A 57,425-nucleotide genomic window follows, 5' to 3' on the forward strand; every position below is an offset into this window, starting at 1 on the left:
CGGGAGGAAAAGCTGAAAGACACCGGTATCGAAGCTGTGTTCCCCATCTGGGGAACCTCGACGGCCACCTTGCCGGGAGAAATGTTTCGCACTGGCCTGCGCACCCTGATTACCTGCCTTGACCCTGAAAAAGTACCGGAAGCCTTTGCCGGTCGGGAACTCGATGAGGCTCTGCTGGCGGCGTTACCTGAGGGCACAGATCCCTGCGGCGAAAACGGGGAATTCCACAGTTTTGTATTCGATGGTCCCATGTTCCGGAAGAAACTCGAGATCCGCATCGGTGAAATCGTCAAGCGCGATGGCTTTGTGTTTGCGGATCTACTGCTGGAAAACAGCTAACGTTATCAAACCTCCTGCTACGACGCGATTACCAGCCGAGCATGGGGTTACCTTCCCGTGGTTTAGACTTCATCATCCACAGCGGTAACCCCCATGTTCGAGACTGGCCGCCCTGGCCCTGCCGCCCCCATGTCAGAACGAGATTGGCATACCGAAATTCACCTGAACATCGGGCGCATCCTCCGTTAAACCCGCCTGCAAGTTCATATTGATGGAAGTTCTGTCGGTCAAGGCGAGCGAAAAACCTGTGGTCAGGCTATCCAACTGCAGGACCTCGGCGCCGCTCGCCCTCCTGCCATTGACCCGGGAAATAAACACCGTCCTGTGGTTGACCCCCAGGCTGAAAGAAAGACGATTGTTCACCGCAAACCCCATGCCCATCCCCAGGAAAAAACTGTCCCCCAGATCGACATTATCGTTTGCCCTGTCATCACCGTCTAAATCCCGGCCTGCGTCTGCCTCCAGGTTCCAGGTATAACCGGCGCTACCGAACAACACCGCCGGATCTGAGGGGTAAATAAGGGTCAGGCTGGGCTCGATAGCCCAGGCGCCCGAGCCGGTAGGCGGATCCGAAAAAATACCGTCGCTGTTCAATTCCTGGTCAAACGGAGAATCCCCCGTATCGGATTTCACTCTGAGTCCACCGATCCAGAAGGGAACCGACTCCAGGTTGAATTGGTAGCGAATTGCCCCTTCGATATCGCCCAGGCCACCACCGTTGGAGACAAAGGTGCTGGTAGTTACTTCTGGCCCACCGGGCTCTCTGAATGTGTAACTATCATGCCGGTAAACCCAAGGTACCCTCATCTCCAGTTCAATCCGGTTGGTTAGCCCGTAGCGCGCCGCCAGACCCCAGGTTAAAGTAGCCAAGTCTGAATCTTCGGCTTGAATTAACCCCACAACCAAGGCGGGCAGTACACTATAGCCCAAGATAGATATACGGTTTGATGTATTCTGGGAATAGCTGAACGAGGGCTCAATTTCAAAATGCCCTGCGGGGGTCAGTAGCCCCTGGGTATCAAGGGCATTGGCTACTGTATCGACAACCTGCCTGTCTTGTGCCTGCACTGAGCCCGCTACGGATAGCAGTAGGCCGGCAAATATTATCCTTTTATTCATTCTTATCTCCTAATCCCATATCTTGCTATCAGACGATGCAACGACGCCCTGGAAATACAGAGCAACTCGGCCGCTCTCCCCGGACGGCCCGACACCAGCTCAAGCACTCTTTTTATCGCGAGTGCATCCGCCTCCTCCCTTGCCTTACGCAAGCTCAAATTACTACTCTCGGGAGTCAACTTATCATCCAGCTCCATGGATTCCGCATTTAAGTAGTCGGTTTCAGAACAAGATAAGCCAGACATGACTTTTTCGATCAGCTCAGTGACATTCCCTGGCCAACTATATTTTTCTATAGCATCTTCGGCGTCATTAGCAAATCCCAATGAATATTTACCCAGCTCCCGGCTTAGTTTGTAAAGATAATATTTAGCCAGGATCAGTTTATCTTTCCCCCTATCTCTTAATGGAGGGATGTCAATCCAACACTTATTTAACAGCAATAAAAATTCGGGAACAAATGCATCAAGTTCATCCAATTCATTTGAGCTTACCTTACAACCAAAAACAAATTTAATGTTATCGATGGATGCACAACCAGAAATATGGTGCTGTACATAGCGGGGAAGAAGCTCAACACCATTTATGTATAAGCAGATTGGCTTCTCGGAACACTTAGAAACAATGGAATTAAATCGAGATATGTAAACAGCTGGGTCAATACGGCTGGCATCTAGCTCCAAAAACTGCAACCCTCGTAACTCAGCCAAGCTTTTGGTGAGCAAGCGCTTTCCTGTACCGCGCTCACCTGAAAGTGTCAGGCATTCACCTTTATGGCTTTGCAGGTAGATTAATGTATTCTGGAACTTTTCATGACGCCCAACTATCTCGCCTCTTTGAAATGACAGATTTAACTTATTCTTGAGCCGAGTCATACCATAAGCCCGCCCTATGGTAATGAATAGCCTCTCTTCCGATACTGGGGTCGTATGGTAGTCATAACAATGCATTGCGACAAACAGTTGCCACTCCTTCTTCAACAGTTGGCACTGAGAAAGGATGGCAATCCAAAACACGCCTTCATAGTTATCTAGCCATCGTTCCAGCCTGAAACTTGGTTTCTCTGTATCACTGCAGTCAATGATGGCTACCGATGTTTCTGAACTGTCTAGGTACAAGCCGGCTGTTTTCAGACTAGAATGACGGACCAGGGACCAATCCAGGTATTGATTGTCCCATACCCGCACACTCGAAGAATGTTGAAGGACCAAGACCTCCCTTTCTAAGGTCATTTTGCACCACCATATCCATCATCCATTGATGCCTATCACTATAGAACAGAATGACTCAGAATTAAGAGCACAACAAAAAATAATCATAAACATTTGAAAAAATAAATAAAATAAACAATAATCGCCTCATTTGAGGCTAAATAAAAACCCGGCGGGCTTAATCGTTGTCGCTCACCGGGCTTTATTGAGTTTAAAAATCAATGACCAAAGTGTAAAGTACATATTAGTTTCAACTTATAAAATATTTAAAAAAGCCACCGCCCGTTAGTGACTAGCCACCAATAACTAGTAGCTAGTAACTAGTCAGGTTCTACTAGTCACTAATAACCCACTTTAGTTGCTGAACGCAGTCGGGTAGATACATGTTGTTGCCTTATCATGGAATCCAAGGATCTGGGCGTAACTATATCAATCTCTAGTTTCACATCGGTCCTTATTCCATTGGCTGAATTTTCAATCAAATAACCCACCTGGCCATTCCCGTTTAGAGGAGTAATTCTAAGACCAGCGGGCAATCCATTTACAGCTGGCAACATCAGCCTATTGTTGGCCATATTGAATACATCACTAAAAAACACCCTATCACCATTAACCAAAGCCTCCATTCTCAATCCTATTGAATAATTAATACCAGGAAGATAAAAGCCTCCTCGTTGCTGCTCCAACATACTCTCTGGTAAAGTGGGTATGCTCTCAAGAGAAGCGTTATAACTTTTCGAAAAGGCTATAGCAGGTAGAATTAAAATTGTTACCATCAGCCACTTCATCATTCTCACCTCAATCAGTAATCATATTCAGACGGCAACATCAAATCTGTAAGGTGTGGCAGCTGTTGCATAAATGCCATCCTCGATGGGGCATTTGGGGCCGAGTGTTCCCAATCTTCTTTCTGATTGAAGCTGGCTTTCGCAAGCTCGGTACTGTCTCTTATAAAAAGAAAAATACCGTTACTGCTCTTGTCGAAACTCTCGCCATCCATTATATGCAATCCCAATGAAGGATCGCCAACCAGAACCTTATCGTCCATCACCCCCTTCACCACCACAAAGTGGTTATAGCCATTGTAGTTAACCAAGGCTATGGCAGGTATCCCCAGATTGATAATATCCTCCCGTTCCAACCTGTATCCATCTGCTTTCAAACCTCTCCTTGCTAAAAACTCCTTCATATCCAACATGGAAAAACCTTTTTTTTCTATCTTATCCTTGTCTCCAAATTTAAACATTTCCTCAAAAACGGTTGCTTCTGTGAATGGCATCCCATAATGGTGAGTAAGCAAGGAGGCCAGTGCCGCAGAACCACAACTAAAGTCATACTGCTGCTTAACGACCTCCCCAAATTTTATTTCCCCGAAGCTCTTTACCGGTACTCTCAGATGCCCCCCTCCTGTCCCCGGCAAGTTCAATGCAAAAGTTACCGCTGGAAAGAAAACCATCATTAATAATAATTTTTTCATATTATTTTGCCGATATCACGTTAACAGACGCACTCATATTGGTAACGTTAAAATTACCAGAAGTCAGATTGACCATAATAATCCCATTGGAACCAGACAAGGCACCCGCTGAGATATTATTAATCCCGGTAATAGAGTTAGCCATATTGTTCCCTGCTATAACGCCACCCTGAGCGGTATCATTTTCCTGATTATACAATTGTGCCATCCCTCTGCTTTCGCCTAGCAAGGCATCATCCGCTGCCGGAAGCATATCCAACTCCTGGCTAGCAAAGATGGAAGAACTCAAAAAAGCCGACAGCAATATTACCCTTTTCATATCCCCTCCAAGAAATTAACCGGCCCCGTAGGGCCGGCATTAAAGGTTAGAACTGCAGACTAGAGTTTACATTCACACTTTGTTGCCCAAGGGCGCTTTGTCCAGAAATCGCCTGTTGCACGTTAATACCGTGGGTCGCAGCAGAGTTGCCTACTGTGTTGTTGCCCGACCGGATCAAAGACACAGACAATACATTGGTCGAGGCACCAGCAAAGGCTTTCTGATCAAGATCCTGATCGGGGACCAGTGCTGCCAAGCCTAAGCCAGCACCCACGCCGGTTCCCACGCCCACGCCAACACCCACGCCGTCTCCATCGCTCAGGCCAATACCAAAGCCAAGGATGCCCACGCCGATACCGTCGCCGCCTTCGCCGTTACCGAGACCGACACCCAGGCCAAGACCAAGGCCAAGGCCAAGGCCAAGGTTGGTGCTGTCTTGCTTGGCTTTAGCATAGTTACCGCTATAGGCATCAGAACTGGCATATACATCTGACTTAGACTTAGTATCGCCGGTATATCCAACCTGATAGGTATTGTTATACTGCTTGGCAACCTTAATATCCTTATGGATTTTAGTGTAAGTCCTATAATCTATATCTGTTTTCCAAATATATTTTTTATTAATATCTACATCGACGATAACACTCTTATCAACGGCCTGATTACCATCATCGTTATTATTTGTTCCTCCGTCCTCGTGCTTAGGCTGTCCATACCCGCCGCCCCAAGGATTCGCAGCCGCACCGAATGAAGCGCCAAGTGATAACGCAACCAAAACTGCCAATGTTTTCTTTTGAATAGACATGGTAAAATCCCTCTTCCTTTACTTTAGTGTCTAATAATTTCGCCATTCCATATATCCTGGGCGAATTCAGGGTTCTCCTACCTAACCCTGTGTTAAAGGTTAGCGGAGCCAATTAAAACGAGATGTACCGAATATGATTTTCAACAAACCATTTAGAAATATAACCAATAAAATTAATAACACGGCTTAATAACCACTCTCATTTTTGAGACGGTATTTAACACAAATGTTATAAAATGACGCGCTCATTAATGAATTTTTTGGTGCCATCATATACGGGAAAACAAGGGTAACCTTTTGATAGAAAAACAAAATTATCCATAGCGAGCAGATTTAAAGCAATTTTTTCATGAAAGCGGCAGACACCGACCTAGCCTCCTGCCGATGGGCCGGACCGAGGACACTAAAAAGAACCCATGCGGATAAAAGCAGGAACTTTTAGCAGGCTGTTATTCCAGATCACTCCCCGAGGGCGCCAACCAAAGAAGACAAGATAAGCCACCCTTCTATACTAAACAGCATTGATCAATCGACAGGAGGTCGACCGGATCCATAGCGATAGGGTCCACCTGCCGCCAGCGCCTTTTGGTAGGCAGGCCGGACCTGCAGATTATCGACATAGGCTTTAAGCCTGGGATAGCTGTCGGCCGCATTGGCCCGGGTCATGGCCACTTCCAGGGGAAAACTCATCTGGATGTCGGCGGCGCTGAAGCTGTCGCCGGCAAACCATTCATGACAGGCCAGGTGATCGGCGACAAAACCCAGGTGGCTGTGCAGCTGGTTATCCAGAAACCGCCGGTTCACCTGAGCCACCAGCCTATTGATGATAAACCTGACGAAAAAAGGCATGGGGGCCGCCCGTATTTGCTCGAAAATATACCTGACCAGCAGCGGAGGCATCAGCGAGCCTTCGGCGTAGTGCAGCCAGTACACATACTCCCGATAGGCCGGCGTCCCCACAGCCGGCAACAGGGTTTCCCGGCCATAGTGCTGGGCCAGATAGTCGATGATGGCGCCGGACTCGGCCATGGTGATGGCGCCGTCGGTCAGCACCGGCGCCTTGCCCAGCGGATGCACCCTCTTCAGGCTAGCAGGCGCCAGTTGCGTATCTGCATCCCGCTGGTAGAGTATTATTTCGTAGGGCAGCCCCAGCTCTTCCAGCATCCACAGGACCCGCTGGGAGCGGGAGTTGTCCAGATGGTGCACGGTGATCATAGTGGCCTCCTTCCTTTATAGGTGACCCTTGATACTGGCACAGAACACCGCTTTCATCCTCCATGAAAGCAGGCTCGGATAGGAGCCTGCCTTCAGCGGAGTGAGCAAGGCCTACGTTAACGTTTCAGGAATGCCAGCGCCCCGGTCACCATGGCCGCCATGCCGGTGATCAGCGATGGCTGGCGATCCGGGGCATAGTAGGGTGAATGGGGCATAGGCAGCTGGAGCATGCGCTCGGAGACCTTGTCCCCTGTCGTCTTTTGCCAGTTCTCCGGGGTCGCTGCACCGATAAACCAGTAGGCGTAGGGAATGTCCTCCCCGCCAAAGCCACCGGCGGCGGCGTTGCCAAAATAGGGAAAGTCCTCGCTGCCGCCCAGACGTTTCATTTCAAAGATGAGCTCATCACCGAAGAAATCACCATGGGCCCGGCGCAACCTTTCGACCGTGGCCCCGTCGTTGTTGAGGGTGATAGTCTCGGTCAATACCCGGTATTCCGCCGGCTTGGGTGAGCGGCCGGCCTGGCACTCGGCATCGATAATACGCTTGATCGCCGCTATCACCTTGCCATGCACCTCATCGCTGAAGCTGCGCACGTTGATTTCCAGCTCGGCACTGTGCGGGATAACATTACCCTGGGTACCCGCCTGCAACTTGCCGACCGTCACCACGACATGCTCGCTCGGCTCCACCTCACGGGAGACGATGGTCTGCAGACGCACCACCGCATGGGCGGCAATCACCACGGGATCCACCGTCTGCGCCGGCATGGAGCCATGACCGCCGTCACCGTGTATGGTCACCCCCAGGGTGGTCGCGGCGGACATGGCCTGGCCTGGCAGGTGACCGACCATACCGGCCAATGCCGGCATATTATGCTGCCCCAGGATCACGTCTGGCCGGCCGATGCGCTCATAGAGGCCGTCGGCCAGCATGGCCTGGGCGCCACTAAAAATCTCTTCCGCCGGTTGGTGCACTATCATCAGTGTGCCTTGCCAGTGCTCCCGCAGGGCATGGAGTACGGCGGCCGCGCCGGTCAGGCAGCTGGCGTGCAGATCGTGGCCACAGGCGTGCATCACCGGCACACCGGAGGCCGAGTGCCGGCAGCTGGCATAGTCCAGCCCGGTCTGTTCGCGGATGGGCAGGGCATCCATATCGCCGCGCAGCATCACGCAGGGACCCTCGCCGTTGCGCAGCAGGCCGACCACGCCGGTCTTGCCGATGCCGGTGGTGACCTCATAACCTGTCCTTTGCAGCTGTTCGGCCAGCTTGCGGCTGGTTTCAACCTCCTCGAAGGGCAGCTCCGGATGCTGGTGGATGTCCTTGTAGAGCAGCTCGATACCGGCATATACCTTGTCGATGGTGCCCGCAATCAACTCGTTGATATTCATACTGTTACCTTATGCTTTAGAAACGATGGCCTGAGCCTTGTTATTCATCAGCAGCTGCCAGACAGCCACCACCAGCACGTTGAGGGCAAAACCCCAGAAACCCGGATGGAAGCCGAGCGGCGAGGACAGATAGAACTGATACAGCATGGTCAGGGCACCGCCCAGGACGGCGCCGGCAACCACGGAGCCCGTGCGCAGGGTCGGCATAAAGAGTGCACCAAAGACGATGGGCAGCAACTGCACAATCAGGCCGTAGGCCCCCAGCAGCACGGCCACCAGCGAGGCGGGGTTATACAGGGCGAACAGATAGCCCAGCAGGGATACCACCAGCACACCGAGCTGAATAGCCCGCACCACCGCTTGTTCCGAGGCGTGCCGCATCACAGAAATACAAAGGATATCCCGCACCGCTATGGTGGCGGCGGTATGTGCCAGGTTGGCGCCGGTGGACATGGCCGCCGCCAGCGCCCCGGACAGCATGATGCCAATCACCCAGGGAGAAAAGTTGGCCACTTCCATCACCAATTTCAGCAACACTTCATCGGGTTTGGCCAGGGGGGCATCGGCAAAGGCCAGCACACCGGCAAAGCCGATCAACAGCAGCGGTACCAGCAGATAGGCAAACAGCGGGTAGAAGACACTCACCTTGCGCAGGGTATAGGCGCTGTCGGCCGAATAGAATTTCATAAACAGATGAGGCCACATGGCGCCGCCGAAGGCACTGACCAGGATGGCGGTACTGAAGGCGCCCCAGCCCATGACGCCGGTAGCGCCCGGCATCACCAGATATTCCGGCATCTGCAGGTGGATCTGCGCAAACATGGGACCTACACCACCAAACAGGCGGTCGGTCACCGCCCAGCCCAGAAACCAGGCGATGCACACCATCATCACCCCCTGCAGCAGGTTGGTCCAACCGATACCGCCCAGGCCACTGCAGTACACATATACGGCCACCACCAGGAAAGCGAGCAGGGCTCCCAGCCAGAAGGGTACCAGACCACCGGTCGCAGCCTGGAACAGCATACCGGCGCCGGCGATCTGGATGGCCAGGTAGGGCACCAGCGCCACTATACTGATGAGGCCGGTAAAAGCGCCCAGGCTCTTGCTCTGATAGTGATGGGCAATCATGTCGGCCTGGGTCAGGTAACCATGCCGTTTACCCAGTTCACGCACCCGCGGCCCCATCACCCAGATCACTATGGGCACCAGGCTCAGATAAGCGAGCACATAGAATGCCGGAGCACCGTGCTTATAGGCCCAACCCGGCCCGCCCAAAAAGGCGAACGCCGAAAATATTTCCGCTCCCAGGATGAAGAACAGGATCACCACACCGACATGACGACCGCCGGCCACATATTCCTCCAGGCTGGAACCCGTGCCCTTGGTGCGGGCCCGCAGTCCCACCCATAACACCAGCACCAGATAGGACAGGGTGATCCCTGTGACGATAAGCGAATCAGACATCACGCTTGCCTCCATGCACCTTGATAAAGGCCGCCAGCAAGCCGGCAAACAGCAGAAACATCCACAGGATGTACCAGAAGAACAGAAACGGCAGGCCCAGCACAGTGGGTTCATAGCGGTTGGCGAGCAGGGCTCCGGGCCAGATCATGGCCAGGGTGCAAAGCACAAAGTGCAGCCCTATCCAGTGGTTGATTCGCATACAGCATCTCCTTCGCGATGTGGTTCCATTACCCACCTGAGGCGGGCGGTCACTTAGAAGATAACGGTTGCGACAGCAATATAAAAAATATTAAATAAATATATAACCCATACTTTTATAGCATGGGTATACCCCCAGACCGAGACTGCCGGAGCAGACACTATGGATTTTCGTCAGTTACGTTATTTCGTCGCCATAGTGGAAGAAGGCTCCATTTCTGCGGCCAGCCGCAAGGTGCATATCGCCCAGCCGGCCCTGACCCGCCAGATCCATGCCCTGGAAGCCGCGTTAGGGGGCAGCCTGTTCGAGCGCGGCGCCAAGGGCATTGCGCTCACGGTCACCGGCAAAGCGCTGTACGAAGAAGCAAAACAGCTGCTGGAAACCAGGGAAAGAATCATGGCCCGCATCACCGCCCTGGGCCAGGGCATCACCGGCAAGGTGGCCGTGGGGGTCACGGTTTCCCATCTGTGGGTACCGGAGATAAAACAGGTGCTGTCCGGCTTCCGGGACAGCTACCCCCAGGTGGCACTGGAGGTCTATCCCCTGCTGTCCGGCCCCCAGAGCGAAAAACTGAAAGACGGCTCCATAGACGCCGGTTTTCTCTATATGGGAGACGAGATCCCCGACTATTTAAGAACCCGCTTGTTTCACAAGGATAATCTGGTACTGGCCGTGCCCGAGAATTCCCCCCTGGTCGACTCGCCGCCCGATAAAGTTCATCAACTGAACCGGTATAATTTTGTCTGGGGGCCACGCAGCTCGTCCCCGGTTTATTACGACAAGCTGCTTGCCTATCTGCACCAGCAGGACTTCTATCCCAAGGTGGTCCAAATAGGCGCAGACAATGTCACCATCCTCAGCCTGGTGGCCGCCGGCCTGGGCATATCCATCGTCCCGGGCGACTGTAAGTGGATATCGCCGCCCGGTGTGAGCTTCATCGACATGCCTGAGCTGGCCCGGTGTGACATGTCGGTGTCCTTTGCCTGGAACACCCACAATCACTCCCCTGCCCTGCAGAACTTCATCAATACCGTGCTCGACGGCTGCCATACCCAACAACCGAGCAGTTGTTAATCAAATGTTCTAAGACTTATGTCCAATACCACAAAGATGTAACACGGCAGATACTGAGGCTCTGATATGACACCAGCTAGATGACCATCATCAAGGAGATCACCGTGTCAGATGCCACTACCCAGAGCTACCGTTCCCAGCGCCGCCCCCGGCGCTCCTTTGACAGCCGTACCGCCTACCTGGAACATGAGCTGTCGATCATGTCGCCCAAACGCTGGCGGCTGAACCTGCCCTTCCGGGATTATCACTTCGAGCTGGAAGATCTGGTGCCGGCCCTGGCCGCCACCATCGGCAAGATAGTGATGGTCGCCGCCGTGGTCGCCGCCTTTGCCGGTCCCTTGGGGTTGTCCAGCGAATTCGTGGTGGAAAACGTCCGCTTCGAGATGCTGATCGCCGCCCTGCTGTTTGTGATCCTGTTTTCCGGGCTACTCAATCCCAATGCCAACCTGGCCGGCACCCATGGCCCCATGATACCGCTGATCCCGCTGATCATCGGCGCCGGGGGACACCCCATGGCGCTCGGCATCATGGTCGGCCTGTTCGGCCTGTTGCTCAGCATCACCAAGGGAGGGACCAAGCTGATGTCGCTCACCAGTGAAGGGGTACGCGGCGGCCTGTTGATTTACCTGGGTGCCGTGGGCCTGTTCAGCCAGGTCAAGGCGCTGAACGGCTGGGCCGACGGCATCGGCATGGGTCATATCGGCTTTGCGGTGATCTTCAGCACAGTGCTGATGTACGCCCTGCTGGCCCGTTTCAAGATGCGCTGGCTGTCGATCCCGCTGGGTTCGGGTATCGCCCTGGCCATCGCCCTGCTGCTGGGCGCGCCCTTCGAGTTTGTCACCGAACCCGGCATCCCGCACCTGAGCCCGAGCTACTGGTGGGGAGCAGATACCGGCTGGCAGATGGGCTGGCCCGAGCTGCACCATTTTGTGGCCGTCGCGCCCTTTGCCATCCTGGCGGTGGCCATGTGGTCTCCCGACTTCATGGGTCATCGGGTGTTCCAGGAACTGAACTATCCGGAAAAGGCCCACAGGGTACTGATGAACGTCGACGATACCATGGCGGTGGCGTCGGTACGCCAGACCGTGGGCAGCATACTGGGCGGCGGCAACCTGACTTCGTCCTGGGGCACCTATATGATCCCCGCGGCCATCGCCAAGCGGCCGATTCCGGCCGGCGCCGTACTGACCGGGGTCTTCTGCGTCATCGCCGCCATCTGGGGTTACCCCATGGATCTGGCGGTGTGGGCCCCGGTGCTGCGCGTCGCGCTGATTGTCGGGGTATTCCTGCCGCTGCTGGAAGCCGGCATGCAGATGACCCGGGATCCCAAAAACTGCCAATCCGCGGGTATAGTGATCTTCGCCTCCGCCTTCGTGAACCCGGTGTTCGGCTGGTCGCTGACCATGCTGCTCGACAACCTGGGACTGATTGGCGACAAGGAGCGCGGCAACAGCTTGCCGCACCTGGATCGCTGGATTATCCCGGCGCTGACCTTCATCATCCTGGTCGGCACCATGGCCGCCATCGGCATGCTGCCCGGTATCCCGGCGCTGCTGTAAGCCGGCAATCGGGAGCTCGTTAACGGTTGAAGGCCGGGGTTTCCCCGGCCTTCCTTATTCCACCGCAAACTGGGGTGCCAGCCTGCTCAACCCCAGACCGTGACTCTTACTCAATTTGATCTGTATCGGGATGCGTTCCTTGAGCGCCTCTATGTGGCTGATCACCCCAATCATCTTGCCGCTGGCGTTGAGGGCATCCAGCGCATCCAGCGCCACTTCCAGGGTATCCGCATCCAGGGTGCCGAAGCCTTCATCCAGGAACAACGAATCTATGCTGGTCTTGCTGCTCACCAGATCCGACAGCGCCAGTGCCAGCGCCAGGCTGACCAGGAAGCTCTCGCCGCCGGACAGGGTCTGGGTATCCCGTGCCGCATCCGCCTGCCAGGTGTCGATCACCACCAGCTCCAGTTCGCCGCCGGCCCTGCGGGCCAGCTGGTAGCGTCCCTGCAGCCGCTCCAGCTGCCGGTTGGCCAGGTACACCAGGTGATCCAGGGTCAGCCCCTGGGCGAAGCGCCGGTATTTGGCGCCGTCCGCCGAACCGATCAGGCTGTTGAGCTGTTCCCAGAGCCGATAATCCGCTCGCTTGGCGGCCAGCTCGGCAAACAACGCCTGCTGGCGGGAACGCCGCTGTGCATCCGCCGACAGCTGGCCGCGCAGCGCACCGGATTTCTGCAGCAGTTCATCGATGGTCCGCTGCAGCTCATCGAGCGCATCGCTCAGCTCGCCCCGGCTACGCTCGGTTACGGGCTCGGCCCGCAGCGCGTCCAGCCGCCCCTGAGCCTGGCGTACCAGGGTCTGCGCCTCGCTCCGCCCCTGTTCCAGCCCCTGTTGCAACTGCCGCAACTGTTGCAGCTCGTCCTCCGGCAACAGGGCCTGCCTGAATGCGCTTTCGTCGCCGAAGGGGCTCAACGCCAGCGCCTGCCGCCAGCCATGCTCCTGCGTCGTCAGCTCATCGGCAAGCTCCGCCAGCCGTTGCTGCTGCAGCTGCACGCGGGTGTCCAGCTCGACCCGCTGCTGTTGCAGCTGCTGACTCTGTGAGGCGGCCTCGGCCAACGCCTGGCGGGGATGCTCGGCCGGTGCCAGTGCCGCCGGCGTCGGCTGCCCTCCTTGTTGCCAGCGCAACTGCCAGCCCTGCCATTCCTGTTCGGCCGCCTGCAGCTGATACTGCAACTCGCCCTGCTGTCGCTCCAATTGCTGCAACTGCCGCTGGTTGTGCTGCCAGAGCTGCCATTCCTGCTCCCGCTCCTCCAGCCAGACCGGCCAGCTCGAGGGCTGCCGGTAACCCATCTGCCCCAGCCTGTCGGCCAGGGCCTGCCGTTGCCGTGCCAGATGAGATGCCTGCTGCTCGATGCGGCTGCTCAGCTTGCCCAGCTGCTGCTCATGATCCTGTCGACTTTGTTGTAACAGCGCCTGGCTGTGCCTGAGCTTATCCAGGGCGCCTTCTGCCTCCGCAAGTTGCTGCCGGGCCTGGACCAGTTCGGCGGTCACCTGATCCAGCCGTTGCACCTTCCGGCCGGCTTCATCCTGGGCCTGCTGCTGCTGGTCAAGCCAGCTCTCCAGCCCATCCCGGCCCGTTAGCGACAGCCCGGCCTCGGCCTGTAATTGCTGCCATCTGCGGTTGATGTCCCGGAGTTCGGCCTGTATCTGCTGCCGCAGCTTATCGGCCTGCTCCGCTTCGGCACCCAGCCTGGCCTGTTGCCGGTTGAGCTCGGTCCCCCTCTGTTCCAGCTGCGCCAGTTGCCGGCGTTTTTCGGCCAACGCCTGCTCGGTGCCGTTATCCAGGGCCTGATAGGCAGCGACGGCCGGATGCTCGCGGCTGCCGCACAGGGGGCAGGCTTGCTCCGGCTGCAATGCGGCCCGATAGTGCTCCAGTTCGCGGATACGCTTTTCCTGCACCAGCAGTGTTTCCTTGTCCTGGATTTGTTCACGCAGCTGCTTGTAGCCGTCGCGCAACTGACTCAACGCCGATGCCAGCTTATCCAGCTCGGGCTGGCGCGCACCCTGTTGTTGCGCCAGTTCCCGCAACTGGTCCTGCAACGCCCGTTGCCGTCCGGCCAGCTGTTTCAGCTCCAGCCGGCTGCCCTGCTGTTGCCGTAAAGTCTGTTCTGCCTGGCGCAGCTCGGCTTCTGTCTGTCCCGTCAGTACCGACGCCAGCTGCTGTTGCCGCTCCGCCACCGCTTGCCCGGCCGTATCGAGCCGCCCGCCCGCCGCGCCGGCGGCGACCTCCAGTTCGGCAAACTGTTTCGCCAGCTTTTGCTGTTGCAGGGTGAGCTGCTGCCATTCCTGTTCAAGCTCGGTCACCGTCTGCTGCTGGCCCTCACAGGCCGTTATCTGCCCGCGCCACTCCGCCAGTTGCTCTCCCAGCCGGGCACCGTCCGGCCGGGCCGCCAGTTGCCGGGTTAATTGCCGCTGTTGTCCGGTCAGCCGCTCGAGTTCGGACTGATACTGCGCCTTGATCTGGCCGCTGAACTGCAGCGCCTGCCAATGGTGTTGCACCAGCCGCTCACCGACCAGCCCTCGCTCCTGGATCAGTGTTGCCAGCTGCTGCCGGACCTGGTCATGGCGGGCCTTGCAACTGTTCAGGCTTTGCCAGAGCGGATGCAGCCGAACGGCCGGTTCGGCAACGGCCAGCCGGCCGAGTTGTCCCTGTTGTGCCTGATATTGCTGCTGCACCAGCCGCTCGGCGTCCTGGGCCCGTTGCAGCTGCTGTTCGGCTTTTTCTAGCTCAAGGCACCAGCCCAGCTCGGCCTGCAGCGCCTGGTGCTGACCGGCCAGTTGCCGGCGGTTTTGCTCGGTTTGCGCCAGCTCGCGGTTCAGCTCGTCCCGCTGGTCATCCGTTAACAGCTCCACCCCCTGGGCCCTGGCTTCCAGCTGGGCCAGCTCGACCCTGGCCTCCCGGGCCTGTTCGTATACCTGACGGGACAGCTGGCCATAGATATCGGTGCCGGTCAGCTCTTCCAGCAGTTCGGCCCGCTCGTTGACATCGGCATGCAGGAAGGCGGCAAAGTCACCCTGAGCCAGCAGCATCGACTTGGTAAAACGGCCAAAATCCAGCCCGGTCAGCTGCTCGGTGCTTTTCAGCTTGTCGCCGACCTTGTCGGTGATAATGGTGCCGTCGAGCCTGGCCAGCTCAACCCTCGGCGCCTGCAGCTTGCCGTCCGCCCTGCCCCTGGCCCGCCGCTGACTCCAGAAGGCCCGGTAGCCCTCGCCCCTGACCTCGAATTCCACCTCCGCCAGGCATTCGGCGGTGTGTCGGGTCATCAGCTCGTTGCCACCCGCCGACACGTTTTTCATCCGGGGAGTCTGGTGATAGAGCCCCAGGCAGATGGCATCCAGCAGGGTGGTCTTGCCGGCGCCGGTCGGCCCCACTATGGCAAACAGGCCGCTGGCATCGAAAGGTTGCTGGGTAAAGTCGATTTTCCACTCCCCTTTCAGGGAGTTCAGGTTTTTTAGCCGCAGGCTCAGGATTTTCATGCCGGCTGCTCCTGTACCTGAACCAGCATCTGCCGGTACAGCTCGCTCAGCTGTTGCTGCAGGGGTTCATCCAGCTGCTCCTGGGCCAGGCGGCGCTCGAAGACCTCCAGCGGCCCGAGCTCGGCCAGGGTTTCCCGGGACTGGGCGGTCAGGCTGTTGCCTTTTTCACTGCGGGCCCGCCTGATGCCCAGCACCTCCACCGGCAGCTCCCGGGTAAATTGCTGAATGCGGGACTGAAGATCGCTGAGATAGTCATCGCCGCTGACCGTCACTTCCAGCCAGACGTTTTGTCCGGGTGGCGCCTGCTCCGCCGCCCGGGCAATCAAGGGCTCCAGCTCGGCCAGCGTACCCCTAACCCGCGCCAGGGGCTGAAACTGGGGTACCGCCAGCGGCGTGACCGTCGCCAGCCGGTCTTCGGCAAACTCCAGCAGCAATACCTGCTTCTGCTGGCCGACCTCATCGAAGCTGAGGGCCAGCGGCGAACCGCAATAGCGAACATGTTCGAGTCCGGCCACCTTCTGGCCTTTATGGAGATGACCCAGGGCGATATAGTCGGCCGGCGGGAAGGCGCCGGCGGGAAAGGCCTCCAGGCTGCCGATATAAATGTCCCGCACCGAATCGCTGCTGCTGGCCCCGACCGTAGTGAGGTGGCCGGTGGCGATAATCGGCAGGGGCAGCGCCAGCTCATCCCGCATGGCCTGAGCCTGTTCAAACAGAGACTGGTAATGGGCCTGGATGGCGGCCATCAGCGCCTGTTGCTTGTCGGTACCGCTCTGACCGGCCCGGCTTTCCAGCACATCCCGCGGACGGATATAGGGGATGGCGCAGAGGATGGCGCCGGCTTCGCCGCCTTGCCGGGGCAGCACCAGTAATTGGTCGGCCGGATTAGCCAGCACGCCCGGGATCACATGGGTGTTGAGACAACCCAGCAGCTCCCGGGCTTCGCCGAGCATGGCGACCGAATCATGATTGCCACCCAGTATCACCAGTTCGACGCCGGTTTTCTGTATTTCAACGATAAAGGTGTTATACAGTTCGCGCGCATAGCTGGCCGGCGAGCCGGTGTCGAATACATCGCCGGCTACCAGCACCACATCCACCCGATGCTGGCCGATCTGTTCGATCAGCCAGCCAAAGAAAGCCTGGTGCTCGGCGGCCCGGGTTTTACCCATGAAATGCTGGCCCAGGTGCCAGTCGGAGGTGTGCAGTATGCGCATGGAATGCTCTTGTTATCGCCATGAGGTCGGTTATTAAACCCTGTTCGCGGCGGCCGGGCAAATCCCTGGCCGCCGGGGATATTTTGTCGGCAGGCCACTGCCGTTGCCGATAAAACTTGCTAGACTGGCCCTTTCCTGCTTTTTATCAGTGCTTTCATGGCTTTTTCCTACGATTATCTGGCCTTGGCCGCCGCCGCCTGCTGGGCCGTGGCCAGCTTGCTGTCCGCCAATGCCGCCCGCCACCTGGGGGCGGTCGCCTTTTCCCGCTGGCGCATGTTCTGTGTCAGCCTGATGCTCTGGCTGGTCGCCCTGGTGACCGGCGGCTGGGCGACACTCACCCCTGATTCCGTGGCGATTATGGCTATTTCGGGACTGATCGGCATTTTTATCGGCGATACTGCCCTATTTGCCGCCATGAACCGGCTCGGCCCCCGCCGGGCAGGCGTGCTGTTCGCCACCCATGCGCTGTTTTCCGCCTTGCTGGCTTATCTTATCTTCGGTGAAATCATCGCAGGCTGGACCCTGGTCGGCTGTTTCCTGCTGGTCGGTGGGGTGATGACCGCCATCTTCATGGGCAAGCGCAACAACGAAACCCACGCCTGGGAACAAGACAACGGCAGCCCCTGGCCGGGCATCGGCCTGGGGCTGTTGTCGGCCCTGTGTCAGTCGGTGGCAACCCTGATGGTCAAGCCCACCATGGAGGGTACTGTGGATCCGGTTTCCGCCTCCGCCATCCGCATGACGGTAGCTTTCCTCGCCCATCTGACCCTGTTGTGGTGCGGACTTTCCCTGGCCAGGCCCCTGCGCACCATCACCTGGCCGGTATTCGGCATGGTCGCCCTGAATGCCCTGCTGGCCATGGGTGTGGGGATGACGCTGATCTTGCTGGCCCTGCGCTACGGTGAAGTGGGGATGGTGGCCATGCTCAGCTCGGTCAGTCCGGTGCTGGTACTGCCGTTACTGTGGCTGGTGATGAAACGCCGCCCGGCCAATGGCGCCTGGTTGGGCGCCCTGGCCACAGTGATAGGCACTGTGCTGATTGTCGCCAGGCACTAGGATATGTCCCTAGAACTGCAGGCCCTCTTCCTCCAACGCCCTGCACACCCCGGGATCTTCTTTCATATCCTGGAAATGCCGCGCCAGATGGGTATAGGGGGCCAGTCCATCGGGCATCACCAGGGTCGCCCAGAAGGCCATGGTGAAACCATAGGCATCGACAATACTTTTGTGCTCGTCCATATAGTAGGTACGGCTGGCCAGGTGGTTGTCCATCCGCTGCAACAGCCGCTCTACCCGTGCGGGAACGGCGGCCTTAACCGCATCCTGAGCCGCGTAGCTGCGATCCGTGGTGTACTTTTTCGGGGCAAAATAGGGGACAAAGGCCCCGAATACATCCGAGCAGAAAAAGCTCAGCCAATAATCACACTGGTACTGCAAGACCGGATCCGTGCCTGGTCCCAGAAACTCCCCTTCGGGCAGCCGCGCCAGATAGCGCAGGATGGCCGTGGTCTGGTAAAGCGCCCCCATATCCTCGGTGATCAGCACGGGAACCGCCGCCATGTAATTGATTTTAAGAAACTCAGGATCCCGGGTATCGGCCTTTTCCAGTTCGTAGGGCAACCCCAGCCAGGCGAGCACTATATGGGGGGCCAGCGAGCTGGAGCCGGACTTGTAGTAAAGCTTCATTGCCTGACCTCCTTGGGGAAAGGCTGCCATGATGTCATGGGCGGTTCGTAAAACAGGCAGCCTGTTTTTAGTATCAGCAGGAAAGGGAAAAAAGGCGACCCACTGAGAGGCCGGCTGCCATCAGTCTTCTGCCACCAGCAGCATTTTTTTGAGCAGGGCAGAAAGCTGCCCCCGCTCTTCGCCGGTCAGGGCCCCGGCCAGCTCGGCTTCCGCCGCCAGGTGAAATTTAACCGCCTCTTCCACCACCTTGAAGCCGTCTTCGGTGAGGGTGACGATGACACCACGCCGGTCATGATCCGCCTGGGTCCGGGTGACCAGGCCACGGTTTTCCAGGCGATTGATACGGTTGGTCAGGGCGCCGGATGAGATCAACACCATGACCTGCAGCTGGTTGGGTGACAGCTGAAAATAAGGGGGATGGCGCCTGAGGGCGGCCAACACATCAAACTCGCCCACGTTCAGGTCGTAGCGGGCCAGATCCTGCAGCACCCGGCGGGTGACAAAATACTCCATCCGCACCAGCCGGCCGATGACTTCCGTGCTGTTAAAATCCAGATCCGGGCGTGCACGCTTCCACAGGGTAACGATACGATCGATCTGATCCATCACCTGCGGGCTATCCGGGTGATCATTCTGCGCCTTGCTGTTGTCGTTCATTGGTATTGTTTGCTCCCTACTACTGGCAACAACTTTTATCTAAAGAGAGTCGCCATAATAGCATAAAGGGTCAAGTCTTCCGGCCTGCTAAATCTTGTCCGGTTCCGAAGAGCCGGGTTGCTAAAAAGTGCCGCCCGGCTCTTTACCTGAGCCATTTAATGCCCCCGACACTTGGGGTATACTCGCCGGGTTTTACGGAAAAAATGAAGCCAACTGGGAGAATAATAAGGTGAGCCTGTTAAGAAATCTGTTGCTTGCCGGCGTTGCCGCTGCCTCTTTGAGTGGTATGGCCTACGCCGCCAATGATATGTCATCCGAAGCCATTGCCGAGCGCACCAAGCCGGTCGGCAGCGTTTACACGGCCAAGGATCTCGAAGGTATCGTAGATACTGCCGCCGGCGGCACCGGTGGTGAGCCGGCCGAACCGCGCAGTGGCGAAGCCGTATTCAATGCGGCTTGTTCCGCCTGTCACGCCACCGGTGCCGCCGGCGCCCCTATCAAGGGTGATGCCGCCGCCTGGGGTCCCCGTGTCGCTCAAGGCCGCGACACCCTGGTGAACCATGCGCTGAATGGCTTCAACGCCATGCCGCCGCGGGGCGCCTGTGGCAATTGCTCCGATGAGGAAATTGCCAACGCCGTCGATTATATGATGGACGCCATCTGAGTAAAACGGCGACCCTGAAGGAAAATAGCTGTCTGTTAAGCATAAAACGGGATTAATCAGCTTCCCACCGACACGCCGTGAACCCATATCTGGGGGCTCTACTGCGCCATCCGTGGCGCAGAAGGTCGGCTTGAAAGCCAACCAATCCCACAAACTGCCCGAACAGATATCGTTGTTAAAAAGCCGCAGCGATGCGGCTTTTTATTGGGCTTATTTTTTCAATAGGGCGCGCAGGTTGGCGATGCTGGCCTGTCCCTTCTGCATCCGCTCGCCTTCGCTCGGCTTCTGGCGGTTATGCTCCCAGTCCAGATCCTGCTGGGGCAGTTCCAGCAGGAAACGGCTGGGCTCGGGCCGGATCTGCTCTCCAAACTGGCGCCGTTCCCGGCACAGGGTAAAGGTCAGCTCCTGCTGGGCGCGGGTGATGCCCACATAGGCCAGCCGCCGCTCTTCTTCGATATTGTCCTCGTCTATGCTGCTCTGATGGGGCAGTAGGCCTTCTTCCATGCCCACCATAAACACATAGGGGAACTCCAGGCCCTTGGAGGAGTGCAGTGTCATCAGCTGCACCTGCTCGCCGTCGTCTTCGTCCTCGCCCCGCTCCATCATGTCGCGCAGGGTCAGCCGGGTGACCACCTGGGCCAGGGTCATCGGCTCGTCCAGCTCCGAGCCTTCCAGCATCTGGCTGACCCACTTGAACAGGGTGGAGACGTTCTGCATGCGCATCTCGGCGGCCCTGGGGCTGGGCGAGCTCTCATAGAGCCATTCTTCGTAGTTGATATCCTTGACCATATCGCGCACCGCCTCGACCGCATTGCCGCGCAGGGCCTGATCGCCGACCCGTACCAGCCAGTCGCAGAAGGCGCGCACCGCCACCAGACCACGCCCGCTTAAGCTTTGTTCCAGGCCCAGCTCGAAGCTTGCGGCGAACAGGCTCTTGCCCCTGTTGTTGGCGTAGGTGCCCAGCTTTTCCAGGGTGGTGGGGCCGATCTCCCGCCGCGGGGTATTGACCACCCGCAGGAAGGCATTGTCGTCGTCCGGGTTCACCAGCAGCCGCAGGTAGGCCATGATGTCCTTGATTTCGGCACGGGAGAAAAACGAGGTGCCGCCGCTGATCTTGTAGGGGATGCGGTTGGTCATCAGCGCCTTTTCCAGGATCCGTGACTGATGGTTACCCCGATAGAGGATGGCGTAATCGCCGAAGCGGGTGCCGTTCATAAATTTGTGGCCCATGATCTCGGCCACCACCCGCTCCGCCTCGTGCTCCTCGTGCTTGGCGGTCAACACCCGCACCGGGGCCTCGTAGCCCAGCTCGGAAAACAGCTGTTTCTCGAACACATGGGGGTTGTTGGCGATCAGGATGTTGGCGCACTGCAAGATACGCCCCCGGGAGCGGTAGTTCTGCTCCAGCTTGACCACCCGCAGGTTGGGATAATCCGACTGCAACAACACCAGGTTCTGGGGCTTGGCGCCCCGCCAGGAATAGATCGACTGATCGTCGTCGCCGACCACGGTAAAGCGGGCCCGCTCGCCGGCAATCAGCTTGACCAGCTCGTACTGGCTGGTGTTGGTGTCCTGGTATTCGTCCACCAGCAGGTAGCGGATCTTGTTCTGCCAGAAAGCCCGCACCTCGTCGTTGGTTTTCAGCAGCAGGGTCGGCATCAGGATCAGATCGTCGAAATCCAGGGCGTTGTAGGCCTTCATCTGCCGCTGGTAGCGCTCGTAGCACTGGGCAAAGAGTACCAATTCGGGATCCGTCGCCAGCCGGGCCGCCCGCGCCGGCAGCACCAAATCGTTCTTCCAATTGGAAATGGTGCTGAGCAGGCGGGAAATCTTGTCTTTTTCCCCATCCAGCTCCTGTTCGGTCAGCTCCTTGATCAGCGCCAGCTGATCCTGATCGTCAAACAGCGAAAAGCCGGACTTCAACCCCAGGGTCTTGTGCTCCCGGCGGATGATATCCAGCCCCAGGGTGTGGAAGGTGGACACCATCAGGCCCCGGGCCTCGCCCTTGCCCAGGGTTTGCGCCACCCGTTCCTTCATCTCCCGCGCCGCCTTGTTGGTAAAGGTAACGGCGGCGATATGACGGGCCTTGTAGTCGCACTGGCGCACCAGATAGGCGATTTTATTGGTGATCACCCGGGTCTTGCCGCTGCCGGCACCGGCCAGCACCAGGCAGGGTCCGGCTATATAGCGCACGGCTTCGTCTTGGTGTGGATTGAGTTTCATGGTGTTTCCGGCAGCTGAACAGGGCCGCCCATTCTACCGGCTGGGGCCGGACGGGTGAAGGGCATCTTGTCATAACGGCGGCTTTGGCCCATGATCCCAGGCAGCGCCCACCCAACAAATATGCACATGGCACCGGACATCCACACCCTCAGACGTGACTTCCCCACCCTGGCCCAGATAGTGAACGGCCATCCGTTGGTTTACCTGGATAACGCCGCCACCACCCAGAAGCCCCAGCCGGTGCTCGATGCCCTCAACCACTACTATCGGGACACCAACGCCAATGTGCACCGCGCCTCCCACGCCCTGAGCGCCCAGGCCACCCAAGCCTTCGAGGCGGCGCGCATCAAGCTGCAGCGCTTTATCAATGCCCCCACCCCCGAACAGCTGATCTGGACCAAGGGCACCACCGAAGCCATTAACCTGGTGGCCTACAGCTTTGGCATGCATCACCTCCAGGCGGGCGATGAAATCCTGCTCTCGACTCTGGAGCATCACGCCAATATCGTGCCCTGGCAGCAGGTGGCGGCGGCGACCGGCGCGGTGATTCGAGTGATTCCGCTGACGCCCGAAGGCGATCTGGATCTGCTGGCGGCCGAGCGACTGCTCAGTACCCGCACCCGCTTGCTGGCCGTCAGCCAGGTATCCAATGCCCTGGGGGTGGTCAATCCGGTCAGGCAGCTTATCGCCATGGCCCGAGCCGTGGGCGCGGTCAGCCTGGTGGACGGCGCCCAGGCGATGGGCCATCTGACGGTGGATGTGCAGGCACTGGACTGCGACTTCTACGCCTTTTCCGGCCACAAGATGTTCGGCCCCACCGGCATCGGCGGCCTCTACGGCAGGAAAGAGCTGCTCGAGCGGATGCCACCCTGGCAGACCGGCGGCGAAATGGTGCACAGCGTCAGCTTCGAACAAACCAGCTTCAACCGCCTGCCCTTCAAATTTGAGGCCGGCACCCCCAATATCGCCGGCGCCATCGCCCTCGGCGCCGCCGTGGATTATCTGACCGGCCTCAACCGCATGGCCCTGGCCCAACATGAACACAGCCTGCTGGAGGCACTGATCACAGGCCTGGAAGCCATTCCCGGCGTCCGGATCATCGGCCGGCCCGATGTGCGGGTCGGGGCGGTTTCCTTCGTGATGGACGAGGTACATCCCCAGGATCTGGCGACCTTGCTGGATATGCAGGGTATCGCCCTGCGCACCGGCCACCACTGCGCCATGCCGCTGATGCAGGCCCTTGGGCTGGAACAGGGCACCATTCGCGCCTCTGTGGCCTTCTACAACACCCATGAGGAAATCACGGCCCTGCTGGCCGGCATTAACAAAGCCCGGGAGTTTTTCTGATGCATCCGTTCGGCGACACCATTACCGATACCGAGATCCGCGCCCTGTTCCAGGCCGCCCACGGCTGGGAGGCCAGATACAAGGAGTTGATCAAGCTGGCCAAACAGCTGCCCTCTCTGCCTGCCGAGCACAGGCTCGAGGCCAACACCATCCACGGCTGCGAAAGCCAGGCCTGGCTGCTGAGTGAACAGGATGAAACGGGAGTCTGGCAGTTTCACTGTGATTCGGATGCCCGCATCGTCAAGGGGTTGATGGCGGTGGTGCTGGCCGCGCTCAACAACAAGACCAGCGCCCAAGTTCGGGCCTTCAATATGGAAACCTATTTCGCCGAGCTGCAGCTGCTGCAACACCTGAGCCCCTCTCGGGGCAACGGCTTGCGGGCGGTGGTGGAGGCCATTCAGCGGACGGTGGCCGGCTGATACCAGTTTCATTAAAGATCGGCGCTACATTCAACCGCTGAAAACATCACTGTATTTTAACCTCCGTCATACCGGGCTTGGTCCGGCATCTTTCTGCGGGAAGATCCTGACCGGGTCGCGGCGACTTTCGTCAGGATGACTGTCTGCTCAAACAATTCATCCGATCGGTATAAAAACCCTCAGCAACAGCAGGGCCCTGAAACAAAGATGGCCCCTCTGTTGAGGGGCCATGGATACAAACAAGGCTGTGCCGACGGTCAGCCCGTCAGCTGGTGAGCTTTTGCAGGACGTCCAGGGAACCGTAGTGCCCCAGCAGCGTCTGATATTCCTGCTCATCATAGAAGTCGCAGCGATAGCGTTTACGGTCGGTAAACTCTATGGCCACGGCAACACAGAAACGCACCGCTTCAGCAATATCCACTTCATGGCTGGCGAAGGCGCCGCTGCCGGCCACGGCACTCTGGGCCGTGACCGGCACACCCACCACAGGCGCGGCGGTGGCGACCGTCGGCTGCATGATGCTGTTGATATGATAAACGCCGTTATCATAGTCGGTGATATCCTGAGTGGTAATGGGCATGACCCTGGGCAGTTCGCCGGTGGTCTGTTCCATGATGCGCAACAAATCGTTGCTGACCCGCAGGATATAGCCACTCTTGGCCGTCGGGGTAATGCCGAAGCCTTTGTGGTTGAAGATCTTATTGCCCTTGCTGGTATCCACCGACAGGATGGCATCCATCTCCGTGTCCACCTCATATTGATTCATGGTGGTGGAGCTGACCGGCATGCTCATGAAGTCCACGGGCTCCCGGGGCATGATGTCGGCGTCGGTGGAAATATGGGTGCCGATAATAACATCCCCTTCCAGGTGCTCGCCCCTGGCCTTCATCTGCGCCAGCTTCAGCGCCGCCGCGATCACGGTCACGGCGCCGTCGGCGTCAGACACCATGCCCAGGCGATCCGGCCGGGCACCGATGGCGCCATTGCGTCCTAGCAGGCCCAGGGTCCGGCTGCCGCCGCCCTGGCTCTTGCCATCCTGCCCCTTGATCAGGATGCGGATAAAGTCGGCGGCGGATTCTTCCACCACGCGGTTGACCGTTACCTCAACGCCATGCTCCAGATAAGGCTGGAACAGGGCTTCGATGCTTTGTCCGTTAACGCTGGGGCCATCGAGCAGTTCGTAAACGGCCAGGGTTTGTTGCAGACTCATTAGTTACCTCTCAACCATTAATTTGGGACAAGGGAAACTCGCCACCGCTGGCCAGCGTCTCGACCTTGTCCTGGCGGAACACCATGCCGTCAAACTCGCCCATGATGCGAGCCTGATCACCCTGTACATAGAGGGCGGTGCCTTCGGGAATGGCCACCACGGACTCTTTCGGATTCATTACCAGGAACTCGCCCAGACGCTCTTCCCGGGACTCGCCATTGTGGCCGACCGGCTTGCCGCTGATGAAGTGCGGGTTGATCTGGAAGGGAACCAGATTAAACGCCGAGAAGGAAGGCGGCTGCACTATCGGCATGTCGTTGGTGGTTCTGATGGTCGGACAGGCTACGTTGGTGCCGGCACTCCAGCCCATGTAGGGCATGCCGTCGGCCACCCGCTCGTGCACCAGCTCGACCAGCTTGTTTTCATAGAGACGGGTCAGCAGGGCGAAGGTGTTGCCACCGCCCACGGCCAGGGCATCGGCCGACGCCACCGCCTCCGCGGCGTTGTCGAACTGATGGACGGACACCAGCTCATAGCCCAGGCGCTCGTATACCGGCCGGACCATCTTCTCGTAATCGTCGAAGCTGAAGCTCACCCCGGCATAGGGAATGAAGAGCACTCGTTTGATCTTGTCAGACAAAATGGTGTTGAGTTGCTCGTCGGCATGCTCCAGATAGCCGAGGTTCCCTTTACGGGAGCTGCTCATCAGTAATAACTGCTTCATTTTACTTCTCCTGAAGTTGCATGGTGTCACGAATCACCGCGATGGCGTCTTCGATCTCTTGTTCCGAATTAAAATAGTGCAGGGACAGGCGCAGCATTTCGGTTATCTGGTAGCGATTCATGATGGTGTGAGCCATGAAGTGTCCCGCCTCGATAATGATGTTGCGCTCTTCCATTTTCCGGACCAGCGCCTGGGCATTGACCCCCTTGATGTTGAAGGGAATGATGCCAATGCGCCCGGCCGCATCCTGGGGTCCGTAGAGTTCAAACCCGGGCAGGCGCTGCAGCCGCTCCAGGGCGAAATTGCCCAGGGCGCGCACGCGCTCGAAAATCGCTTCGATGCCCAGCTCCTGGGCGTATGCCACCGCTTCACCCAGGCTCAGGATGGCGGGCACATTGGGGCAACCCGCCTCGAAGCGCCGCGCCGTCTCGGCAAGAGATAGCTGCTGGGTCTTGAAATCAAAGCTGCTGTTCCACCAGCCCACCAGACAAGGCTCCAGGCTGCCGATCAGGGACTGCCGGACATAGAGGATGCCGGTGCCTTCGATGGCGCGCAGGGCCTTGCGTCCGCAGGCGGCCAGGTAATCACAGTCAATCTCCCGCACATCGGTGGGGATCATACCCAGGCTCTGAGCCGCGCAAATCAGGGTCTGCACCCCGTGCTTGCGCGCCATGGCGCAGATGGCCTTGGCGTCCTGAATGGCGCCGGTGGCGTTGGGCAGGTGCGAGAAGCTGATCAGCCGGGTGCGCTCGGTGATCACCGCCTCGATGTCGGCCACTGCGACCTTGCCGCTGTCCTGGGCCGGCACCTTGATCACTTTGATGCCCCTGGTTTGCTCCAGCCTCAGCCAGGGCACCAGGTTGCTCAGGTTCTCGAAATCGGGAATGATCACCTCGTCACCCGGCTGCCACGCCATCCCCTGGGCGATGAAGCAAAGGCCTTCGGTGGCATTCTTGATAAATGCGATCTCTTCCGGCTTGGCGTTGATAAAGGCGGCGGCCTGCTCCCTGACCTGCTCAATCCGGGCGTACGTCTCCTTGCGGAAGGAAGGCAGGTACAAGCCGGCCTCCGCCGTGCGTTGCAGATACTCGGTGACGGCATCGATGTTTTTCTGCGTCGCCGCCGAGGCCGCCGCCGTATCGAAATAGGCATAGTTGGCGCACACCGGCGAGTCGAGACGAATCTTGCTGATATCCATGTTCTTCTCCATTCAGTAGCAGGTCAGAGGCCGCGCCCGGGCGCGGCCGCCGACATTATTTTCTTAAACCCAGGGTTGAGCTGAAGAAGGTATAAAGAGCATCCCCCGCGATCAGGCCCCCGGCGAAGGCGCTCATTTCCGACTGCCGCCGCCCCTTGGTCAGGCGCTCTACGATGACCCTGACCACCAGGGCCGACAGTACAGTCCAACCGGCGATGGGGTAGTTGATCAACAGACCGGTTCCCAGCAGCACCCCCAGCTGTTTGCGCGTGCCGCCCCACCACTGGATCAGGGCGCCGGGGATAGCCCAGAGCAGGAGTTGCCAGGCGATACCGGGCGAGGTGCCGGCCGCTATGGTGGAGGCATAGACACGATCAACCGGCGGCACCAAGTCTTGGGCGAAGAAGTATTCATAGGACAGGCTGACGACTACGGCCGCGACCAGGAAGCCGACGATAGAGGCGATAAACTGCTGCCGGCGTCCGGCCTTTTCATAGGCCGGGTCACGATTTTCTCCCCGCAGCAGATAGCCGGTCTTCAGGTCATAGCCCATATCCGCGAAAGCGGGACCGGTCGCTGCGCTATAGCCCACCAGCAGGCCCAGAGCGATGGGCGGAAAGCCGACAAGAATGCCGATGATCAGGGTGATCAAGGCCACCGCAAAGGCCGGGAACCAGCCCGAATGCATGGCGGCGATGCCCACGATCAGCTCATGAGCATAGGCGGCCAGGGCGGCGAACAGCAGGAAGCCGAGCAGCATGGGCAGGCTCATTTCGCTGGTAACCCCCGCCAACAGGGTGAGGATCACTGCCACCAGGATATAGGCGATAAAACCACTGCCGAGCACACGACGCATTGTGGTGCCGTCTGAATCTTCACCTGCATCCTTAGCGCTGTCTTCCCTGACTTGGCGGATCTGGTTGGCAACCTGGATCAGCGCCACCAGGCCGGCACCAATCATAAAACCATGAGGCAGGTACATAGCGTTGAGATCGAGCCCGAACACGGGCTCGGCATAACCTCGCATCAGCAGACCTATGCCAAACATGGACAGGGCCCAGATATTACCGATAAAGGCCACCCCGGCCGCCGACATGGGGATCCCCATAAAGGCCCCGCCTATGCCGCCCAGTATGCCGAGGCCGAGGAAACGGGCTTTTTTCCCGCCCTGATCGCCTGCCCACAGCGCCTCTGCGGTCGCTACGCCACCGGGCCAGGTACCCGATGCCGGAAATGGCCGGGTATTGAACAAGCCATACAGCATGGCACCATCCACCAGCATCGCCAGTACGGCGCCGATCAACATGGGCACCACCAGCTCGGGCATGCCCATGGCAAAAGGCACCCCTATCGGGATCATCAGGCTGTTAGCCGCCCCGAAGGTGGCAGAAGAAACCGCCGTCTGCAGCAGATTCTGCCGACCCAGATCCCGAAACCCCTGGAGAACAACCAAGGGCAGGCGGGCAAAGAGCATGGCCACCAAGGCACCGATAATAGAGGTGTTGGCAGAAATCCCCAGGGTCACGATCAGCTGCATACCGATAATGGCCCCCAGTGCGGAAAGGCCGACCACTGGGATCAATACGAGTAATTCCAATGCTTTAGGATGAGATTGTGTGTTCATGGTATTTCCTTATACCGCCTTGTTGGCAAAAGCCGACAAGGCCTGTTCAATGACGGGACATTCGGCCTGCAGCGAGACAACCAAATGAGGGATATTAGACTTGTCGAACCGATACAAAGGGCCGGCAATGGCCAGCGAGCCGGCCACCTGCTTGTCTCGGAAAAACAGTGGTACCGCCAAACCAAAGACATCCTCGGACACTTCCTGCTCTGAATAACACCAGCCTTGGGCTCGGATCTCCTCGAGCTGAGTACGCATCAGGGTCACATCGGTGATCGTGTTTTCCGTTACCGCCGTCAGCCCCTGGGCCAGGATCTCTTCCCGGCTGGTTTCGTCCATATAGGCCAGGATCACCTTGCCGTAGGCCCCGGCATAAATCGGCACCTTGCTGCCTACCTGCACCTTGAAGCCAATACTTTTAGGACTTTCCACCCGGTCAACGCATACCGATTCGGCACCGTCTCGCAAGCTGAGAAAAACTGCCTCACCGGTTTGCTCTGCCAGGCGGGCCATCAGTGGTCTGACGATATCGGACAGTTGCAGCCGCTCTTTTACCATCTGCCCCAGCTCGAAGAAACGCACGCCCAGGGAATACTTAAGGGTTTGGGGATCCTGATGCAGGTACCCACGGCTGGCGAAGGTGGCCAGGGTTCGCTGCACTATGGCGGGATGAACACCGCTGACCTTGGCCAGCTCCCTTCCCCCCCAAACAGGATTTTCCCGGGTAAAGAACTCAAGCAGTTCCAAGGCATTGGCAAGGGTTTTTTGAGTCATAGCACCACTCCATGTATCTATAATAGATCCATTGTATTAAATATAGAGACATGATCGCAAACATAAATACACTGCAGGGGAAATTTTCTACAGTGTTGACAGTGTAAAAACGGAGCCATGCCGAAAGGATCACCACAAGATGGGTGTCAATTGCTGATGAGGTGCCACCAACTACCGAGGCGTGTGGGAATAAATGGTTACCAGCAGGAGCAGGAGAAAGAATATGTATACAGAAAGGCTGGGGCAGCCCTGCCACCCCTTACTGAAGCGTGGAGCTGAAAAAACGGCTGAACACCTATTCAACTACAGATGGTGAATTGGTCTGATGGCCCGCCGGGCAGAAAGCAGGTCAGCCCTTGAGCAAAAAGAGAAAATCCGGCGTTCTGCCAATGTATGGGTGTTGCATTGCTGTTCCGAAGCAATGCCCGGTACTCACTTAACTATGGGGAATGCTTTCCCGTCCTTTTGTCGCCAGCTTGCTCAGCACCCGGCTCACCATAAAGAAGCCGAAGGTGGCGGTGATATGGGTGACGGCACCGAAGCCGGAGGCGCAGTCCATCCTCATGGTGCCGTCCGATTCCTTCTTGGTGCTGCAGATGCCGCCCGCACCGTCCGGGTAGCGGGGCTGCTCGGTAGAGAACACGCAATCCACCCCGAACTTGCGCTTGGGATTCTTGCTGAAATGGTGGAAGCGGCGAAGATCGCCGCGCACCTTGGCGGCCAACGGATCCTGGATGGTCTTGCTCAGATCGGCAATCTGGATCTGGGCCGGATCCGTCTGACCACCGGCGCCGCCGGCGGTGATCACCGGTATCTTGTTGCGCTTGCAATAGGCTATCAGGGCCACCTTGGCCTTGACCGAGTCGATGGCGTCCAGCACATAGTCGACATCCGCCAGCAGGTGTTCGCCCAGATTGTCTGGACTGATAAAGTCGTCGACCACCGTCACCCGGCAGTCCGGATTGATAAGCGCGATGCGCTCGGCCATGGCGACGGTTTTTTCCTGGCCAATCTGGTTATTGAGGGCATGGATCTGGCGGTTGGTGTTGGTGATGCAGATATCGTCCATGTCGATCAGGGTGATGGCGCCGATGCCGGAGCGCGCCAGGGCCTCCGCCGCCCAGGATCCCACCCCGCCGATGCCGATCACACACACATGGGCCGCCGCAAACGTGGCCAGGGCATCGGCCCCGTACAGTCGGGCAATACCCCCAAAACGCTCTTCAAAACTCATCGACCACTCCCCCCCTGATTAAGCGCGCATTATACCCGAAGGATTTAACTGATCGCCCAAAATGGTGAGCTTTATTCACTCCCGGCCGACATGCACATGAGTCGGAATTGCCGGAACGGCGGCGGGCGTTCCCGGCCATGAGGCACAGGCCGCATGCACCTTCATGACACAGATGGCCGCATAAATTGTGAAGAAAATGAAAAATATTTGTTTTTTTTCATTGAAAATATACTGATTGGTGATATTTTCATTATTGTGGGTAGGGACGACGCGGCTATCAGCTCTATATCCACTACCTACATAACTACACGGAGGTTAAGCAGGTGAATGATACAGTGATCAGTAAGGTCGGCAGTTATCCGCACGGAACCACAGTCCCGCTGCGCGGAGGTATAACCACTCGACTCTTTGGTGAATATGACAGGACCTTATTCTGGCCTGTCCTGGCGATATATACATCTCTTATGGTTTATGCGTTTTTATTCCCCGAGGCGATGGGGAATACGTTGTCTTCCATCAGGGATTTTTTGATTTTCAACTTTGGTTGGAGCTTTTTACTGGGTGTAGGTGCAACACTGATTTTTTGCCTATACCTCTTCATCAGCCCCTACGGTGACTTGAAACTGGGGGCAGCCGATACGGTACCCGAGTTCTCTTTCAGTTCCTGGGTGGCGATGATGTTCAGCTGCGGCCTGGGTATCGGCTTTGTTTTCTTCAGTGTGGCCGAACCACTGACCCATCTGTACGAGTCATCCCACGTGATCGATATGGGGCAGGCAGGGCAAACCGCTGGTATCGCCAAGGCAGTGCAGATTACCCTGCTCGACTGGGGCATGCATGGCTGGGCGCTGTTTGCGGTGGCGGCCTGGGCAATCGCCTTCCCCGCCTATAAATACGGTCAACCCCTCACGGTAGCAACCGGCCTGTACGGCATTCTTGGAGAACGCTGCAACACCAGTATCTGGGGACGCCTGGCCAATGGCCTGGGTATTATCGGGACCATAGGCGGCAATGCCACCATGATAGGGCTTGGGGTCGCTTCCATCAGCTATGGGCTGAATACCCTGTTCGGGCTTGAGCTCGGTGCGGTAGGACAGGCCCTGGTCATGATAGTGGTGATCATCGCTTATGTGATCTCTGCGGCTACCGGTGTTGAACGCGGCATCAAATTGCTCAGCCAGGCGAACATGATCATGGCCGGTATTATCCTGCTTGCCATCCTCTTCTTCGGGCATGCGCCGGCACAATACCTGTTAAACCTAGCCACCCAGCAAGTCGGCGATTACTTCGGCCAGGTATTGTCATTGCAGTTCTGGTCTGATGCCGGCAACTTCGAACAAAGAGAATGGCTGGGCTGGTGGGTCGTGTTTTACTGGCTGTGGTATATCTCCTACATTCCTTTCTGCGGCGGTTTCATTGCACGAATTTCCAAGGGGCGCACCCTGCGAGAATTCATCTTCGGCGTCATCTTCGTGCCCATGATACTGACGATTGGCTGGTTCAGTATCTGGGGTGGCTCGGCCGGTTATATTGAAGTGAATGATATTGCCCCTCTTTGGGAAAGTGTTCAGGAGAAGCCCGAGTCTGGTATTTACATGCTGTTGGGAAGTATGCCCGGTGGTTGGTGGCTGAGCCTGATGGTGCTGTTCAATATTGTGGTATTCGCGGTCACCACCTCTGATTCGGCCTCGTTTTTTGCTGCCATGCAGGTATCCAATGGCAATGAAAACCCGAAAGTCTCCATGCGCCTCCTTTGGGGTGTGATCATCGGATTTACCGGCATCATGTTTCAGATATTTGGTGGTTTCTCGGCAATAAAGAGCCTCGCCATCGTGGTCGGCGCTCCCTTCTTCTTCGTGGGTATTGCCTATATGTATTCCGTTTATCGGATGCTCAAGCTGGCGAAACTGAAAGAAGATTAAAGTCGTCATTCCCGGTGACGAATTGAAAAAGTGGTCTGTTCGTTTGCAATCAACTCGCTTGATGAACAGACCACAGGAACTGAAAAAAGAGTTTTAAGTGCTTTAGAGGAGGTATGGATGGACTCTTTAACCAGATATTAATGTAAACCTTCAGTTTCGGGTGACGCCACTTTGGTTTTTCATGGCAGTTTATTTTTTATATCAGCACAGAGTAAAACAAATTATGTCTACACCTCAGCCTTATTATCCTCATTATGATCCTCTGCGTGATTCATCACCGGGCACGGCGATGGATTACCCCCCCAGTTACTGGCGATTCCATGCGGGGGAGCCACCGGAAGATGATGGCCCGGTCAATGGCGACATGGACGCCGATGTGGTGTTGATTGGCGGCGGATTTACCGGACTCGCCACCGCCATGTTCCTGGCCCGGGAATACGGCATCAAGGCGGTGGTACTGGAGGCCAACCAGATTGGCTGGGGCTGCTCCGGCCGCAATGGTGGTCAGGGCCACCTGGCCTGGGGGCGCCTGAGTCGCAGCCAGTGGGTAAAGAAATGGGGCGTGGATGTAGCCCGCCGCCTTCATGCCAACAGCCTGGAAGGCTATGAGGTCTTTCAGTCGATGGCCGAAGACCCGGAGATCGACTGCGAACCCCAGAACCTGGGCAACCTGCTGATCGCCCACAGCAGGCAGGCCCTGGAGGGCTTGAGAAAGGAGTCTCAGCTGTGTAACGAGGTGCTGGGCTACCAGACCCGGGTACTGGATCGCGATACGGTGCTGAATCAGTATGTGGGCGATCAGGAGTGTCACGGCGCCATGCTCGAACCCGTGGGCATTGCCGTACAGCCGCTGAAGCTGGCCTATGGCTACGCCCGGGTGGCGCGCCGCCTGGGCGCCAAGATCCATACCGGCAGCCCGGTGCAAAACTGGACGACAGACGGCAAGATCCATTACCTGCAGACCCCCGGCGGGACCGTCAGGGCGCGTTCCGTCGGCATCGCGACGGCGGGGTACACCAGCCCGAATCTGAACAAGCTGACCGCCTATCGAAATATGCCTATCATGGCCAACTCGGTATGGACCCGTACCCTGACCGACGATGAAATAGAAGCCTGCGGTTTCCGCTCCACCATCTTTATGACGGACACCCGCAAGCTGCGTTATTACTACCGTTTTCTTCCCGAGAAACGTCTGCAGATCGGGAGCCGCAGCGCCATCAGTGGCGCCGACTCACAAAACCCCAAACATTTGCAGATAGTGCAGGAAGCGATTGCCCGCAAGTTCCCGGCGCTGGAAGGTATAGAAACCCCCTTCTTCTCGCACGGCTGGATGGATATCTCTCACGATATGATGCCGCGCATCGTGCAGCCCGATCCCAAGCAAAGCGTGTTTTATGCACAGGGATACAGTGGTAACGGCGTTTCCTTCTCTGCCTATGCATCAAAGCAAATGGCGACCTTGATTGCCGGTGGAAAAATCAAAGAGGCGGATCTGCCCATATTCAGCTCTCCTCTGCCCAGTCATCCGCTGCGCCCCCTGCGCCGACTTGGTCAGCGGGCACTCTATAAATATTTTCAGGTGCTGGATACCGTACGCTGAGGAAACAGTTTCCGAATACATTGCAGTACCGCTCGGGTACTGCCCAGATAGAAATATGAAGAAGAGGTTTGCGATGGAAATATCCATTGCTGAGCTCTCATTGATTAATTAACGCCGCGTTAAAGGCGGCGGCGCACTTGGCAATGATTATTTTCTTCGCAACGAATGGGAGGATGCCCTCATTAATTATTTATAAGCTAACGGTGATGAATTTTGCGTGACCTTGTTTGTCGCCACGAAACTGTTTTTTAATGGAGTTAACAGAATGACTAACGAAGATATGCACGAGCTATTCCATGCCTTTAACCGTCATGATATCGATGCGGTAATGGCATATTTTGCCGACGACATCGTATTCGACACCGTCGCGGGCGATCAGGCATACGGCACCCGCATCAAAGGCCGCCAGGCGGTCAAGGAGCGGTTCGAAGACACTTGGGGAACCATGCCGGATGTGCAGTGGATAAATGGCAATCATTATTTTGCGGGTGATCGCGTCATCTCCGAATCGACCTTTGTGGCAACTCAGCCCGACGGCAAGCGCATTGAAGCCGATGGGGTAGACATCTTCACCTTCCGTGATGGCAAGATTATCGGTAAGCAGGCATTTCGCAAGCAGCGGCCTGCTTTCGACCCGGCCTGATCCCCACAACATATCCCCGGAGATCAAAAAAGGGAGGCTTGCGCCTCCCTGTCATTACCGCTCTGTTTATTTTTAGCTATTAACCGCCGACGGCGATGTTTTTCATATCGGTCATGTAAGAACGCAGGGTCTTGCCGATAGCCTCAACCGGGTGGTTGCGGATGGCTTCGTTCACGTCGATCAGGCGACGGTTGTCAACAGAGTTGGACTCAACCTTGATGGTCTTGCCAATCACGTCGGTGCCGACGTTCGGCATGAACTGCTCGCGCAGCAGCGGCACGGCGGCGTTGGCGAACAGGTAGTTACCGTACTCGGCGGTATCGGAAATCACCACGTTCATTTCGTACAGGCGCTTCCGGGCAACGGTGTTGGCGATCAGCGGCAGCTCGTGCAGTGACTCGTAGTAAGCAGACTCGTCGATGATGCCGGAGGCGGTCATGGCTTCGAAGGCCAGCTCAACACCGGCTTTGACCATGGCTACCAGCAGGATGCCGTTGTCGAAGTATTCCTGCTCGTCGATCACCACGTCGGTGGCCGGATACTGCTCGAAGCCGGTCTGGCCGGTTTCTTCGCGCCAGGTGAACAGGTTCTTGTCGTCGTTGGCCCAGTCGGCCATCATGCCGGCGGAGAAGTGACCCTCGATAATGTCGTCCATGTGCTTGTTGAACAGCGGACGCATCAGCTCTTTCAGCTCTTCGGCCATATCGAAGGCCTTGATCTTGGCGGGGTTGGACAGACGATCCATCATGTTGGTGATGCCGCCCTGCTTCAGGGCTTCGGTGATGGTTTCCCAGCCGAACTGGATCAGTTTGCCGGCGTAACCGGCGTCGATGCCTTCGGCTACCATCTTCTCGTGGCAGACGATGGCACCGGCTTGCAGCATGCCGCACAGGATGGTCTGCTCGCCCATCAGGTCGGATTTTACTTCGGCAACAAAAGAGGACTCGAGCACGCCGGCACGGTCGCCGCCGGTGGCGGAAGCCCAGGCCTTGGCGATGGCCAGACCTTCGCCCTGGGGATCGTTCTCGGGGTGTACGGCGATCAGGGTAGGAACACCGAAACCACGCTTGTATTCTTCACGTACTTCGGTACCCGGGCACTTGGGCGCCACCATCACTACGGTGATGTCTTTACGGATCTGCATGCCTTCTTCAACGATGTTGAAGCCATGGGAGTAACCCAGGGCGGCGCCGTCTTTCATCAACGGCATAACGGCGTTAACGGCGGAGGTGTGCTGCTTGTCCGGAGTCAGGTTCATCACCAGGTCGGCGGTGGGGATCAACTCTTCATAGGTGCCCACGTTGAAGCCGTTTTCGGTGGCCTGCTGGAAAGACTTGCGCTTCTCGGCAATGGCTTCGGCACGCAGAGCATAAGACACGTCCAGGCCGGAATCGCGCATGTTCAGACCCTGGTTCAGACCCTGGGCACCACAACCGACGATCACGACCTTCTTGCCTTTCAGGTAGTTGCAACCATCGGCAAATTCGGCGCGGTTCATGAAACGGCATTTGCCGAGCTGCTCGAGCTGCTGACGCAGATTCAGGGTGTTAAAATAGTTAGCCATGACCTTTGCTCCAATTAATCCGTTTAATTTGAATTCCTGCACCGCCAGGCGGTGACGACCCAGACACTATACCCCAGGCTTTTCATTGCTTGAAATGATATATTCGAAACAGAGTATTTCATTTTGTGAAACGTCAATGGACTTCCGTCATCTCGAACTCTTTGTACATTTAAGCCAGGGCCTGCACTTCGGCCACACCGCCGACGCCATGGCGGTAAGCCCCTCCACCCTGAGCCGGGCGATACAGCGGCTGGAGCAGGATGTGGGTTGCGCATTACTGGTGAGGGACAACAGAACCGTCACCCTGACCCCGGCCGGCGCCCGTCTGCAACAGTTCGCCCTCGGCTGGCTGGCGGACTGGCAACATCTCAAGGAGGAACTGAAGCACGGCGATGACAGCCTGCAGGGACGGTTGCGGGTGTTCTGCTCGGTCACCGCCAGCTACTTCCTGCTGCCGGGCATACTGGAGCGTTTCCGCAGCCGTTATCCCCGGTTGGAGATCCGCCTGGAGACCGGCGATCCTGCGCTGGCCATCGACAAGATACTGGACGACGAGTCGGAGCTGGCCATCGCCGCCCGGCCCGATGCGCTGCCGGCCAAGGTCCATTTCATCAACCTGCAGACGGTGCCCATGGTGTTTATCGCCCCCACTTCGCCGGGCCCGGTCAGCGAGCAGCTGGAGCAGCGCCCGCTGGACTGGCGGCGGTTGCCGGTCATCGTCTCGGAGCAGGGCGTGGCCCGAAAACGCGCCAACCAGTGGTTCAAGGCCAAGGGCATCAGCCCCAATATCTATGCGGAGGTGGCCGGCAATGAGGCCATCATTGGCATGGTGGCGCTGGGCTTCGGCATCGGCGTGGTGCCCCGGGTGGTGATCGATCACAGCCCGATGGGGGACAAGGTGCGGGTGCTGTCACCCAGCCCGGCGCTCAAGTCTATCGAGGTAGGGGTCTGCCTGCTGAAGAAGCGGCTGGATGACCCGCTGATCCGCGCCTTCCAGCAGACGGCGCTGGAGCCGTCGTAGTAGAGCGTAGTGGCCAATATTACTTGGCCACTACAGTTGGCAAGCGGTTAGAGATTACTTTAGCTGGATCCAGGTGGTTTTCAGCTGGCAGTACTGATCGTGAGCAAACACGGACTTGTCCCGCCCACCAAAGCCTGACAGTTTGTAGCCACCAAATGGAGTAGTCATATCTCCTTCTGAGAAGCAGTTCACCGATACTGTGCCAGCCCGGATTGCCGCTGATACCCTATGCGCGACATTCAGATCGTTGCTATAGAGCGATGCAGCTAGCCCATAGCAGGTATCATTGGCGATCTGCACCGCTTCGTCTTCGGTGTCGAACGTGATTACTGCTAGGACAGGGCCAAAGATTTCCTCCTGAGCAATAGTCTGATCGTTAGTCACGTTATCGAAGATGGTCGGCGCAACGAAGTAACCTCCGCTCTCCGGAAACAGCCGCCCACCACCGGCCACCAAGCGACAACCTTCCTGCTTCGCTTTGTCGATGTAGCTCAATACCTTATTCATATGGCCTTCATCGATCAGCGCACCAAGCTGATTTTCCGGGTCGAGCGGATTTCCGGTCTTCCATTGATCCAGCCGTTGCAACATTTTCTCCAGTAATCGCTCCTTGATTGAGCTGTGTACGAGCAGCCGGGAACCTGCGGAACAGTTTTCACCCATATTCCAGAATGCAGAGGCGACGATTTGCTCTGCGACTGCATCCAGATCGGCTATATCCGGCATGACAATCTGCGGGTTTTTACCGCCGCACTCAAGTAACACCTCTTTCAGATTGCTGCGAGCGGAATATTCCAGAAACATACGACCAACTTCTGTCGAGCCGGTAAAGGCTACTACGTCGATATCCGGATGTAGGCCAATAGCACCACCGGCACTGGCACCGGAACCAGGTACAACGTTAAGAACACCTGCAGGCAGCCCCGCCTGGTGGGCTAACTCAGCCATAAACAAGGTACTCATCGATGTCAGTTTGGCCGGTTTGGCTATCACGCTATTGCCGGTGATCAATGCTGGCCCCAGCTTCCAGCCCGCCATTAGTGCAGGGAAGTTCCAAGGTAGTACTACGCCAACCACTCCGGCGGGCTCGCGAGTCACTAGGCTCAGCGTATCTCTGCCGGTCGGAGTTACCTGATCAAACAGCTTGTCCGCAGCTTCTGCGTGAAAGCGGATGGCATTAACGGTCTCCGGCAGATCCACGGCATAACATTCACCCACCGGCTTTCCTGACTCGATTGATTCGATGATGGCCAGTTCCATCAAATTGTCCTCAATGAGATCCGCCCAACGGCACATCACTTTCTTACGGTCGGCCGGGGCCATCTTAGACCAAACACCAGCTTCGAAAGCGCTTCGGCCTGCCTGCACTGCACTGTCGATATCTTCCGCTGCACAGCTGGCGATCTGTGCAAGTGGCTTTCCAGTGGCCGGGTTTAAAGTGGTAAAGGTTTTACCTGATAGTGCATCCACATACTTGCCATTAATAAAGGCGCGGGTTGGTAACTCCAGATTAGCCAGCATGTTTTGGCACTGCTGTTGGGTAATAGCTTCAGACATAGTAAATTCCTGCTTTTTTTTTTAGTCGAGATAACCCATCACTCGCGGCAGGTAGAGAGCCAGCGGCGACCAATAGGTAGTAACCAGCATCACCGGCAAGGCAGCGAAGACCATGAAACCCAATGCAGGGCGCATAACCTGCGACATTCCCACTTTGCCGACACGGCAAGTCATAAAGAGTATTGGAGCCATTGGTGGGCTATTGCAGCCGATCACCACGCTGGTGCCCACAATCGCCGCGAAATGAATCGGATCAACACCGATGCTTTCCATCACCGGCAGTAGTAACGGACTGATAATCGCCACGACGCTGACGTCATCCATAATCATGCCTAGCAGTATGAGAAAGATATTTACCACCAGCAGGATCAGTAGCTTGTCCTGAAATATGTCCATCAGCAGCTCGGTCAGTTCTTGAGGTACGCGCTCAAAAGTGAAGATGCGGCTGGACACAAAAGAGAAAACCAGAATCACCATAATCACGCCTGTGGTGGTCGCTGCATCAACCAGGCAACGAATGGTCTTTTTCAGATCCAGCTCGCGATAGACAAAAAGCCCTACGGGAATGGCATAGACCACTGCCACCGCTGCTGCTTCTGTCGGGGTAAAGATGCCACCATAAATGCCCCCAAGGATGATCACTGGAAGCATCAGGGCCGGAAAGGCTTTCCAGATATTGTCATTTACCTCCACCACACGCTTGCGGAAGCTCATTACCTCGTTGGATTGATCCGGCTGCAGACGCATCTTGATCCAGTTCATCAGGCAGAGCACCAGAATCAACAGTATTCCGGGGCCGATGGTGGCCAGGAAGCAGGCCGTTACCGACTGGCGGGTCACGACGGCATAGAGGATCATGGTGATACTTGGCGGAATAAGGAGGCCTAGCAGAGAGGAGATTCCCAGCAACGCGCTGGTGTACTCGCGCTTATAGCCGTGCTTTTCCATGGGGTCGATCATGATGGTACCAATGGAAGCAACTGCCGCGGAGGCAGTGCCGGAGATGGCACCAAAGATGCCACAAGCTACTACCATGGAAGACCCCATACCGCTGCGGGAACGCCCCACCAGCGCTTCAACAAAATGCACCAGGCGGGCCGCCATGCCCCCCGCCTGCATCAGGTAACCAGTCATTACAAACAGTGGCAACGCTAGCAGGACCACAGAGTTGACCGACCAGAAGCCAGTGGTCATTAGAGACGATATATCAACGTCATAGACAATAGATAGAATAAAGGTCATTGCGGCGAAGGAGAAAACAACCGGTACACCGATCATCATCAGTGCAACCACCGCTAGTATTGCGAATAAAGCGCCCATAATTATTTCCTGAATATCTAACAGTTGTCTTCTGATATCACGGGATGTGGCAACGTTCCCGGATGCAGCAGGGTGTTTAAGTCTGCCAAGAGATCCCGTATTAGGTAGAAGCAGAACAGTAGCGCTGCAACAAACAGACTGCTCTGGGAGATATACCAGGGCAGCTGAAAGACAGGGGTGGCCTGGCCCTTATTAATTCCCCATTGGAGCAGGTCATAGCTCCAGGTGACAAACATAACAGCCATCAGTAACGAAATAAGAGTCGATAGCAAACGCATAACCTGAATCATTTTCGGGTTACTGCAGACAACCTGAACAAAATCGGCACTCAGATGGGAACGTTCGCGGGAAGCAAGGACTGCGCCCAACATGTAGATCCACATGGCCACCACCAGAATCAGCTCTTCAAGGCCAAACAGCGGCGCATCCAGCACCGCACGGGTAAAGATACCCAGCGCCAGCATGAACGCGATAGCAGCACTGATAAGCCCCAAAACAGGCTTGATCAGGAAAACCAAAACAGCGTCGATGGTCGCTATCAAAGCAAGTAGTTTGGACATAGGATTCTCCCGTTACAGTTTTATAAAACAGCGGGCGGCGGGGTAACCGCTCACTGTTAAGCTTGGGATTACTGAGGTAGAGGGGCGTTGGTGCGAATAGTCTCCATGACTTCAGGACCGAAGCTTTTCTCTGCTTGGGGCCAGATCTCCTCACGCACTCGACTAACTAAATCATTCAGCTGTGTGCCCTGCACATCGATATATTTCATGCCACCTTCCTGTGCTTTGGCGATCCACTTTTCTTCCTCAGCTCGTGCATCCTTGAATTGCTTGGTGATCACTACTTCAGCAGCGCTTGCAATAATGCGGCGATCCTCTTCATCCAACTCTTCCCAAGACTCCTGGCTCATAATCAAAGCAGCAGCAGAGAAGTTATGCTTGGTGTGTGTATAGTGGGTCAACAAGTCACCGAAGTACTCATAGTCCCAGTAGATGACGTTGCTGCCATCACCATCAACGACCCCCGTCTGCAGCGAGGTGTAGACTTCGTTCCAGTCGATCGGAATTGCCTGGTAGCCTAGAGCATTGACAGTTTGCGGCAGAGGGAAGAATGTTTGGGAGCGAATCTTGATACCTCTGGCCTCATCAACAGTTGAGGCCTGTACGTCCTTGGTGGCTATGCCGCCAAAACCTTCCGGATAAGGGCCGAAATACTTCAGGCCGACTTCGTTGTAGATTGGATCAATCGCCTTCCGGAGCCAGCCATCCTTACCGTAAGCTTTCAGGGCATTTTCCCAGTCCAGCACTAGGTAAGGCAGGTTATTGATACCCAGGCGTTGGTCGTAGGAAGTCTGTGGCCAAGTAATCATCATATCGATGTTACCCTTCACCAACTGATCGAACATCTCCTGCTGACTCCCCAGCTCTCCCTGATAGTAAATATTGGTCTTGATACGGCCACCAGACTTCTCCTTAATCAGATCGGCCCACAGCTCCATCGACTTGCCTATCGGCGATGACTTATCGCCTTCAACGGTCGCCAGGCGAAGCTTGAAGGAGTCATTACTGGCCATTGTCTGAGTTGAAAATACTGCCGCACCAGCACAAGCCATAAGAGCTATTGCCCGAATACTGAGCTTCATTGTCTTTAAGATTTCCATATCTATCTCCTTGTTTTACATTTCTTTTATATCAGCCGGACAGATTCAGGCCTGCAGCCTAATGCCCAGCTGTTCGGCTCACTTAATCCAGCAGTGCCAGACGCTGACGGATTTCGTCAACTGCCTCTTCGGTAGGCGGCAAAACAGGCATACGGCACTCACCTACCGAGGTGCTGCGCAGATTGGTTGCCCATTTTACCGAAGGGTTGTATTCGTTGAGCCAGAAGTAGAGATTGAGCGGTTCCATCTTCTTCCATAAGGCGCGGGCTTCATACAGATCTCCTGCTTGAACCAGCCGCCACAACCGGGAACATTCAGCCGCCATTGCATTGGCTCCACCCCATATGCAGCCGGTGACACCGGCCGACATGGCATAGAAGGCCAGCGGATCGCAACCGTTAAACACCTTTCCACCCACTTCCAGCAGCTCCAGCTGACGTACCAGATCACCAGTGCTGTCTTTGATAGAACCGACATTATCCAACTCCAGCAAGCGACGATAGAGCTGCGCATCAATATCGAAGCCACTGTGGACGGGAATGTTGTAAAGCATGATCTCGGTATCGATGGCGTTATTGATCGCTTCATAGAAACGCATGACACCACTCTCACCGGGCCCTTCGAAGTAAGGGGGCAACACCATTACCGCATCAGCCCCCAAGTCCTGGGCATGCCGCGCCCAGTTAATACCATCACTTTCTCGAATGGCGGAGGTGTTCACGATTATTCCGGCACGGCCCTGCACATGACGAGTTCCCACCTCGATAATATGGCGACGTTCTTCGTTGCTCAGGAAAGCAAATTCCCCGGTGCCACCGCAAAACACGATGCCGTCTGCACCGGCTTCAATTAGGCTGTCCAAATGCGCCTTAAATGCGCCATCGTCAAAACTTTCATCTGCTGCAAAGGGAGTGCAGGTCGCGATATAGATTCCACTTAAATCAGCCATTGTTTACTCCTCTTATTTTTCCAGGCCGACGCCAATAGATCGTCTAGCAAGGTCTATGGTGACACCTAGCTTCAGGATGAGGCCAGGCGGAACAAGATTCGGTCTTGGATAGCTCAGCAACAGGTCTCCCAGTTCGGAGCGCTGACCAGCTAGGTGTTCAGCGATCAGCTTGCCCATGATGGTCCCTTTGGTAATTCCGACGCCATTCATGCAGAAAGCACCGTAGATATTCTCCCGCAGCTGGCCAAACACTGGTGCACCATTACGTGACAGGCAGAGTGCACCACCCCAGGTGTATTCAAAGTCGACATTGGCGAGCATAGGGAAGCGGCGTTCGAAGGACTGGCGATGCTCATCATGCATCCGTTTCAGCATTCTAGGGCTGGCGCGGAATTGGTCGGCATAGCTGTAGGTGTGACGCACCAGCAACCGGTTATCGAGAGTTTTTCGTAGCGAAGAGCCAAAGGCATCAGCCGGTATGATCCCCCAGCTGTTATCTCCACCCAGCCGCTTTAGCTCTTCGTTATTGAGTACCCGAGTCATGCTGCCGTAAGTCATAAAGGGGATAAGATGGTGCTGATAGAAACCCAGGTACTGGGCATACCCGTTGTTGGCCAATATCAACTGATTTGTCTTTACCTCACCACTGTCACTGCGCAGGCAGATCGGCTGATTGTACTGCACCTCTTTCACCGGGCTGTTTTCATACAGAGTGACATTGGCCGGGAGACTGTCTGCGAGATGCTGGACCATTGCTGCCGGCTGTACCAGGACCGCCCCAGGTGTATGTATGCCTCTTCGGTAGTAATCAGAGCCGGTAATTGAACATATCTCATCAGCGGACAACCAGTGATAGGGTTCCTTCAGGCTATCCAGCACCTTAGAGAAGCCTTGCAGCTTCGCTTCTCCGGCCAAGGTCGCTGCGGCGTGGATCTTACCGAGCTCTTCCCAATTTCTACTGTCGTAATCTGAGTTGAGAACGCCTTCTTTCAAATAAGCCAGACCGGCTCGGTTAAAGCGAGTTTGTCGGCTAGTTTCCTCCAAGCCATCGACAAAACTTTTGGAGCGCATATCATGGGCCAGATCGATAGCAAAACCGGAACTGCGGCCGGCGGCACCAATGCCGACCTCTTGCGCCTCTAGCAGAGCAATTCGCTTATGTGGAAGAAGCTCCCCTAGACGGCGGGCTGCCGCCAGCCCGGTATAGCCAGCCCCTACCACCGCGATATCAAACTGCTCGATACCTCTCAGCGGCTTTACAGGTATGCGTTTAGGTAAACTCTCATACCAAGCGCATCGATTGTCATCGGCGGGCAGAAGCCTGACTTGTTGGATATTGACCATTCTGTTGCTGGCTCCGTAAGCCTAATGTTATTGTCTTGAGGTGGGGAGTATCCAAATTTTTACAAATGTGGACAAACGATCAATTCGAAAGTAACACTTGAGATTTTGCGATGCATAGCAACAAAAAAACACTTCCACCTCTGAATGCATTGCGGGTATTCGAAGCCGCAGCGCGGCACTCCAGTTTCAAACTGGCAGCGGAGGAGATCTTCGTGACCCAGTCCGCTGTAAGCCGCCAGATTCAGGTATTGGAGGAGTATTACGGCACTCCACTGTTTATTCGGAAAACTCGAAAAGTGGAGCTCACTTCAGAGGGTAGGATCCTGTTTCAGGCTACCTCCCAGGCACTGGACTGCATTGGTGCCGCCTCCCATGAGGTGTTTGTAAAACAGAAGCGTGGTTATCTCACAATTGCCAGCACCATCACTTTTTCGACTCTATGGCTGATGCCACGGATGCAGAACTTACGGGACTGCTATCCTGACATTCAGCTGCACTTGATGACCTGCGAGGCCAGCCCGAAACTTCACGATGCTTTTGATATTGCTATAACCTTGGGTCATGAAGAAACGCCAGGCTTTGATGCGACCCCATTGTTTGAGGAAGAAACTTTTCCAGTTTGTACACCTGAGTTTCTAGCTCAGCACCCCGAACTGAAAAGCATCGACGGCCTATTTCAGGTCCCTTTGTTGGAGCTGAACCGGAACCATTGGAAATATAAAAGGTGGACACCTATTAACTGGGAGCGTTGGTTTCAAGCGAATGGTATAGAAAACCGAGCACATAACACTGTTATGAGCTTTAACCACTTCCCGCTGGTTATGGATGCAGCCCGGAAGCATATGGGAGTTGCTTTAGGGTGGGCGCACCTAGTGAGTCATGACCTTGAGCAAAACCGCCTAATACGTCCCATATCAGACAGTTATGTCCTCAAGGATCGTAAGCACTACCTCATCGTGAGGGAGGAACTCAAGGACACCTCCGAGGTAAAGCAGTTCAAAAGCTGGCTAATTTCACAAATTAAACTGTCCGGGATTAGTTGACCACTACAAGTACATCCGTGTATGGTCGGCTTAGTAGCTACCTTCATCCCTTCCCTTGCCTTCGAAGCCACTGGAACTACTCCCAGCTGACCTGCGCACCCTGCAGCCGTTCTGAGCAGATATAGTAGAGGAAACTGCCGCCCCGGACCCGGGTATCCGCAGCGGGATTGAGCTCGATATCCTGCCCTCTGGCCTGACTGGAGGTACCCAGCAGGGTGGCATTATGCTCCTGCTTGAAGCGACTAAGCAGGAGGCCATAAGCCAGCGAGCCTACGTGCTGTGGCACCTGGATCCGATACAGGGTCGGTCCCAGCAGGGTGGAGAAGATCTGCTCCTGGATCAGGCTGGCCCCCGGATCCTGCAGCGAACGCACCAGGATTTCCGCCTCCTTGGAACTGGACACCTCCACATTGGGGCAATGCAGCCGCAGCAACTCCGCCTTGCTGGACTCGGTAAACCAGGCGCACAGATGCGCATCCGGGGCCGCCTTGGCGGATAGCGCCAGGGAGGTGGTCAGGGTCTGGTCGTCGTCTTCCCCGTCGATCAGGATACGAGAGGCCTTGGCCAATCCCACCCGGACCAGCTCGTCGGGATGGGTGAAGGAATGCAGGCGGGCGAACCTGACCTCGGGCCTCTCGGGAAAGGGATGTTCCATCTCCTGGGTAACACAGAGCAGGATTTGCTGTCCCCGGCTGGTGCTGTCGGCCAGCAGCAGATCGATTATCCGCTCGGTCTGCACGCCGTTCCAGCCGAACAACAGGGTATGGCCGGAAAAATGTGAATAGTCTGCCTTGCCTGACATACCTCTCCTTACCCAAGTCACCAGGGTCTGGGTCAACTTACCGATAAAACTGCCGAACACCAGCAATCCGAAGGGGATCTGAAACAGCGCCACCGCCCAGCGCCCCGCCTGGGTTACCGGGGAGTAGTCGCCGAACCCTACGGTGCTGATCACCACGGCGTTGTAATAGAAAAAAACCGACGGCGACGCCAGCTCCCGCTCTCCCGCCAGGTGGAGCAGCAGCCAGCTGCCACCGACCTGCAACAGCAATAGCAGCAACAGGTTCTGCCAGCTGAGACGGCTGGTAAGGCGACGAAGCAAACGGGCGAGCAGATGGAACATTCTTTTCTCATTTGAAGCTTAGTCACCTAAAGCTACTGGTTTCGTGACAAAATGGAAAGTCTGACCTGCCCGTAGTCGACAAATAGGGGTAAAATGCGACCAATAGCCAAGGAGACAACCATGCTAGATCCGAAGAAACTGGAAGAGATCGCCAAACAGATCCAAAGCAACCTGCCCAGCGGGCTGAAGAATATGGGCGAAGAAGCAGAGAAACGCATCCGTACCGTGCTGCAGGCACAGCTGGGCAAGCTGGATATGGTCACCCGGGAAGAGTTTGACGTACAGACCAAGGTGCTGCTGCGCACCCGCGAAAAACTGAACGAGATGGAAGCCAAGTTGGCGCTGCTGGAACGCAGGTTGACCGATAGCCAGGATGAGCAGCTCTGAGTTCGCCGAGCAGGTCCGCCGGGCCTGCCTGCAGGCGGCCCTGACCGCCTATGAAGAGGCTGGCCTGCTGGGGTTATGCCAGCAGGGGCGCTTCGAACTGGCCATGGATGCCATTCGTGCCCTGGATCTGAGCCGGCTGGCCGACCAGGCGGGAGAGCAGGAATAGGGAATATGCATTCCCTATTCCGGGCCGGCTTTAAATAAACTCGTAGGCGTCACCGAACAGGTGATCGGCTTCGACCCCTTTCTCCTTAAAGGCTTCCCTCGCCACCCCGGCCATTTCGAAGCGGCCCGCCACATAGATGTCGTAGCCGGTCAGGCTGGGGAAATCCGCCATGATGGCTTCGTGGACCAGGCCGGTCCGCCCCTGCCAAAGCTCATCGGAATTCTGCACCACGGGTACATAGGTCAATTCTTTATGCTCAGCTACCCAGTTTTTGAGTTCCTGATCCGCATACAGCTGTTCTGCAAAACGTACACCCCAATATATAAACACCGGTCGGTGCAGGCCGTCGGCCAGCATCTGCTGCAGTATGGAGCGGGTGTAAGCATAGCCGGTACCGCCGGCCATCAGGATCACCGGATGGCGGGATCTGGCGCGCAAATAAGCCTTGCCTGCGGGCAGCTGTAGATCGATATGGCCCAGTTCCTGGATACGATTGAGCACCTGCATGGCATAGCCGTTATCCGGGGTGGCGCCGATGTGCATCTCTATGGTGCCGTCGCCGTTGGGCATATTGGCAATCGAAAACGGCCGCTTGTCATCGTCGGCCATCACCACCAGCAGATACTGGCCAGGGTTGAAGTCCACCGGCTGGGACGGCTTCAAACGCACATACCAGATGGAATCCGCCATTTCTTCCAGGGCTTCCAGACTACAATTAACTTTCTGCATGACTATCCTTTGATCTGACTCTGTTCAGCACCGTCGCCCAGGATATCCAACTTATCCCAGAGCGCATCGACCCTTTGTTTGACCGCATCCGTCATCGTGATCGGCTGCCCCCACTCCCGGTCGGTTTCTCCGGGCCATTTATTGGTGGCATCCAGACCCATCTTGGAACCCAGGCCGGAAACCGGCGAGGCAAAATCCAGATAGTCTATGGGTGTGTTTTCGATCAATGTGGTATCCCGTGCCGGGTCCATTCGGGTCGTAATGGCCCAGATCACGTCTTTCCAGTCTCTGGCATTGATATCGTCGTCGCACACGATGACGAACTTGGTATACATAAACTGCCGTAAAAACGACCAAACGCCCAGCATGACACGTTTGGCATGGCCCGGGTAGCGTTTTTTCATGGTCACCACCGCCATGCGGTAGGAACAACCCTCGGGCGGCAGATAGAAGTCCACGATCTCGGGAAACTGCTTCTGCAATATCGGCACGAACACTTCGTTTAAGGCCACGCCCAGCACCGCCGGCTCGTCGGGCGGACGGCCGGTATAGGTGGAATGATAGATGGCGTCATGGCGGCGGGTAATGCGCTCGACGGTAAATACCGGGAATTCGTCTATCTCGTTGTAGTAACCGGTATGATCGCCATAGGGCCCTTCCGGCGCCAGCTCATCGGGATAGATATGGCCTTCGAGTACGATTTCGGCACTGGCCGGTACTTCCAACTCGTTGCCGATACACTTGACCACCTCGGTGCGGCTGCCCCTGAGCAAGCCGGCGAAGGCGTACTCCGACAGGCTGTCGGGCACCGGCGTCACCGCCCCCAGAATGGTGGCCGGGTCGGCGCCCAGGGCCACCGTCACCGGGAAGGGTTCGCCGGGGTTGGCCTCCTGCCACTCGCGCAGATCGAGTGCCCCACCCCTGTGGCTGAGCCAGCGCATGATGACCTTGTTCCTGCCCAGCAGCTGCTGACGATAGATGCCCAGGTTCTGGCGCTTCTTGTAGGGCCCGCGGGTGATGGTCAAACCCCAGGTGATCAACGGCGCCGCGTCGCCGGGCCAGCAATGCTGGATCGGGATCCGGGTCAGGTCGACCTGCTCGCCCTCCAGGACCACTTCCTGACAGGGGGCCTTCTTCAGCCGTTTGACCGGCATGTTGAGCACCTGCTTGAAGATGGGCAGTTTTTCCATCAGCTCTTTCAGGCCCTTGGGTGGCTCCGGCTCTTTCAGATACGACAGCCAGCGGCCCACTTCACGTAATGCCTCGACATCCTGCTGACCCATGCCCATGGCCACTCGCCTGGGGGTGCCGAACAGGTTGCCCAGTACCGGCATGTCGAAGCCCTTGGGGTTTTCAAACAGCAGCGCCGGGCCGCCGGCCTTAAGGGTCCGATCGCAAATCTCGGTCATTTCCAGATAGGGATCTATCTCATGGCGGATGCGCTTTAACTCGCCCTGGGCTTCCAGTTGCGCGATAAAATCTCGTAAATCCTTATATTTCATGGGTTATTCCGAGTGTATCGAGTGGCGTGGGGATTATACCCGGTTCGGGAAGGCTTGTATCGCCAACAAAAAACCGCGGACGAGCCGCGGTTTTTTTCAATTACTGACGATTACTTCTGCTGCCGCTTCATGGCGTCGAAAAACTCGTCATTGGTCTTGCTCATCGCCAGCTTGTCGATCAGGAACTCGATGCCGTCGATCTCACCCATGGGATGCACTATCTTGCGCAGTATCCACATTTTCTGCAGCTCGTCCGGGGTGGTAAGCAGCTCTTCCCGGCGGGTGCCGGAACGGGGGATATCGATGGCCGGATATACCCGCTTCTCGGCAATCTTGCGCGACAGGTGCAGTTCCATGTTGCCGGTGCCCTTGAACTCCTCGTAGATGACGTCATCCATCTTGGAGCCGGTTTCCACCAGGGCGGTGGCGATAATGCTCAGGCTGCCGCCCTCCTCTACATTACGGGCCGCGCCGAAGAAGCGCTTGGGCCTGTGCAGGGCATTGGCATCCACACCACCGGTCAGCACCTTGCCGGAAGACGGCACTACCGTGTTGTAGGCGCGGGCGAGACGGGTGATGGAGTCGAGCAGGATCACCACATCTTTCTTGTGTTCGACCAGGCGCTTGGCCTTTTCGATCACCATATCGGCGACCTGTACGTGACGGGCGGCCGGTTCGTCGAAGGTGGAGGCGATAACTTCGCCTTTAACCATGCGTTGCATCTCGGTCACTTCTTCGGGACGCTCGTCGATCAACAGCACGATCAGCACGCACTCGGGGTGGTTGTAGGTGATGCTCTGGGCGATGTTCTGCAACAGCATGGTCTTACCGGCCTTGGGCGGCGCCACGATCAGGCCACGCTGGCCCTTGCCGATGGGCGAGGCCAGATCCAGCACCCGAGCGGTAATATCTTCGGTAGAGCCATTGCCCCGTTCCATCTTCATCCGCTCGTTGGCGTGCAACGGCGTCAGGTTTTCGAACAGTATCTTGTTACGGGAGTTTTCCGGCCGGTCGTAATTCACCTCGCTGATTTTCAGCAGGGCAAAGTAACGCTCGCCTTCTTTCGGCGGTCGGATCTTGCCGGAAATGGTATCGCCGGTACGCAGGTTGAAACGGCGGATCTGGCTGGGAGAAACATAGATATCGTCGGGACCGGCCAGATAAGAAGAGTCGCCGCTGCGCAAAAAGCCGAAGCCGTCCTGCAGAATTTCCAGCACGCCATCGCCGAAGATATCTTCACCACTTTTGGCATGGGCTTTGAGGATAGCAAAGATGATGTCTTGCTTACGCAGACGGGCAAGGTTTTCCAGGCCCATGTTCTCCCCAAGCTTTATCAGCTCAGATACGGGGGTATTCTTGAGTTCAGTAAGATTCATAGTGGTGAGTTTCTATCAACCAGGATGTTAAACGGACAGAAAAATCTGCTGGATTGATTCTTGAAATAGATTCTTGAATTAGGAGAGCCCTAAGGCACAAACAGGCTAGCAAACGACCAATAAGCTAGCACCAAAAGAGAGGAGCGTCTAGCAAAAATAAGCACAAGGGGTGCTTTGCGCACCCCTTGCTTGTATTACAGATTCGCGTCCAGAAACTCTTTCAGCTGGGTCTTGGACAGAGCGCCAACCTTGGTGGCCGCCACTTCGCCGTTTTTGAACAGCAACAGGGTGGGGATGCCACGGATACCGAATTTGGGCGGAGTGTCTGCGTTCAGGTCGATATTCAGCTTGGCCACGGTGACCTTGCCTTGGTACTCATTGGCAACTTCGTCCAGGATAGGGGCGATCATTTTGCAAGGACCACACCATTCAGCCCAGAAATCCACCAAAACCGGACCATCTGCTTTGACTACATCAGCGTCGAAGCTGGCATCGGTCAGCTGAACAATTTTGTCACTCATCTCCAACTCCAGTCAGTAGTTTGACCCCGGACACAAAACACCAGGGCAATTTAGTTGCCCTATTTCAAATGATCCTGTTTATTATTGCAAGCCTAACCTGATATTCTGACCGCTATGAGCAAAACACACCTAACCGACGTAAAATTTGCCCAGCTTGACTTGGACCCGCGCGTTCAGGCCGGACTGGAGGCAAAAGGATTTCATCACTGCACGCCTATCCAGGCGCTTGCGCTCCCTCATCTACTCGCGGGCAAGGACATTGCCGGACAGGCCCAAACCGGGACCGGTAAAACCATCGCCTTCCTCGCCGCCACCTTTAACCACCTGTTGCTTACACCTGCACCCGAACAACGCCAGAGCAATCAGCCCAGGGCCATCATCATGGCGCCGACCCGGGAGCTGGCGGTGCAGATCTATAATGATGCCGACACCCTCAGCGCCAGCACGGGCCTGAAACTGGGCCTGGCCTACGGTGGCGAAGGCTACGAAAAGCAGGTACAGGTACTGGAAGCCGGGGTGGATATCTTGATCGGCACCACGGGCCGCATCATCGATTTCTTCAAACAGAAGGTATTCAGCCTGGACTCGATTCAGGTGGTGGTGCTGGATGAAGCGGATCGCATGTTCGATCTGGGCTTTATCAAGGACATCCGCTTCCTGTTCCGCCGCATGCCGAGTGCCGAACACCGCCAGAATATGCTGTTTTCCGCCACCCTGTCGTTGCGGGTACAAGAGCTGGCCTACGAGCATATGAACAGCCCGGAGCATGTACAGATAGAGCCGGAGCGCAAGACCGGCATCCGCATCCAGGAAGAACTGTTCTATCCGTCGCAAGAAGACAAGATGCTGCTGTTGCTGACCTTGATGGAAGAAGAATGGCCCGATAAGGCCATCGTCTTCGCCAACACCAAGCACAGTTGTGAAGAAGTCTACGCCTGGCTGCACCACGACAAGCACAGGGTCGGCCTGTTGACCGGCGATGTTCCCCAAAAGAAACGGCTGAAGATCCTGGAAGACTTCACCCAGGGAGCATTGGATATACTGGTAGCCACAGATGTCGCGGCTCGCGGCCTGCATATCCCCGACGTCACCCATGTCTTTAACTATGACCTGCCCGACGACGCGGAAGATTATGTACACCGTATCGGCCGGACCGGTCGTGCCGGTGCCAGCGGTCATTCCATCAGCTTCGCCTGCGAGGAATATGTGTTCAACCTGCCGGCCGTCGAAGCCTACATTGAACACGAAATCCCGGTCAGTAAGTATGACAGCAAGGCGCTGCTGGATGATGTCACCCCGCCCAAGCGCATTCATCACCACAGGGCGACGATGAACCGCGGCTCCCGCGAGCGGCAGGGCCAAGCTGGCGCGCCCCGTCGCGGCAACAGCAACCGTCGCCGTCGTCCGCAAAACCGAGGTTAACCAAGGTGCATACCCCCGCCCTGTATGCGGCCATCGATCTGGGCTCGAACAGCTTTCACATGCTGGTGGTGCAGGAGGTGGCGGGGGCCTGCCGTACCCTGGCCAAGGTCAAACGCAAGGTGCGTCTGGCCGCCGGCCTGAACTCGGATGGCTGCCTGGACCAGGCGGCCATGGAACGGGGCTGGGACTGCCTGCAACTGTTCGCAGAGCAGCTACAGGACGTGCCGACGGCTAATATCCGTATCGTCGGTACCGCCACCCTGCGCCTGGCCACCAATATCGATGTCTTTCTCGCACGGGCGCAGGCCATACTGGGTCATCCCATCCAGATTATTTCCGGCGAAGAAGAAGCCGGCACCATCTATGAAGGTGTCGCCTGGACCTCGTCCGGCCTGGGCAAGCGACTGGTGATCGACATCGGCGGCGCCAGCACCGAGCTGATTATCGGCCAGGGTGCCTGCCCTCAGCTGCTGAACAGCCTGCATATGGGTTGTGTCACCTGGTTGAATCGGCATTTTGCCGATGGCAAGCTCAACGAGCACAACTTTAGCCAGTCGATCAGCGCCGCCCAGCGGGAACTGGCTCCGGTCGCCGCCGCCTACCTCAAGCTGGGCTGGCAGAGCTGTATCGGAGCCTCCGGCACCGTGCAGGCTATTCAGGAAATCATGATCGGCCAGGGGGAGAATGAGCGTATTACCCTGGGCAAGCTGCAGCGCCTGAAACAACAGGCCATCGCCTGCGGCAGCCTGGAACGGCTCCGGTTGCCCGGTTTACAGCCCGAGCGCGTCCCGGTATTCCCCCCCGGGCTGGCCATTCTCATCGCCCTGTTTGATACCCTGGCCATCGACTCCATGGTGCTGGCCGGCGGCGCCCTGCGGGAAGGCCTGATCTATGGCATGTTAGGCAAACGCCAGGAGTGCGATGCCCAGGAACGCACCGCCGACAGCCTGATCGCCCGTTACCAACTGGATCGGGAGCAGGCGGAAAGGGTCAGAGACACGGCGCTGCGGGCGCTGAGCCAGGTCGAGCAATCGCTGGCACTGAATGCGGTGGTCGCCAATCCCATACTCCGTTGGGCAGCCATGCTCTACGAGCTGGGCTTGTGCATCGAGTATAAACAAGCGCCGGCCCATGCCGCCTATATTATCAGCCACATAGACCTGCCCGGTTTTACCCATGCCCAAAAGCAGCTGCTGGCGGCCCTACTGCTCAACCAGCGGGATGAGTTCAAACTGGAGCCGCTGCGGCAACAGAACGCCCTGGGCTTTGAACAGGCGATGCAGCTGGCCCGCCTGCTGCGGCTGGCGATTATCCTCTGCCTGCGCCGCACCCGCGGCACAGTGCCCACATTTCAGCTCATCGCCGAAGGCAAGACGCTGACCCTCACGCTGCCCGCCAGCTGGAGTCGGCATCACCACCTGCGGGCCAGCGAGCTGGCTCAGGAAGCCCGTCGCCAGACCGAACTGGGCTGGCCGCTGATTATCCGGGAACAACAATAAAACAAGGCGCCGCGCGCCTTGTTTTTACTTCTGGTCTTCGTTCAGCCAAATGGCGACCTGCTTGGCAAAATAGGTAAGGATGCCGTCGGCCCCGGCGCGCTTGAAGCACAACAGCGACTCCATCACTGTTTCCCGCTCTTTCAGCCAGCCATTCTGAATGGCCGCCATATGCATGGCGTATTCACCACTCACCTGATAGGCGAAGGTTGGTACCCCGAACTGCTCCTTGACCCGGCGCACCACATCCAGATAGGGCATGCCCGGCTTGACCATGACGCTGTCGGCCCCTTCCTGGATATCCAGCGCCACCTCCTGCAGGGCCTCGTCGCCGTTGGCCGGGTCCATCTGATAGGTCGCCTTGTTGCCGCCTTTCAGGTTTCCGGCGGAGCCGACCGCATCCCGGAACGGGCCGTAATAGTTGGAGGCATACTTGGCGGAATACGCCATGATCTGGGTATTGATATAGCCCGCCTCTTCCAGCGCCTGGCGAATGGCGCCGATACGGCCATCCATCATATCCGACGGCGCCACTATGTCGGCACCCGCCTGCGCATGGCTGATGGCCTGCTTGACCAGCACTGCTGTGGTGATGTCGTTCAGCACATAGCCCTGTTCATCGATGATGCCGTCCTGGCCGTGAGTGGTAAAGGGATCCAGTGCCACATCTGTCATCACTCCCAGTTCGGGGAAGCTTTCTTTCAGGGCACGCACCGCCTCCTGAGCCAGGCCGTCCGGATTATAGGCTTCTTCCGCCAGCAGGGACTTCTGCTCGGGCGAGACCACCGGGAACAGGGCAATCAGCGGTACCCCCAGCTTGACCAGCTGGGCGGCTTCTTCCAGCAACAGATCGATCGACAGCCGCTCGACCCCCGGCATGGACGGTACCGCCTCGCGACGCTGGTTGCCCGGCAGCACGAACACCGGATAGATCAGATCGTCGACGGTCAGCTTGTTCTCCCGAACAAGGCGACGACTAAAGTCATGCCTGCGCAGACGGCGCAGACGACGTCCGGGAAAACCACCAAATACTTGCTGGGTCATTATTCCTCCTAAAGTCCAAAAAAGGCGCGGCTGGTCGCGGTCATCGCGGCGATCAGGGCATCGGCTTGCTCACCACGGCAAGCGGCCACCCGCCGGGCGATATGGCCCAGATAGGCCGGCTCATTACGCCGCGAGGACGGCTTGGGTGAGAGATCACGGGGGATCAGGTACGGGCTGTCGGTTTCGATCATCAGGCGGTCGGCGGGGATCCGGCCGACCAGCCGCTGCAAGTCCTGGCCGCGGCGCTCATCGCAAACCCAACCGGTAATGCCGATGTGCAGATCCAACGCCAGGCAGTCATCCAGCTCGGCCTGGCTACCGGTAAAGCAGTGCAGTACGGCGGCCGGCAACTTGCCGCGCCAGGGAGACAGGATCTCGAGGAAGCGGGAGTGGGCATCGCGGCAATGCATAAACACCGGCATATCGAGCTCGGCGGCCAGGGCCAGCTGGGCCTCAAACACCGCGTCCTGCTGCTGCCTCGGGGAAAAGTCCCGGTTGTAGTCCAGGCCGCACTCACCGATGGCCACCACCTGGGGCAGCCTGGCCAGGGCGGTCAGCTCCGCCAGGCTGTGCTCGTCAAACAGTTTGGCATCATGGGGATGGATACCGGCGGTGGCATAGCAGAAACCCGCCTGGCCGGCCGCCAGCTCGGCCACCGCCCGGCTCTCGGTCAGATTGGTGCCGGTCAGCACCAGGGCTTCCAGCCCGGCGTTCCTGGCACGGTCCAATACCGCATCCCTGTCCTTATCGAACTGGCTGCTGGTCAGGTTGACGCCGATATCGATCATGGCTCCTGGTCCTGCTGTTCTTCGGCACCGTCCTTGCGCACATAAAAGCGGGCAAAAAACACCCCCACTTCAAACAGCAGCCACATGGGAATCGCCAGCAGGGTCTGGGAAATCACATCCGGTGGTGTCAGCAGCATACCGACGATAAACACCACCACGATGACATAGGGGCGTTTGGCGGATAGATCCTTAGGGCTAGTCACCCCGGTCCAGCACAGCAGTATGGTGGCGATGGGGATTTCAAAGGCGATGCCAAAGGCCACGAACAGCCCCAGCACAAAATCCAGGTAGCTGGCGATATCGGTGGCGATGGTGACCCCTTCCGGCGCCATCTTGGTGAAAAAGCCGAAGGCCAGCGGAAACACCACGAAATACGCGAACGCGGCCCCCGCATAAAACAACAGGGCACTGGAAAATACCAGGGGGGCGATCAGCCGTTTCTCATGCTTATACAGGCCCGGGGCAATAAAGGCCCACACCTGATACAAGACATAGGGAATAGCAAAGAAAAATGAAACGATCAGCGTCAGCTTGAGCGGGGTAAGGAAAGGAGTCGCCACCCCGGTGGCGATCATGCTGGCCCCCTCCGGCAACTGACTCAGCAGGGGCTCGGCCAATATGGTATAGATGTTGTTGGCGAAATACACCAAGGTCAGAAACACCGCCAGGATGGCGGCAAATGCACGTAATAGGCGACTTCTCAGCTCGACGAGATGGCTGATCAGGGGTTGCTGTGCTTGACTCATTTAGGACTTATCCTGAGGCTCGATCGGTGCTGTTGCGGACGGGCTGATTTTTTGTTCGCCACCGGCGGATTTTTCGTATGGACGATTGACCGACTCGGCAGCGTCTTTGAGTTTATCGATGGACTCCTGAAGCTCGGGGCTGAGATCTTTCATCCCCAACTGCTCGGCTTTTTTCAGATCCCGATGCAGCTCTTCCATCTTTAGTTCCTGGGCAAGTTCGGTTTTAACTGCGTTGGCGGTATCGCGCACCGTTTTAAACAAACGAGAAACCGTTCTGATGGCAACGGGCAGGCGCTCGGGCCCAAGCACCAGCAACCCGATCACGGCAATCACGATCAGCTCCCAAAAACCGATATCGAACATGATTACACCTGGTCTTTATCTTTGGCTTTATCCTGCTCTTTCTGATTCAGCGACTCGCCCTGCTCTTTTTTATCGGCTAATTTTTGCTGGTCAAAATCCGCATCTTTCTTGCCCTGGTCCTCATCGGACATCGCCTTCTTGAAGCCCTTTACCGCCGAACCCAGATCGGCTCCCATTCCCCTCAGCTTCTTGGTACCGAACAGCAGTACCACGATCAGGACGACGATAAGCAATTGCCAAATACTGATTCCACCCATAACAACTTCATCCTATATAGAAAATGAACGATAAAGATACATTAACTCAACTGCCGACAACCGGCCCCGAGCCAGATAAAGCTAGCGTGCGCTGACCCGGCTCCATCCCAGCAACCATACTACCAAAGTGATCCCCAAACCAGTCACCGCCCAGGAGGTTTCCTCCATTCCCAGCAGCAACACGCTGCCCAGCAGCAGGCTCGCGCCCATCACCAGCAAGAAGTTGCCCTGTCCCTGGCTCTTGTGATGCCGGGAATAC

The 57,425-nt window shown here is 56.9% G+C and carries 55 protein-coding genes (2 of these 55 running past the window's edge); 16 read left to right on the forward strand and 39 right to left on the reverse strand.

From position 1 onward, the window contains the following. A protein-coding gene (locus ABD806_RS15365; protein WP_344959614.1) for a Dph6-related ATP pyrophosphatase crosses the window boundary here: on the forward strand, positions 1–339 show its 3' portion. 333 nt of this gene lie to the left of the window's left edge; only the last 339 of its 672 coding nucleotides appear in the window; its start codon lies beyond the left edge, outside the window; it ends in the stop codon at positions 337–339. A gap of 132 nt (positions 340–471) precedes the next feature. On the opposite strand, the gene ABD806_RS15370 is transcribed toward ABD806_RS15365, so the two are convergent. The 10 genes from ABD806_RS15370 to ABD806_RS15415 all read right to left on the reverse strand — a co-directional run bounded on the left by ABD806_RS15370 (position 472) and on the right by ABD806_RS15415 (position 9,539). After that, positions 472–1,458, reverse strand: a complete 987-nt coding sequence (locus ABD806_RS15370; RefSeq protein ID WP_344959616.1) for a transporter — start codon at positions 1,456–1,458, stop codon at positions 472–474. Between the two features lie 2 nt (positions 1,459–1,460). Then, positions 1,461–2,690, reverse strand: a complete 1,230-nt coding sequence (locus ABD806_RS15375; protein ID WP_344959618.1) for a VpsR-related response regulator — start codon at positions 2,688–2,690, stop codon at positions 1,461–1,463. Positions 2,691–3,010: 320 nt separating this feature from the next. Further along, entirely contained in the window at positions 3,011–3,460 is a 450-nt protein-coding gene (locus ABD806_RS15380; protein ID WP_344959620.1) for a hypothetical protein, read from the reverse strand. An 11-nt stretch (positions 3,461–3,471) separates the two neighbouring features. Next, a complete protein-coding gene (locus ABD806_RS15385) occupies positions 3,472–4,146 on the reverse strand; it encodes a C39 family peptidase (protein WP_344959622.1) in 675 nt (224 codons plus the stop codon). Between the two features lies 1 nt (position 4,147). Then, the gene (locus ABD806_RS15390; RefSeq protein WP_344959624.1) at positions 4,148–4,465 is read right to left on the reverse strand and encodes a hypothetical protein; all 318 of its coding nucleotides are present in this window, start codon (positions 4,463–4,465) and stop codon (positions 4,148–4,150) included. 46 nt (positions 4,466–4,511) lie between these two features. Next, a complete protein-coding gene (locus ABD806_RS15395; RefSeq protein WP_344959626.1) occupies positions 4,512–5,270 on the reverse strand; it encodes a hypothetical protein in 759 nt (252 codons plus the stop codon). Positions 5,271–5,795: 525 nt separating this feature from the next. Further along, complete coding sequence (locus ABD806_RS15400; RefSeq protein ID WP_344959628.1) at positions 5,796–6,485, reverse strand: glutathione S-transferase family protein; 690 nt, start codon at positions 6,483–6,485, stop codon at positions 5,796–5,798. Positions 6,486–6,601: 116 nt separating this feature from the next. Beyond that, positions 6,602–7,873 carry an amidohydrolase gene (locus ABD806_RS15405; RefSeq protein ID WP_344959630.1) on the reverse strand — a complete coding sequence of 424 codons (1,272 nt, stop codon included), beginning with the start codon at positions 7,871–7,873 and terminating at the stop codon, positions 6,602–6,604. Positions 7,874–7,882: 9 nt separating this feature from the next. Beyond that, the gene (locus ABD806_RS15410; RefSeq protein ID WP_344959632.1) at positions 7,883–9,340 is read right to left on the reverse strand and encodes a sodium:solute symporter family protein; all 1,458 of its coding nucleotides are present in this window, start codon (positions 9,338–9,340) and stop codon (positions 7,883–7,885) included. Continuing rightward, entirely contained in the window at positions 9,333–9,539 is a 207-nt protein-coding gene (locus tag ABD806_RS15415) for a hypothetical protein (protein ID WP_344959634.1), read from the reverse strand. Before ABD806_RS15415 ends, ABD806_RS15410 begins: the two co-directional genes overlap by 8 nt. Positions 9,540–9,701: 162 nt before the next feature. Here ABD806_RS15415 and ABD806_RS15420 point away from each other — a divergent pair, with 162 nt between their 5' ends. Together ABD806_RS15420 and ABD806_RS15425 are read left to right on the forward strand one after the other, a co-directional pair. Continuing rightward, positions 9,702–10,613, forward strand: coding sequence for a LysR family transcriptional regulator (locus tag ABD806_RS15420; RefSeq protein ID WP_344959636.1), 912 nt, complete (start codon positions 9,702–9,704; stop codon positions 10,611–10,613). Between the two features lie 104 nt (positions 10,614–10,717). Next, the gene (locus tag ABD806_RS15425) at positions 10,718–12,172 is read left to right on the forward strand and encodes a DUF3360 family protein (protein WP_344959638.1); all 1,455 of its coding nucleotides are present in this window, start codon (positions 10,718–10,720) and stop codon (positions 12,170–12,172) included. Positions 12,173–12,226: 54 nt separating this feature from the next. On the opposite strand, the gene ABD806_RS15430 is transcribed toward ABD806_RS15425, so the two are convergent. Both ABD806_RS15430 and sbcD read right to left on the reverse strand, forming a co-directional pair. After that, the gene (locus ABD806_RS15430) at positions 12,227–15,646 is read right to left on the reverse strand and encodes an AAA family ATPase (RefSeq protein WP_344959640.1); all 3,420 of its coding nucleotides are present in this window, start codon (positions 15,644–15,646) and stop codon (positions 12,227–12,229) included. Next, positions 15,643–16,863, reverse strand: coding sequence for an exonuclease subunit SbcD (gene sbcD / locus ABD806_RS15435; protein ID WP_344959642.1), 1,221 nt, complete (start codon positions 16,861–16,863; stop codon positions 15,643–15,645). Before sbcD ends, ABD806_RS15430 begins: the two co-directional genes overlap by 4 nt. A 156-nt stretch (positions 16,864–17,019) precedes the next feature. Between sbcD and ABD806_RS15440 the strand changes: the two genes are divergently transcribed. Further along, positions 17,020–17,919, forward strand: a complete 900-nt coding sequence (locus ABD806_RS15440) for a DMT family transporter (RefSeq protein ID WP_344959644.1) — start codon at positions 17,020–17,022, stop codon at positions 17,917–17,919. Positions 17,920–17,928: 9 nt separating this feature from the next. Here the strand turns inward: ABD806_RS15440 and ABD806_RS15445 are convergent, their stop codons facing one another. Beyond that, positions 17,929–18,549, reverse strand: a complete 621-nt coding sequence (locus ABD806_RS15445) for a glutathione S-transferase family protein (RefSeq protein ID WP_344959646.1) — start codon at positions 18,547–18,549, stop codon at positions 17,929–17,931. 120 nt (positions 18,550–18,669) lie between these two features. Beyond that, on the reverse strand, positions 18,670–19,206 hold the full coding sequence (locus tag ABD806_RS15450; RefSeq protein ID WP_344959648.1) for a MarR family winged helix-turn-helix transcriptional regulator: 537 nt from the start codon (positions 19,204–19,206) through the stop codon (positions 18,670–18,672). Positions 19,207–19,492: 286 nt separating this feature from the next. Between ABD806_RS15450 and ABD806_RS15455 the strand changes: the two genes are divergently transcribed. Beyond that, positions 19,493–19,870: a c-type cytochrome gene (locus ABD806_RS15455; protein WP_425583151.1), complete on the forward strand. Its 378-nt coding sequence runs from the start codon at positions 19,493–19,495 to the stop codon at positions 19,868–19,870. Positions 19,871–20,080: 210 nt separating this feature from the next. On the opposite strand, the gene rep is transcribed toward ABD806_RS15455, so the two are convergent. Further along, positions 20,081–22,093, reverse strand: coding sequence for a DNA helicase Rep (rep, locus tag ABD806_RS15460; protein WP_344959652.1), 2,013 nt, complete (start codon positions 22,091–22,093; stop codon positions 20,081–20,083). Positions 22,094–22,219: 126 nt separating this feature from the next. On the opposite strand from rep, the gene ABD806_RS15465 reads away from it, so the two are divergent. Together ABD806_RS15465 and csdE are read left to right on the forward strand one after the other, a co-directional pair. Continuing rightward, positions 22,220–23,440 (forward strand): aminotransferase class V-fold PLP-dependent enzyme, encoded by a 1,221-nt coding sequence (locus ABD806_RS15465; protein WP_344959654.1) that lies wholly within the window; start codon positions 22,220–22,222, stop codon positions 23,438–23,440. Further along, positions 23,440–23,859, forward strand: a complete 420-nt coding sequence (gene csdE, locus ABD806_RS15470; protein WP_344959656.1) for a cysteine desulfurase sulfur acceptor subunit CsdE — start codon at positions 23,440–23,442, stop codon at positions 23,857–23,859. The genes ABD806_RS15465 and csdE overlap by 1 nt, the downstream gene beginning before the upstream one ends. 265 nt (positions 23,860–24,124) lie before the next feature. Here csdE and ABD806_RS15475 read toward each other — a convergent pair whose 3' ends face one another. From ABD806_RS15475 to tcdA, 6 genes are all read right to left on the reverse strand, one after another. After that, a complete protein-coding gene (locus tag ABD806_RS15475) occupies positions 24,125–25,069 on the reverse strand; it encodes a DUF1177 domain-containing protein (protein WP_344959658.1) in 945 nt (314 codons plus the stop codon). A 10-nt stretch (positions 25,070–25,079) separates the two neighbouring features. After that, positions 25,080–25,793: a dipeptidase PepE gene (gene pepE, locus ABD806_RS15480; protein ID WP_344959661.1), complete on the reverse strand. Its 714-nt coding sequence runs from the start codon at positions 25,791–25,793 to the stop codon at positions 25,080–25,082. 1 nt (position 25,794) lies between these two features. Next, on the reverse strand, positions 25,795–26,991 hold the full coding sequence (locus tag ABD806_RS15485) for an aminotransferase class V-fold PLP-dependent enzyme (protein ID WP_344959663.1): 1,197 nt from the start codon (positions 26,989–26,991) through the stop codon (positions 25,795–25,797). 55 nt (positions 26,992–27,046) lie between these two features. Continuing rightward, positions 27,047–28,615, reverse strand: coding sequence for an OPT/YSL family transporter (locus ABD806_RS15490; protein ID WP_344959665.1), 1,569 nt, complete (start codon positions 28,613–28,615; stop codon positions 27,047–27,049). A gap of 9 nt (positions 28,616–28,624) precedes the next feature. Continuing rightward, positions 28,625–29,389, reverse strand: coding sequence for an IclR family transcriptional regulator (locus tag ABD806_RS15495; RefSeq protein ID WP_344959667.1), 765 nt, complete (start codon positions 29,387–29,389; stop codon positions 28,625–28,627). Between the two features lie 436 nt (positions 29,390–29,825). Beyond that, positions 29,826–30,623, reverse strand: coding sequence for a tRNA cyclic N6-threonylcarbamoyladenosine(37) synthase TcdA (gene tcdA / locus ABD806_RS15500; RefSeq protein ID WP_344959669.1), 798 nt, complete (start codon positions 30,621–30,623; stop codon positions 29,826–29,828). A gap of 323 nt (positions 30,624–30,946) precedes the next feature. Between tcdA and ABD806_RS15505 the strand changes: the two genes are divergently transcribed. From ABD806_RS15505 to ABD806_RS15515, 3 genes are all read left to right on the forward strand, one after another. Next, the gene (locus tag ABD806_RS15505; protein WP_344959671.1) at positions 30,947–32,545 is read left to right on the forward strand and encodes a BCCT family transporter; all 1,599 of its coding nucleotides are present in this window, start codon (positions 30,947–30,949) and stop codon (positions 32,543–32,545) included. A 289-nt stretch (positions 32,546–32,834) separates the two neighbouring features. Beyond that, positions 32,835–34,145, forward strand: a complete 1,311-nt coding sequence (locus ABD806_RS15510; RefSeq protein WP_344959673.1) for an NAD(P)/FAD-dependent oxidoreductase — start codon at positions 32,835–32,837, stop codon at positions 34,143–34,145. A gap of 265 nt (positions 34,146–34,410) precedes the next feature. Beyond that, positions 34,411–34,788 (forward strand): nuclear transport factor 2 family protein, encoded by a 378-nt coding sequence (locus tag ABD806_RS15515; RefSeq protein ID WP_344959675.1) that lies wholly within the window; start codon positions 34,411–34,413, stop codon positions 34,786–34,788. Positions 34,789–34,867: 79 nt separating this feature from the next. Here ABD806_RS15515 and ilvC read toward each other — a convergent pair whose 3' ends face one another. Further along, positions 34,868–36,352: a ketol-acid reductoisomerase gene (gene ilvC / locus ABD806_RS15520; protein WP_344959677.1), complete on the reverse strand. Its 1,485-nt coding sequence runs from the start codon at positions 36,350–36,352 to the stop codon at positions 34,868–34,870. A 136-nt stretch (positions 36,353–36,488) separates the two neighbouring features. Here ilvC and ilvY point away from each other — a divergent pair, with 136 nt between their 5' ends. Continuing rightward, positions 36,489–37,373 carry an HTH-type transcriptional activator IlvY gene (gene ilvY, locus ABD806_RS15525; protein WP_344959679.1) on the forward strand — a complete coding sequence of 295 codons (885 nt, stop codon included), beginning with the start codon at positions 36,489–36,491 and terminating at the stop codon, positions 37,371–37,373. A gap of 54 nt (positions 37,374–37,427) precedes the next feature. Here the strand turns inward: ilvY and ABD806_RS15530 are convergent, their stop codons facing one another. From ABD806_RS15530 to ABD806_RS15555, 6 genes are all read right to left on the reverse strand, one after another. Further along, positions 37,428–38,930 (reverse strand): aldehyde dehydrogenase, encoded by a 1,503-nt coding sequence (locus ABD806_RS15530; protein ID WP_344959681.1) that lies wholly within the window; start codon positions 38,928–38,930, stop codon positions 37,428–37,430. A 21-nt stretch (positions 38,931–38,951) separates the two neighbouring features. Next, positions 38,952–40,250 (reverse strand): TRAP transporter large permease, encoded by a 1,299-nt coding sequence (locus ABD806_RS15535; protein ID WP_344959683.1) that lies wholly within the window; start codon positions 40,248–40,250, stop codon positions 38,952–38,954. 17 nt (positions 40,251–40,267) lie between these two features. Continuing rightward, complete coding sequence (locus tag ABD806_RS15540) at positions 40,268–40,810, reverse strand: TRAP transporter small permease (protein WP_344959685.1); 543 nt, start codon at positions 40,808–40,810, stop codon at positions 40,268–40,270. Positions 40,811–40,878: 68 nt separating this feature from the next. Then, a complete protein-coding gene (gene dctP / locus ABD806_RS15545) occupies positions 40,879–41,910 on the reverse strand; it encodes a TRAP transporter substrate-binding protein DctP (protein WP_344959687.1) in 1,032 nt (343 codons plus the stop codon). Positions 41,911–41,992: 82 nt separating this feature from the next. Beyond that, positions 41,993–42,859, reverse strand: a complete 867-nt coding sequence (locus ABD806_RS15550) for a dihydrodipicolinate synthase family protein (protein WP_344959689.1) — start codon at positions 42,857–42,859, stop codon at positions 41,993–41,995. Between the two features lie 12 nt (positions 42,860–42,871). Beyond that, entirely contained in the window at positions 42,872–44,203 is a 1,332-nt protein-coding gene (locus tag ABD806_RS15555) for an NAD(P)/FAD-dependent oxidoreductase (protein WP_344959691.1), read from the reverse strand. 110 nt (positions 44,204–44,313) lie between these two features. Here ABD806_RS15555 and ABD806_RS15560 point away from each other — a divergent pair, with 110 nt between their 5' ends. Then, a complete protein-coding gene (locus tag ABD806_RS15560) occupies positions 44,314–45,246 on the forward strand; it encodes a LysR substrate-binding domain-containing protein (RefSeq protein WP_344959693.1) in 933 nt (310 codons plus the stop codon). A gap of 76 nt (positions 45,247–45,322) precedes the next feature. Here ABD806_RS15560 and ABD806_RS15565 read toward each other — a convergent pair whose 3' ends face one another. Then, a complete protein-coding gene (locus ABD806_RS15565; RefSeq protein WP_344959695.1) occupies positions 45,323–46,369 on the reverse strand; it encodes a potassium channel family protein in 1,047 nt (348 codons plus the stop codon). Positions 46,370–46,489: 120 nt separating this feature from the next. On the opposite strand from ABD806_RS15565, the gene ubiK reads away from it, so the two are divergent. Beyond that, positions 46,490–46,756: a ubiquinone biosynthesis accessory factor UbiK gene (gene ubiK, locus ABD806_RS15570; protein ID WP_344959697.1), complete on the forward strand. Its 267-nt coding sequence runs from the start codon at positions 46,490–46,492 to the stop codon at positions 46,754–46,756. Continuing rightward, positions 46,743–46,922 carry a hypothetical protein gene (locus tag ABD806_RS15575; RefSeq protein ID WP_344959699.1) on the forward strand — a complete coding sequence of 60 codons (180 nt, stop codon included), beginning with the start codon at positions 46,743–46,745 and terminating at the stop codon, positions 46,920–46,922. Before ubiK ends, ABD806_RS15575 begins: the two co-directional genes overlap by 14 nt. A gap of 30 nt (positions 46,923–46,952) precedes the next feature. On the opposite strand, the gene fre is transcribed toward ABD806_RS15575, so the two are convergent. The 4 genes from fre to trxA form a co-directional block, all read right to left on the reverse strand. Beyond that, positions 46,953–47,651 (reverse strand): NAD(P)H-flavin reductase, encoded by a 699-nt coding sequence (gene fre / locus ABD806_RS15580; RefSeq protein WP_344959701.1) that lies wholly within the window; start codon positions 47,649–47,651, stop codon positions 46,953–46,955. A 2-nt stretch (positions 47,652–47,653) separates the two neighbouring features. Then, a complete protein-coding gene (gene ubiD / locus ABD806_RS15585) occupies positions 47,654–49,153 on the reverse strand; it encodes a 4-hydroxy-3-polyprenylbenzoate decarboxylase (RefSeq protein WP_344959703.1) in 1,500 nt (499 codons plus the stop codon). Positions 49,154–49,263: 110 nt separating this feature from the next. Then, entirely contained in the window at positions 49,264–50,529 is a 1,266-nt protein-coding gene (gene rho / locus ABD806_RS15590; protein WP_344959705.1) for a transcription termination factor Rho, read from the reverse strand. Positions 50,530–50,723: 194 nt separating this feature from the next. Continuing rightward, complete coding sequence (gene trxA, locus ABD806_RS15595; protein ID WP_344959707.1) at positions 50,724–51,050, reverse strand: thioredoxin TrxA; 327 nt, start codon at positions 51,048–51,050, stop codon at positions 50,724–50,726. A gap of 114 nt (positions 51,051–51,164) precedes the next feature. Between trxA and rhlB the strand changes: the two genes are divergently transcribed. Then, positions 51,165–52,472 carry an ATP-dependent RNA helicase RhlB gene (rhlB, locus tag ABD806_RS15600; protein WP_344959709.1) on the forward strand — a complete coding sequence of 436 codons (1,308 nt, stop codon included), beginning with the start codon at positions 51,165–51,167 and terminating at the stop codon, positions 52,470–52,472. A gap of 5 nt (positions 52,473–52,477) precedes the next feature. After that, on the forward strand, positions 52,478–53,971 hold the full coding sequence (gppA, locus tag ABD806_RS15605; RefSeq protein ID WP_344959711.1) for a guanosine-5'-triphosphate,3'-diphosphate diphosphatase: 1,494 nt from the start codon (positions 52,478–52,480) through the stop codon (positions 53,969–53,971). Between the two features lie 24 nt (positions 53,972–53,995). Here gppA and hemB read toward each other — a convergent pair whose 3' ends face one another. From hemB to ubiB, 6 genes are all read right to left on the reverse strand, one after another. Further along, a complete protein-coding gene (gene hemB, locus ABD806_RS15610) occupies positions 53,996–55,012 on the reverse strand; it encodes a porphobilinogen synthase (protein ID WP_344959713.1) in 1,017 nt (338 codons plus the stop codon). Positions 55,013–55,020: 8 nt separating this feature from the next. Beyond that, positions 55,021–55,800 carry a TatD family hydrolase gene (locus ABD806_RS15615; protein WP_344959715.1) on the reverse strand — a complete coding sequence of 260 codons (780 nt, stop codon included), beginning with the start codon at positions 55,798–55,800 and terminating at the stop codon, positions 55,021–55,023. Further along, positions 55,797–56,546 (reverse strand): twin-arginine translocase subunit TatC, encoded by a 750-nt coding sequence (gene tatC, locus ABD806_RS15620; protein ID WP_344959717.1) that lies wholly within the window; start codon positions 56,544–56,546, stop codon positions 55,797–55,799. Before tatC ends, ABD806_RS15615 begins: the two co-directional genes overlap by 4 nt. After that, positions 56,547–56,909: a Sec-independent protein translocase protein TatB gene (gene tatB / locus ABD806_RS15625; RefSeq protein ID WP_344959718.1), complete on the reverse strand. Its 363-nt coding sequence runs from the start codon at positions 56,907–56,909 to the stop codon at positions 56,547–56,549. It lies immediately after the preceding gene. A gap of 2 nt (positions 56,910–56,911) precedes the next feature. Continuing rightward, on the reverse strand, positions 56,912–57,166 hold the full coding sequence (gene tatA / locus ABD806_RS15630) for a Sec-independent protein translocase subunit TatA (protein WP_344959719.1): 255 nt from the start codon (positions 57,164–57,166) through the stop codon (positions 56,912–56,914). 81 nt (positions 57,167–57,247) lie between these two features. After that, on the reverse strand, positions 57,248–57,425 hold the 3' portion of the coding sequence (ubiB, locus tag ABD806_RS15635; protein ID WP_344959720.1) for a ubiquinone biosynthesis regulatory protein kinase UbiB. Its footprint extends 1,463 nt past the window's final position; the window shows 178 of its 1,641 coding nt (coding positions 1,464–1,641); the start codon falls outside the window, past its right edge — the gene reads right to left on this strand; it ends in the stop codon at positions 57,248–57,250.

The organism is Zobellella aerophila, from assembly GCF_039539325.1.
GTDB classification, from domain to species: Bacteria; Pseudomonadota; Gammaproteobacteria; order Enterobacterales; family Aeromonadaceae; genus Oceanimonas; species Oceanimonas aerophila.

Coding starts and splice junctions, on each gene's coding strand:
- ABD806_RS15535 (WP_344959683.1), bottom strand. CDS start 40,250: ATGGGCGCTTTATTCGCAATACTAGCGGTGGTTGCACTGATGATGATC.
- rho (WP_344959705.1), bottom strand. CDS start 50,529: ATGAATCTTACTGAACTCAAGAATACCCCCGTATCTGAGCTGATAAAG.
- ubiD (WP_344959703.1), bottom strand. CDS start 49,153: ATGAAATATAAGGATTTACGAGATTTTATCGCGCAACTGGAAGCCCAG.
- ABD806_RS15455 (WP_425583151.1), top strand. CDS start 19,493: ATGGCCTACGCCGCCAATGATATGTCATCCGAAGCCATTGCCGAGCGC.
- ubiK (WP_344959697.1), top strand. CDS start 46,490: ATGCTAGATCCGAAGAAACTGGAAGAGATCGCCAAACAGATCCAAAGC.
- tatA (WP_344959719.1), bottom strand. CDS start 57,166: ATGGGTGGAATCAGTATTTGGCAATTGCTTATCGTCGTCCTGATCGTG.
- ABD806_RS15405 (WP_344959630.1), bottom strand. CDS start 7,873: ATGAATATCAACGAGTTGATTGCGGGCACCATCGACAAGGTATATGCC.
- ABD806_RS15445 (WP_344959646.1), bottom strand. CDS start 18,549: ATGAAGCTTTACTACAAGTCCGGCTCCAGCTCGCTGGCCCCCCATATA.
- dctP (WP_344959687.1), bottom strand. CDS start 41,910: ATGGAAATCTTAAAGACAATGAAGCTCAGTATTCGGGCAATAGCTCTT.
- ABD806_RS15490 (WP_344959665.1), bottom strand. CDS start 28,615: ATGAACACACAATCTCATCCTAAAGCATTGGAATTACTCGTATTGATC.
- tcdA (WP_344959669.1), bottom strand. CDS start 30,623: ATGAGTTTTGAAGAGCGTTTTGGGGGTATTGCCCGACTGTACGGGGCC.
- ABD806_RS15430 (WP_344959640.1), bottom strand. CDS start 15,646: ATGAAAATCCTGAGCCTGCGGCTAAAAAACCTGAACTCCCTGAAAGGG.
- ABD806_RS15515 (WP_344959675.1), top strand. CDS start 34,411: ATGACTAACGAAGATATGCACGAGCTATTCCATGCCTTTAACCGTCAT.
- ABD806_RS15410 (WP_344959632.1), bottom strand. CDS start 9,340: ATGTCTGATTCGCTTATCGTCACAGGGATCACCCTGTCCTATCTGGTG.
- hemB (WP_344959713.1), bottom strand. CDS start 55,012: ATGACCCAGCAAGTATTTGGTGGTTTTCCCGGACGTCGTCTGCGCCGT.
- sbcD (WP_344959642.1), bottom strand. CDS start 16,863: ATGCGCATACTGCACACCTCCGACTGGCACCTGGGCCAGCATTTCATG.
- ABD806_RS15560 (WP_344959693.1), top strand. CDS start 44,314: ATGCATAGCAACAAAAAAACACTTCCACCTCTGAATGCATTGCGGGTA.
- tatC (WP_344959717.1), bottom strand. CDS start 56,546: ATGAGTCAAGCACAGCAACCCCTGATCAGCCATCTCGTCGAGCTGAGA.
- ABD806_RS15540 (WP_344959685.1), bottom strand. CDS start 40,810: ATGTCCAAACTACTTGCTTTGATAGCGACCATCGACGCTGTTTTGGTT.
- ilvC (WP_344959677.1), bottom strand. CDS start 36,352: ATGGCTAACTATTTTAACACCCTGAATCTGCGTCAGCAGCTCGAGCAG.
- ABD806_RS15495 (WP_344959667.1), bottom strand. CDS start 29,389: ATGACTCAAAAAACCCTTGCCAATGCCTTGGAACTGCTTGAGTTCTTT.
- ABD806_RS15485 (WP_344959663.1), bottom strand. CDS start 26,991: ATGGATATCAGCAAGATTCGTCTCGACTCGCCGGTGTGCGCCAACTAT.
- ABD806_RS15550 (WP_344959689.1), bottom strand. CDS start 42,859: ATGGCTGATTTAAGTGGAATCTATATCGCGACCTGCACTCCCTTTGCA.
- csdE (WP_344959656.1), top strand. CDS start 23,440: ATGCATCCGTTCGGCGACACCATTACCGATACCGAGATCCGCGCCCTG.
- ABD806_RS15395 (WP_344959626.1), bottom strand. CDS start 5,270: ATGTCTATTCAAAAGAAAACATTGGCAGTTTTGGTTGCGTTATCACTT.
- ABD806_RS15530 (WP_344959681.1), bottom strand. CDS start 38,930: ATGTCTGAAGCTATTACCCAACAGCAGTGCCAAAACATGCTGGCTAAT.
- trxA (WP_344959707.1), bottom strand. CDS start 51,050: ATGAGTGACAAAATTGTTCAGCTGACCGATGCCAGCTTCGACGCTGAT.
- ABD806_RS15385 (WP_344959622.1), bottom strand. CDS start 4,146: ATGAAAAAATTATTATTAATGATGGTTTTCTTTCCAGCGGTAACTTTT.
- ABD806_RS15415 (WP_344959634.1), bottom strand. CDS start 9,539: ATGCGAATCAACCACTGGATAGGGCTGCACTTTGTGCTTTGCACCCTG.
- ABD806_RS15380 (WP_344959620.1), bottom strand. CDS start 3,460: ATGATGAAGTGGCTGATGGTAACAATTTTAATTCTACCTGCTATAGCC.
- ABD806_RS15565 (WP_344959695.1), bottom strand. CDS start 46,369: ATGTTCCATCTGCTCGCCCGTTTGCTTCGTCGCCTTACCAGCCGTCTC.
- ABD806_RS15400 (WP_344959628.1), bottom strand. CDS start 6,485: ATGATCACCGTGCACCATCTGGACAACTCCCGCTCCCAGCGGGTCCTG.
- tatB (WP_344959718.1), bottom strand. CDS start 56,909: ATGTTCGATATCGGTTTTTGGGAGCTGATCGTGATTGCCGTGATCGGG.
- ABD806_RS15375 (WP_344959618.1), bottom strand. CDS start 2,690: ATGACCTTAGAAAGGGAGGTCTTGGTCCTTCAACATTCTTCGAGTGTG.
- ABD806_RS15465 (WP_344959654.1), top strand. CDS start 22,220: ATGGCACCGGACATCCACACCCTCAGACGTGACTTCCCCACCCTGGCC.
- fre (WP_344959701.1), bottom strand. CDS start 47,651: ATGCAGAAAGTTAATTGTAGTCTGGAAGCCCTGGAAGAAATGGCGGAT.
- ABD806_RS15440 (WP_344959644.1), top strand. CDS start 17,020: ATGGCTTTTTCCTACGATTATCTGGCCTTGGCCGCCGCCGCCTGCTGG.
- ABD806_RS15370 (WP_344959616.1), bottom strand. CDS start 1,458: ATGAATAAAAGGATAATATTTGCCGGCCTACTGCTATCCGTAGCGGGC.
- ABD806_RS15450 (WP_344959648.1), bottom strand. CDS start 19,206: ATGAACGACAACAGCAAGGCGCAGAATGATCACCCGGATAGCCCGCAG.
- pepE (WP_344959661.1), bottom strand. CDS start 25,793: ATGAAGCAGTTATTACTGATGAGCAGCTCCCGTAAAGGGAACCTCGGC.
- rep (WP_344959652.1), bottom strand. CDS start 22,093: ATGAAACTCAATCCACACCAAGACGAAGCCGTGCGCTATATAGCCGGA.
- ABD806_RS15615 (WP_344959715.1), bottom strand. CDS start 55,800: ATGATCGATATCGGCGTCAACCTGACCAGCAGCCAGTTCGATAAGGAC.
- ilvY (WP_344959679.1), top strand. CDS start 36,489: ATGGACTTCCGTCATCTCGAACTCTTTGTACATTTAAGCCAGGGCCTG.
- ABD806_RS15575 (WP_344959699.1), top strand. CDS start 46,743: ATGAGCAGCTCTGAGTTCGCCGAGCAGGTCCGCCGGGCCTGCCTGCAG.
- ABD806_RS15555 (WP_344959691.1), bottom strand. CDS start 44,203: ATGGTCAATATCCAACAAGTCAGGCTTCTGCCCGCCGATGACAATCGA.
- ABD806_RS15420 (WP_344959636.1), top strand. CDS start 9,702: ATGGATTTTCGTCAGTTACGTTATTTCGTCGCCATAGTGGAAGAAGGC.
- ABD806_RS15510 (WP_344959673.1), top strand. CDS start 32,835: ATGGATTACCCCCCCAGTTACTGGCGATTCCATGCGGGGGAGCCACCG.
- ABD806_RS15390 (WP_344959624.1), bottom strand. CDS start 4,465: ATGAAAAGGGTAATATTGCTGTCGGCTTTTTTGAGTTCTTCCATCTTT.
- rhlB (WP_344959709.1), top strand. CDS start 51,165: ATGAGCAAAACACACCTAACCGACGTAAAATTTGCCCAGCTTGACTTG.
- ABD806_RS15475 (WP_344959658.1), bottom strand. CDS start 25,069: ATGAGTCTGCAACAAACCCTGGCCGTTTACGAACTGCTCGATGGCCCC.